Below are 57,369 nucleotides of genomic sequence, written 5' to 3'. Positions count from 1 at the left end.
TATGAAGCGCGCTGGCAGATTCCTGTGCCTGCATGCCGGTCGCATCGACAACGATAATCGGCTGGGCTTTGTGTTTCTCAAGCTCACCGACGTTGTTCGCTTTGATTTCAGCTGGCAGCAGGTTGATTGCGCCCGCAATGTGACCTTTACGGAAATCGTCACGCTGACGCAGATCGACCACGACGGCATCTTCTTTGTTGATCAGACGCGTCGCTTCACCACGGGTGATAACCTTAATTTTAGACGTCAGGCTCTTAAATGTGGTGAACAGCACAGCAGCCAGCAGGCCAATCCACGCGATGCTCAGAACCGGATGGCGGCTAACGAATTGCATAATTTCTTGCATGGAGGGTAACTACTCCCGACTAAGTGATAAAAAAACCAGGACAGGAGTATACCTGTGCGTTCTGGCAAATACAGCCAGCGACCATAACCTAATCCATTTTCTGCGGCATGCCACCTAAAAAAATGCCTCAAAATGGTCTGATGAACATCTTGCCCCTGCGCTTTCTTTGATCTTCTGCGGCTATTTGATCGATTCAGCTGTAGTAAAATTACGCAAATTTTGACTCTTGAGCATGAGGTTGTCGCAATGTCGGTTTCTAAAAAACCTATGGTACTGGTGATTCTGGATGGCTATGGCTACCGTGAAGATAGCCAGGATAACGCTATTTTCAACGCCAAAACCCCGGTCATGGATGCCCTGTGGGCGAAACGTCCGCATACGCTGATTGACGCGTCTGGCCTGGAAGTGGGCCTGCCTGACCGCCAGATGGGCAACTCCGAAGTCGGTCACGTAAACCTGGGCGCCGGGCGTATTGTGTATCAGGATCTGACGCGTCTGGACGTTGAAATCAAAGAACGCACCTTCTTCTCCAACCCAACGCTGTCTGGCGCGGTCGATAAAGCCGTTGCCGCTGGCAAGGCCGTACACATCATGGGCCTGCTCTCTGCTGGCGGCGTGCACAGCCACGAAGATCACATCATGGCGATGGTTGAACTGGCCGCTGAACGCGGTGCAGAAAAAATCTATCTGCACGCCTTCCTGGACGGTCGCGATACGCCACCACGCAGCGCAAAAGGCTCTCTGCAAGCCTTCGAAGACAAATTCGCCGCGTTGGGTAAAGGCCGCGTAGCATCCATTATTGGCCGTTACTACGCCATGGACCGCGACAACCGCTGGGATCGCGTTGAACAGGCCTATGACCTGTTGACCCTGGCAAAAGGTGAATTCCAGTTCGCAACCGCCGTTGAAGCGCTGGAAGCAGCTTATGCTCGTGATGAAAACGACGAATTCGTCAAAGCGTCCGTCATTCGCGCTGAAGGCCAGACCGACGCCGCCATGGAAGATGGCGACGCGCTGATCTTCATGAACTTCCGCGCTGACCGCGCGCGCGAAATCACCCGTGCTTTCGTCAACAGCGACTTCGACGGTTTTGCCCGCAAGAAAGTGGTAAACATCGACTTCATCCAGCTGACCGAATATGCGGCAGACATCAAAGCGCCGTGCGCATACCCACCGGCCTCGCTGGCAAACACCTTCGGTGAGTGGATGGCGAAGAACGACAAAACGCAGCTGCGTATTTCCGAAACTGAAAAATACGCGCACGTGACCTTCTTCTTTAACGGCGGCGTTGAAGAGCCGTTCAAAGGCGAAGACCGCATTCTGATCAACTCACCGAAAGTCGCGACCTACGATCTGCAGCCAGAAATGAGCTCTGCAGAATTGACGGAAAAATTGGTTGCGGCCATCGAGAGCGGTAAGTACGACACCATCATCTGTAACTACCCGAACGGCGACATGGTGGGTCATACCGGGGTGATGGAAGCGGCAGTGAAAGCGGTAGAAGCGCTGGACCACTGTGTTGAGCAGGTAGCGAAAGCGGTTGAATCCGTTGGCGGCCAGCTGCTGATCACCGCTGACCACGGTAACGCTGAACAGATGCGCGACCCGGCGACCGGCCAGGCGCACACGGCCCATACCAACCTGCCTGTTCCGCTGATTTATGTGGGTGATAAATCACTGAAAGCAGTGGAAGGCGGCAAGCTTTCTGACATCGCGCCAACCATGCTGTCGCTGATGGGTATGCCGATCCCTGAAGAGATGACTGGTAAGCCGCTGTTCATCGTGGAATAATCGCTCCCCATGAGGGGAAAGGCGATTTTTTCAATCACATGGGTCGTGAAGCCGCTTAGGTTATCAGTCAGACCTCTGTTTTACGCCAGCGCACTCAGCGCTGGCGTATTGCTGTGCGCCGCATCCGCCCACGCGGATGACCGCGACCAGCTGAAATCTATTCAGGCCGATATCGCCGCCAAAGAGCGTGCGGTACGCCAGCAGCAGCAGCAGCGCTCCGCCCTGCTCGCCCAGCTTAAGCAGCAGGAAGAGGCGATCTCCGCCGCAACGCGTAAACTCCGTGAAACGCAAAACACCCTCGCCCAGTTGAATAAACAGATCGACGAGATGAACGCGTCGATTGCCAAACTCGAGCGCCAGCGCGATGCGCAGGAGCGCAATCTTGCCGCACAGCTTGATGCCGCATTCCGCCAGGGTGAACATACCGGACTCCAGCTGATCCTCAGCGGCGAAGAGAGCCAGCGCGGTCAGCGCCTGCAGGCCTACTTCGGCTATCTCAACCAGGCGCGTCAGGAGACGATCGCGCAGTTGAAGCAGACGCGCGAAGAGGTCTCAACGCAAAAAGCCGAGCTGGAAGAGAAGCAGAGCCAGCAGCAGACGCTGCTCTACGATCAGCAGGCCCAGCAGGCGAAGCTCGAGCAGGCGCGCAACGAGCGTAAGAAAACCCTTTCCGGCCTTGAATCCTCCATTCAGGAAGGTCAGAGCCAGCTCAGCGAAATGCGCGCCAACGAATCAAAACTGCGTAACAGCATCGCCCGTGCGGAAGCCGCGGCGAAAGCGCGCGCCGAAAAAGAGGCGCGCGAGGCGCAGGCCGTTCGCGACAAGCAGCAGGAAGCGTCCCGCAAAGGGACCACCTACAAGCCAAGCGAGAGCGAACGCTCTCTGATGTCGCGTACCGGCGGTTTGGGCTCTCCTCGCGGTCAGGCTTTCTGGCCCGTTCGCGGTTCAATTCTGCATCGCTATGGCGAACAGCTGCAGGGTGAGCTACGTTGGAAAGGGATCGTTATCGGTGCGTCTGAAGGTAGCGAGGTGAAAGCCATCGCCGATGGCCGCGTAATTCTGGCCGACTGGCTGCAAGGTTACGGGCTGGTGGTGGTGGTCGAACACGGTAAAGGCGACATGAGCCTTTACGGCTACAACCAGAGCGCGCTGGTCAGCGTTGGCACGCAGGTGCGCGCAGGCCAACCCATCGCCCTTGTGGGCAGCAGTGGCGGTCAGGGCCGCCCGTCACTCTATTTCGAAATTCGTCGCCAGGGTCAGGCGGTCAATCCACAGCCGTGGTTGGGAAGATAAGTTTTGCTTCAATTTCGTCGAATGGTTTTCTCCGTCGTCAGCGCGCTGGCGCTGGCTGCACCGGTATACGCAGGTAAACTCGCTATCGTGATTGATGACTTCGGTTATCGTCCACACTATGAAAATCAGGTGCTGGCGATGCCGTCGGCCATCTCTGTCGCCGTTCTTCCAAATGCGCCCCACGCGCGTGAGATGGCGACCAAAGCCCACAGCAGCGGTCATCAGGTGCTGATCCACCTGCCGATGGCCCCGCTCAGCAAGCAGCCGCTGGAAAAAGATACCCTGCGCCCGGATATGAGCAGCGAGGAGATCGAGCGCATCATCCGCGACGCCTACAACAAAGTGCCGTATGCCGTGGGGCTGAACAACCATATGGGCAGCGCGATGACATCAAGCCTGTTCGGGATGCTCAAAGTGATGCAGGCGCTGGAGCGTTACAACCTCTACTTCCTCGACAGCATGACCATCGGCAACAGCCAGGCAATGCGTGCCGCTCAGGGAACGGGCGTAAAGGTGATTAAGCGCAAGGTGTTCCTGGATGATACCCAGAACGAAGCCGATATTCGCATGCAGTTTAATCGCGCGGTACAGCTGGCCCGCCGCAATGGCTCAGCCATCGCCATCGGTCACCCGCACCCGTCTACCGTCCGCGTCCTGCAGCAGATGCTGCCGACCCTGCCTGCCGATATCACGCTGGTGCGCCCGAGCGATCTGCTGAACGAGCCGCAGGTGGATAGCTCTACGCCGAATTCTGCGCAGCCCACCCCGACGGCGCCGCGTAATCCGTTCCGCGGCGTGAAGCGCTGCGTGCTGAAGCAACCGCCTGAACCGGTCTACGCGACCCGCTTCTTCTCTGTCATCGGAGACAGCATCAGTAACAGTACGCTGGTGAATTACGTCCAGCAGCAGTGGCAGGGATGGGGTAAGAAAGCCTGACCGCCTGACGCTTATTTCGCAATCTGAGAGTCCGTCTGCTCGTTAGCAACGGGCTCTTTTTTTTCCTGATGCTGATACCAGGATTTGAAATACTTCAAAAAACTATAGGCTGTGGCATACAGTCCCGTTGCCACCCCCACTTTGCCCTTACGCCAGGCGCCGCTAAACAGATACCATTTGAAAAAAGCCCCGATGGCGCTGATTACGCCGCGCCCGATAGAGGGCCGTATTTTTTGATGTTGAACCAGGCGGGTTGTATAACAATTTAATTTGTTAAAAAGCTCATGCAGCGTGGGAAACGTATCATGTTTTACATAACCCGGAATACGTTCACAACGGAGAAAACCTTCGACCTGATCGTCTACCGGTCGGTTATTAAACCGAGACTGGTTACGGTTAAAAAGACGCACAGGATAATCAGGGGATGAAACAGGATAAATCGTCCGGACTTCCTCACCCAGAACAAACCAGTGGCGGCATATTTGCCATGCCATTCCCGGGTCTGGCTCATCGCCTGCTTTTAACGTTAAAACGGCATTAACCGTTTCCTGGTCAAGAATTTCGTCGCTGTCGATGCACAGGACCCAGTCATGGCTGGCTAAGGATATGGCATAGTTCATCTGCTCGCCATGCCAGCCAAATTTTTTATAGACGGGTTGCAGGCCAAAGTTTTCACAAATATATCGTGTTTTGTCCGTACTGCCAGAATCGACTACGACAATTTCATCCGCTATTTTCAATAGAGGCGGGATAACATCGTGTAATAATCTTTCAGAATTAAACGTTAATAAGCAGACCGTTATTTTAAACATTTCCCCACTCTCAATAGCAGCCTAAATTAATATTATTAATACTATATAAATGAGTAGAGACGATTAAAGTCCTGAATCACACTTTTCAAATAAGCACGCTTGAAATGTTGTCTAATCCTGAAGCGCAATAAAATAGAAAAATCTATTTTATTTCAACAGATTCTTTATAATGCAGTCAGTTGAAGGGTAGCACACGGATTCAGACATGCCGCACAAAAGTAAAATTCTCCTCCTGGATACGGGTAAAGAATGGGGGGGAGGCACCAACAGTATGCTTGAGCTCCTGAAGCGAATCAATCGCGATAAATTCGATATTACCTGTTGTTTTTACAGTGATTATAGTCGTGCTGAAGGTGAGACGATTGGCCAGGTGCTCAACGGCATCGGGATCCCACTCATCGTTATCCCTCAACGCCAGCAGCCGGTCTGGGCCAAATTGCTGAAGGAAGCGGGACGTAGCCTGCTGTTTTTCTCACGCGGCGCCCGCAAGGCATTTACACGTCATGTGGATATCATGTGGCGCATCAGGCCTAACGTCAGCAAAATCGAAACCCTTTTCAAGCAGGGCGGTTTCGATACGCTCTATATGAATAACCAGCCGGGCTCAAATGAGGAAGGCTATCTCGCGGCGGCAAAGCTGCAGGCGCGGTTGATTCAGCACTGCCGCATTGAACCTGTTTTAACCCCGCCGCTGGTAAAGCTGGTTAATGCCCATGCCACAAAAATCATCGCCGTCTCGCACGGCGTTGAACGCGTGTTGCTTGAGCATGGCGTCCGGCCCGAACTGTGTACGACGGTCAATAATGCCATCGACATCCACCAGCCTTTACCTGACCGACGCGCGATGCGCCAGCGCCTGAACATCGATGACGACACGTTTGTGTTCGGCAGTATCGGGTCGTTAATCCCTCGCAAAGCCAACCACCACACGCTGGAGGCGCTGGCACAGTTCAGCCAGAAACATCCCCAGGCGAAATGGAAAATGGTGCTGGTCGGAGAAGGTGCCGAGCGTCGCGCTTTAGCGGAACAGGCCCGAGCGCTGGGAATTGAACACAACGTCATCTTCACCGGTTTTCAGAATACCCCCTTTGATTACCTCGCTACGTTTGACGCCTTTATTCTGGCCTCAAAAAGCGAAGGGCTGCCGCGCGTGGTGCTGGAAGCGATGCTTCTCAATATCCCCGTGATTGGCTCTCAGGTGACCGGCACGGCGGAGTTGATTGATCATGATTCGACAGGGCTGCTCTTCCCCTGGAGCGATGTTTCACAGCTTGCACAGCATCTGGACAATATCTGGTCAGATGCGGACCTGCGGGCTCGACTGGCTGCGGCTGCATACCAGAACGTCTGTCATACCTATGCCATCGAAAACTATGTCAGCGGTGTCGAAGCCGTGCTTGGCGCGCACTAACCAAACGAGATAACTATGTTTAAATTTCTTAATGCTCGCTATCGTCATATCACCGGGCGACACAACATTCCTTACAGCTCTCTGCCCGTGACGGGCGCGCTTGCTGCGGTGGATTCTATTGTGATTCCGTGTACCGGCGCAGATTTCGTCGAAGAAGCATTACTCTCTGCCACCTTCGCGGAACGCTATGCCACCGGGGTGAGCGAAATCGTCATCGTCAGCGATCAGCCTGAATCCGCCTTTGGGGTATTGCCGCCGAAAACACGCGTAGTGACGCTTAACCTTCCGGTTCGTGAGGAAGGTTACCGCTATAAGCAGATCTACCTCAGCCGCCTGGTGAAGCTTAACGCCCCGCTGCAGGCGCGCGGTGAAGGCGTATTGATGATCGATTCCGATCTCAACTTGCTCAAGATGCCCGAGATCAACATGGCAGATATGCATATCTACTCCAGCTTCCGTCAGGGCAAAATGATTGCCAAGCTGGACGGTGCGCCAGCGGAGAAAGTGCCGGCGTATTACAAAGAGACGGTGCGCCCGTATCTGGTCGATCACGTTAACGGCGCGTTTCTTGCGGCAACTAAAAAAACCTGGCGCCGTATCTGCCCGCTGTGGCTGACGCTGTTCCAGGATACCTGGGAGCTGATGGACGACACGCAGCCGCCGACCGATCAGCTGCCGCTCGCCGCGCTGCTGGACATGCTGGATCTAAAAACGGTTAACCTGGGTGACTGGATGAACTGGCCGGTCTCGAAGAAAATCGGCGGTCAGGAAGCCGTTGTACCGAAAGAGGTGATTGGCGCGCACGGCGGTTTCCCTCTCTCCGAATGGCAGAAGTATCTTGAATCGCCGGATAACAAACTGTTGTTCAAAGGTCAGGACTACACCCGCAAGGTGCGTTACCTGACGGACGAAGAGAAAAAGAATCAGTAAAAAAGGGGCCTGAGGCCCCTTTTTGATTACTTATCCCAGCTCAGGATCACTTTTCCTGACTGGCCGGAACGCATCGCGTCGAAGCCCTGCTGGAACTCATCGATGGAGAAGCGGTGAGTAATAATCGGGGACAGATCCAGACCGGACTGGATCAGCGCCGCCATCTTGTACCAGGTCTCGAACATCTCGCGGCCATAGATGCCCTTGATGAACAGCCCCTTGAAGATGACTTTGTTCCAGTCGATAGACATATCTGACGGCGGAATACCCAGCATCGCGATACGGCCACCGTGATTCATGGTGTCGAGCATGGTGCGGAACGCCGGCGGCGCGCCGGACATCTCCAGACCTACGTCAAAGCCTTCGGTCATGCCCAGCTCTTCCATCACGTCGGTCAGGCTCTCTTTCGAGACATCTACCGCACGGGTGACGCCCATTTTGCGTGCCAGCGACAGACGGTATTCGTTCACGTCGGTGATCACAACGTTGCGCGCACCCACGTGCTTCGCCACCGCAGCCGCCATAATGCCGATTGGGCCCGCGCCGGAGACCAGCACGTCTTCACCGACCAGGTCGAAGGAGAGCGCCGTGTGCACCGCGTTGCCGAACGGGTCGAAGATGGAGGCCAGATCGTCAGAGATATTGTCCGGGATTTTGAAGGCGTTAAAGGCCGGGATCACCAGATATTCCGCGAAGCAGCCCGGACGGTTTACGCCCACGCCAATGGTATTACGGCACAGGTGCGTACGCCCGCCGCGGCAGTTACGGCAGTGGCCGCAGGTAATATGGCCTTCACCGGAGACGCGATCGCCAATTTGGAAGCCTTTCACTTCCTGGCCGATACCCACCACTTCACCGACATATTCGTGACCGACAACCATCGGTACCGGAATGGTTTTCTGCGACCACTGGTCCCAGTTGTAGATGTGAACGTCAGTACCGCAGATGGCGGTTTTACGAATTTTGATCAGCAGATCGTTATGACCGACTTCCGGCTCCGGCACGTCGGTCATCCAAATCCCTTCTTCCGCTTTCAGTTTGGATAACGCTTTCATCACACGTCCTCAGGCAATTACGCCCAGCTGTTTGCCGATGCGGGTAAAGGCTTCTACCGCACGTTCAATTTGTTCAGGCGTATGCGCCGCAGACATCTGGGTGCGGATACGCGCCTGACCTTTTGGCACCACCGGGAAGAAGAACCCGGTGACGTAAATCCCTTCTTTCTGCAGCTCGCGAGCAAATTGCTGCGCGACGACCGCATCACCCAGCATCACCGGAATGATCGCGTGGTCAGCACCGGCCAGGGTAAACCCTGCGGCGCTCATTTTTTCGCGGAACAGACGGGCGTTGGACCACAGGCGGTCGCGAAGCTCAGCGCCGGACTCCACCATCTCCAGCACTTTGATGGAGGCAGAAACAATGGCCGGCGCCAGGGAGTTGGAGAACAGATACGGGCGGGAGCGCTGGCGCAGCCACTCGACCACCTCTTTACGCGCGGCGGTATAGCCGCCGGACGCGCCGCCGAGCGCTTTGCCCAGCGTACCGGTGATGATGTCCACGCGGCCCATCACGTCACAGTATTCGTGGGAACCGCGGCCGTTTTCGCCGACAAAGCCGACCGCGTGAGAGTCATCGACCATCACCAGCGCGTCGTATTTATCCGCCAGGTCGCAAACGCCCTTCAGGTTGGCGATCACGCCGTCCATGGAGAACACGCCGTCGGTGGCGATCAGCACGTGGCGAGCACCGGCTTCACGCGCCTCTTTCAGGCGCGCTTCCAGCTCGACCATGTCGTTGTTGGCGTAGCGGAAACGCTTCGCTTTGCACAGGCGTACGCCGTCGATGATGGAAGCGTGGTTCAGGGCGTCGGAGATAATCGCATCTTCTGCGCCAAGCAGGGTCTCAAACAGACCGCCGTTGGCGTCAAAGCAGGAGGAGTACAGAATCGCGTCTTCCATTCCGAGGAAGCTCGCCAGCTTTTGCTCAAGCTGCTTGTGGCTGTCCTGCGTACCGCAGATAAAGCGTACGGAGGCCATGCCGAAACCGTGGGTGTCCATGCCGTTTTTTGCAGCGGCAATCAGCTCAGGGTGATTCGCAAGACCTAAATAGTTGTTCGCACAAAAGTTGATCAAATGGCTGCCGTCGGCAACGGTGATGTCCGCCTGCTGGGCAGACGTGATAATACGCTCTTCCTTGAACAACCCTTCCGCACGTGCGGTGTCGAGGTCGCTGTTTAACTGTTTGTAAAAATCACCACGCATTGCAATTCTCCAGACTCGGCAAATTTCGGGACATATTACCCAAACCTATAGTTCATGACGAGATGACACGTCATCTCTTGTCGTTTTTGCAGCATAAATCACGCGTACCCCTGCGCTGTGAAGGTGAATGGCTGAAGGGCAGCCATACTAATGATATGATAGAGACATTAGCGTCCGGGATTGTCCCCGGGCTCCACACTTCAAAGGTTACAGTTATGATCATCGTTACCGGCGGCGCGGGCTTTATCGGCAGCAATATTGTTAAGGCTCTCAATGACAAAGGCATCACCGACATCCTGGTGGTTGACAACCTGAAAGACGGCACCAAGTTCGTCAACCTGGTGGATCTGAACATCGCTGACTACATGGATAAAGAAGACTTCCTTATCCAGATTATGGCAGGCGAAGAGTTCGGCGAGATCGAAGCTATCTTCCACGAAGGTGCGTGTTCTTCCACCACCGAGTGGGACGGCAAATACATGATGGACAACAACTATCAGTATTCCAAAGAGATCCTGCACTACTGCCTGGAGCGTGAAATTCCGTTCCTGTATGCCTCTTCTGCGGCCACTTACGGCGGGCGCACCTCGGACTTCATCGAGTCCCGTGAATATGAGCAGCCGCTGAACGTCTACGGCTACTCCAAATTCCTGTTCGACGAGTACGTGCGTCAGGTGCTGCCAGAAGCGAACTCGCAGATCGTCGGCTTCCGTTATTTCAACGTCTACGGACCGCGCGAAGGCCACAAAGGCAGCATGGCGAGCGTGGCGTTCCACCTGAACACCCAGCTGAATAACGGCGAAAGCCCGAAACTGTTCGAAGGCAGCGACGGCTTTAAGCGCGACTTCGTTTACGTAGGCGACGTTGCCGCAGTGAACCTGTGGTTCTGGGAAAACGGCGTATCCGGCATCTTCAACCTGGGTACCGGCCGCGCGGAGTCCTTCCAGGCCGTGGCTGACGCAACGCTGGCTTATCACAAAAAAGGCAGCATCGAGTACATTCCGTTCCCTGACAAGCTGAAAGGCCGTTATCAGGCGTTCACCCAGGCCGATCTGACCAACCTGCGCGCCGCAGGCTACGACAAGCCGTTCAAGACCGTTGCCGAAGGCGTAACGGAATATATGGCCTGGCTGAACCGCGACGCGTAAGTATGAAGATTCTGGTGATCAGCCCGTCATGGGTGGGCGACATGATGATGTCGCAAAGTCTCTATCGCACGCTCAAGGCGCGTTATCCCCAGGCGATAATCGACGTGATGGCACCCGCATGGTGCCGTCCGCTGTTGTCGCGTATGCCGGAAGTGAACGAGGCGATCCCGATGCCGCTTGGCCACGGGGCGCTGGAAATTGGCGAACGCCGTAAACTCGGCCATAGCCTGCGCGAGAAGCGCTACGATCGGGCGTATGTCCTGCCAAACTCCTTTAAATCCGCCCTGGTGCCCTTTTTTGCGGGTATTCCACATCGCACCGGCTGGCGCGGTGAAATGCGCTACGGCCTGCTGAACGATGCGCGGGTGCTGGATAAAGAGGCCTGGCCGCTGATGGTGGAGCGCTATGTGGCGCTAGCCTACGACAAAGGCGTGATGCGCAGTGCGAAAGATCTGCCGCAGCCTCTGCTATGGCCACAGCTTCAGGTCAACGACGGTGAAAAATCCCAGACCTGTAACGCGTTTGGCCTTTCGTCTGAACGCCCGATGATTGGCTTCTGCCCCGGCGCCGAGTTCGGCCCGGCAAAACGCTGGCCGCACTACCACTATGCGGAGCTGGCGAAACAGCTGATTGACGAAGGCTACCAGATTGTCCTGTTCGGTTCGGCAAAGGACCACGAGACAGGCAACGAAATTCTCGCGACGCTCAGTAATGAACAGCAGGCCTGGTGCCGCAACCTGGCGGGAGAAACGCAGCTTGAACAGGCGGTTATTCTGATCGCCGCCTGTAAGGCTGTGGTCAGCAACGATTCGGGCCTGATGCACGTCGCTGCCGCGCTCAACCGCCCGCTGGTGGCGCTGTATGGCCCAAGTAGCCCGGACTTCACGCCCCCGCTTTCTCATAAAGCGCGCGTCATCCGCCTGATCACGGGCTACCATAAAGTTCGCAAGGGCGATGCCGCAGAAGGCTACCATCAGAGCCTGATCGACATTACGCCAGAGCGCGTTCTCGAAGAGCTTAACGAACTGCTGTTGAGTGAAGAAGGATAACGAATGCGGGTACTGATCGTTAAAACTTCTTCGATGGGCGATGTGCTGCATACGCTCCCGTCACTGACGGACGCCATGCGGGCCGTTCCCGGCATTCGTTTTGACTGGGTGGTGGAAGAAGGCTTCGCGCAGATCCCCACCTGGCATGAAGCGGTTGACCGCGTGATACCGGTGGCGATTCGCCGCTGGCGCAAAGCGTGGTTCTCCGCGCCGATTAAAGCCGAACGCAAGGCCTTCCGTGAGGCGGTGCAGGTACAGCATTATGACGCTATCATCGACGCCCAGGGGCTGGTGAAAAGCGCCGCGCTGGTGACGCGTCTGGCACATGGCGTAAAGCACGGTATGGACTGGCACACCGCCCGCGAACCGCTGGCGAGCCTGTTCTATAATCGTCGCCACCACATCGCAAAGCAACAGCATGCCGTCGAACGTACCCGCGAGCTGTTTGCAAAAAGCCTGGGCTACGCGAAACCGGAAACCCAGGGCGACTACGCCATTACGCAGCACTTTTTGCGCAATACAGATCCCTGTGCTCAGCCTTATCTTGTCTTCCTGCATGCCACAACGCGCGACGATAAACACTGGCCGGAATCGCACTGGCGAAGCCTGATTGAACTAACGCAACCCACCGGCATCCATATTAAACTCCCGTGGGGTGCCGAACATGAGCGGCAGCGTGCAGAGCGTCTGGCAGACGGCTTTTCACACGTCGAGGTATTGCCAAAACTCACGCTGGCACAGGTTGCAGCGCAGCTGGCGGGAGCGAATGCTGTTGTTTCCGTTGATACAGGTTTAAGCCATTTAACCGCGGCGCTGGATCGTCCGAATATTACGATTTTTGGTCCGACCGATCCTGGATTGATCGGGGGTTACGGCAAAAACCAGCATCAGATGGTCAGCCCGACCCAGCAAACGAAGGATATCAGCGCAGATGCTATTTTTTCATTTTTACAGGGCAGCCGTTGGCTTTCCAACAGGGATATCTAACGCATGAGTTACGTATTTCTGCTGATTTTACTCTTTCCGGTGAAGCTTATCCGGAAGCTGTTCCGCAAAGAGACGGGTAAAAACCTGGTCATTCAGACAGCAAAAATCGGCGATTTTGTTAATGCAACGCCCCTTCTGGCGTACCTGCAAAAAAGCGACGTGCTCATCAGCCGTAGCGTAGGTGCGCTGGCGAAGCATGATGAGACGATCGACAAGATTTTTTTTATCGAGCAGCATAAGCGTAACCTGTGGCGAAAGCTGGTCTTTGCCTGCCGGATCATGAACCGCTATGACAATGTCTATCTCCTGCAACCCAACAGCGTGAACCTCTTTTTCGCCTCCGTATGTAACGCTAAAAACAAACAGTTTTTAAGCACTTACACGCGCAGATGGTATCACGGCATTTTCTATGCAACGGCAGACGGTACTGTTGAACACGGTAAGAAGACGCTTTCGGTCACGAACTATCTCAGGCTGGCCGATCGCGCCTTATCCTGGCAAGACTCGCCAAAGCACGCCACAAAACCCCTTTTCAAACCCGCGACCTATCCGGCAATCCTCGACAAACCCGGCGTGATCCGCATTGGCATCAGCGTAGCCGCCGGGAATAAAGCGAAAACCGTTCCGCCGGTCATCTGGAAGCAAATTGCCGATCGTCTCGTCGACCTGCCCTGCGAGTTTTATGTCTTTGGCGCGCCGAATGAACAATCGTGGATGGATGATATCACCCGCGCTTATGGTGAACTGCCCAACTTTATTAATCTGATTGGCAAAATCTCGCTTGAAGAGCTGCCGTGGGCCATTTCTAAAATGGATTGCTATATCGCGTCTGACTCGGGGAATGTCTACATTGCCGATGCTGTCGGCGTGCCGGTAATCTTACTGTTTGGGCCTTGTTGCCACTATGAACAGCGTCCGCTGGGCAACGTATTGCTAATTGGTAATGATGACAATATTTGCTCATATGTTTTTGAAACACGATATTACTTCTCACAGGGCCGGGAAGAACTCTTCGCTGTAACAGACGAATCGCTGCGTGAACTTAAACATTTCATCTGTGAGCTACCAACAATTAACGCAACCGCATACTCCTTTGATGCTCAGGGAAACTAATTTTTATGGCCTTTCTAAGCATCATTATTGCCGCGCATAACGCCAAAGAGACGCTTCACACAACGCTAGAAAGCCTGCAAAACGCGATTGAGGGTGCGGGCGAAGATGTGGAGATCATTATCTTTAACGACAGTTCCAATGACTCTACACAGGATATTATTGAGGCGTGGCTACCAACACTTCCGAATGCGCAATCCCGATACGTTGAGTACCGTAACGTCGGTCATGTTCGAAGCAGTGCCCTCTCGCTGGCCTCAGGCGAATACATTACCATGCTGGATAGCGATGACCGATTGAAACCAGGCAGCATCAGGGACGCCGTGGCGTTTCTCAAAACAGAGCGCCCTGATATGCTTCTGACGCGCCTGCTGGAAATTCGCGACACAAAAAAAATTACAGCCGAGTGGCAGGGGTTCTCTCCTGTTGCTTTGTCACAGCATGAGGCAATAAAGCGATTCCTGCAGCACAAAGATTTTCAGGCACACCTCATCGGGCAATTCATTCATCGGAAATTGTACGTAGATAACCCGATTCCTTCGATGGTTTGCTATGAAGATTTCGCCGTATTTCCCGGCATGCTGGTGCAATCGAGTAAAATCGTTTATCAGCGTCAGGGACACTATTATTACATCAAACGTAGCGACAGTTTGTCGAGCCGTCTCGACGCCACTAAAATCGCTACGCTGGTTGAATGCACATTACAGATGGAAAAAACATTCCCTCGTTCTTTTCAGCATCTTGTTAATTGTCACTGGTTTGATATCTACCGTAACCACCGGCAGCATCTGACTGACCTGCAACTCAAACTGGTCAAACAGCGGGTCAATGCACTTTATTCTCTCTCTTTCTTCTTCTCAAGAGATGTACGTTTCAGCTACAAAAAAAGGGTTATTGAGGCATTATGGAAAAAGTAAAACTGCGACTTTATCAGCTTACGCTGATTATGAGCCTTATTTCGCTCGCGCTGGCGCTGCTGAGTTCTGGTAAGCAGCGAGAGTTTTTCTATATTGCGATTTATGCCAGCATTATCGGCTTAGCGTGCGAATATAAAAAAATCACAGTGCGTCCTTTTTCTATCGCCTTACCGATTCTACTAATTGGGTTGCTCAATCTTGGCTGGTATCTGGTGTATGAATATCATAGCGAAGGTCTGAACGCTTATAGCGATTATCTCGGTGCAAGTAAAAAGTTGATTCTCGCAAGTATTCTCATTTTTTACCTTGACCGGTTTAAGTCTTATATTGATAAAGCTTCCTTCCAGAAATATTTTTTATACGCCTCTGGTGCAGGGGTTATACTTGCCACTGGTTATGGCTTATGGCAGGCATCACAGGGTATGGGACGTATTGAGATGGCCATAAACCGTGCGACCGTGTCGGCCTATGTTTACTCTGTACTGTCGCTGGCGTTTGTATACAGCCTTTATCTACAGAAAAATATAAAACTGTATGTAGCCGCAGGACTCATCATCTTAATATCTTATTTTGTTATTCTTCTAACGGGCACGCGTGCCGCAATGGGATTATATTTGATCCTGGCGATTGTACTCACGCTTTATCACTTCAAAAGAATACACCTTAAATCAACGCTGATTTTCTTATGTATTGTGGCGGGTATTGTTATCGTTAGCTACAAGCCATTAATTTTACCCAAGTTACAACAAACACAAACTGAAGTTGAAAGTTATCAAAAAGGCAATGATGCAACTTCACTCGGCGCACGTTTTTCTATGTGGAGTGTTGGTATTCAAAATGGCCTTGCCCATCCTTTAGGGCAGTCAGTTGAAGACCGTGAAGTATGGACACAGCAATATGTGAAAAATGGACATCCACATCTTGCATCCGCACTCGATTATATCAGGGTGCATCTACATAATGAGTTTATTGAAAAATATTCTCTGCAAGGGATCCCCGGGCTGGTGATATTATTCTTTTTCTATATATCGATTATCGTTTACGCACTTAAAAACAGGAATGGCCTGCTGCTGACGACCATGCTTCTTTTATTACTCTATGGCCTGACGGATGTCATACTGTTGAGTTCAGAAGCCTTAATCTTCTTTGTCACCGTGTTTGCGCTGAGTACACCTTTTTCGCAAACCAGGCAACGCTAATGATAATGCCCGCGTCGCGGGCATTATTTTTTCTTGTATTGATAAAACTCCGCCAGCGTCATTCCTACTGTCTTATCAGACAACCAGCTAAAGAGCGTTTCTAAATCCTGATACAACCCTTCAATCGCCGCCTCATCTTTAAACGTGGGGCTTCCGCCCGGCATAAATTCCGACGAATGAAGCATAAACTCCACGTACTCACTTCCCTGAGACAGGCATTGCTGTGCAACCTGAATCATTTGCGCCGCATTCCCACCGGACGGTCTTAGCCAGTTCACAGAGGGGGAGCGGTATTTACCGCGAAGCCTGTCGTAACCCTGTTTGATGGTGTTCAACCACGCCGGGTGTTTATACTGAATGCTCATCGGCACTTCGAGTAATGGACTATCGCCTGCCCGGGAAATATTGTCTAAATCCATGAAATAGGCGTGGTCAGGGAAATGCTGATAATCCGTTCCGCCATTACCCTGCGGGGCGCCTTTCGCATTGCGCCAGTTCACGCGTGGCGTCACGGAGCAATCAACCTGGTAACCCAGTTCAACGAGCAATTTTGCGTAGCGACTGTCAAATGCCCAACGTCCGGCACGGTGGCTTAACATTTTGGTCTGGAAGGTCTCTTCTAGCAGTCGGGTCATAAACAGCACTTTCTCGCGCATCACCTCATCCGAAAACTCAATCAGATAAGGCTGCCAGCGCCAGTCATCTCCCGTGAGATCGTGTTCCGGCGGGCTATTCCATGCGTGAAGGTGCATTCCCACCTCGCCCTGACCGCGGGCGATCGCGTCCCTGGCGAATTCGATGAAAACGGGCTCGATCGCCATCTCGTAATTGGTCAGCCACACGGGCTTAAAGCCGAAACGCTCACAAAGCGCCTGGAACCGCGCCAGATAGCGCGCGTTTTCCGTTTTAATGACGCGGTGATTTTGCCAGAGATTATCGCCCTCAGTATCAATTGTGATGATAAACGCTGGTTTGTTCATAATGAGTCCGCAAGACAGGAAAGTTAGCGCTATGTTACGCACTCTCCAAAGCGTGAGTAAACCCTTCCTGGGAAATTACTGAGATTATGGAGAAAGAGTGCAAGTCGCTATCAGGTCTATTAGAATTGCCATCAGTACAACGCCGATAAGATGATGATGAATAACTTACCTGACACACCTGATTTGCGCATTTTACTTATCAAACTCCGCCATCATGGCGACATGTTGCTGACCACTCCCGTCGTTGATTCATTACGTCAAAAATGGCCGCAGGCGCAAATTGATGTCCTGCTGTATGAAGAAACGCGCGATATGCTCGCCGCGCATCCGGCGATCGGTACAATTTATGGAATCGATCGTAAATGGAAGCAGCTGGGCACGCTGAAGCATCTTCAAAAAGAGTGGCAGCTACTGTGTGCGTTAAGAAATCAGCATTATCATCTGGTCATTAACCTGGCCGATCAATGGCGTAGCGCGATCGTCACTCGTTTTACCGGCGCACCCGTTCGCCTCGGATTTGCGTTTAACAAACGCAATAGTGCCTTTTGGCGTTTTTGTCACACCGATCTGGTCTCTGTCGACGGCCACAAATCCCTGCATACGGTCGAGCAGAATCTCTCCATTCTGGGGCCATTACCTGTCGCGCCGCAGCCTGCCGTCACCATGGCCTACACCGCAGAAGACTGGGATCATGCCCGTCAAAGACTGACGCAGACGGGTGTTGGCGACAGCTACATCGTGATCCAGCCGACGTCCCGCTGGTTCTTTAAATGCTGGAGCGAAGACAAAATGGCGCAAACCATTTCTGCACTGCAGCAGGAGGGCCATACGGTTGTGCTCACCGCGGGGCCGGATAAAAAAGAGCTGGCGATGATCGATCGCATTCTCGCCGCCTCGCCGAAGACGGGGGTCGTCTCTCTGGCGGGCCAGCTAACGTTGCGCCAGCTGGCCTCACTCATCGATCATGCGCGTCTTTTTATTGGCGTTGACTCCGTTCCTATGCATATGGCCGCCGCGCTTCAAACGCCCTGCGTGGCATTGTTTGGTCCATCAAAACTGACGTTCTGGTCACCGTGGCAGGTTAAAGGGGAAGTGATCTGGGCCGGCGATTACGGCCCGCTACCCGATCCGGATGCCATTGATACCAAAACGAAAGAACGCTATCTCGACGCCATTCCCGTTGATGCTGTCGTCTCCGCCGCAAGGAGATATCTGTCATGAAACACCATCGTCTGGCCATTGTTCGCCAAAAATATCGCCCTGATGGCGGGGCGGAACGCTTCGTTTCGCGCGCTCTCACCGCGCTGAGCAATCAGAACCTTGAGCTAAACGTCATCACGCGCGAGTGGCAGGGAGAGAAGCAAGACGACTGGCATATCCACATTTGCAACCCTCAGAAATGGGGCCGTATCAGTCGAGAACGCGGATTTGCACAGGCCGCGNTGGCATATCCACATTTGCAACCCTCAGAAATGGGGCCGTATCAGTCGAGAACGCGGATTTGCACAGGCCGCGCGCGCGCTGTGGCAGCAACAGCAGTTTGATATTGTTCAAAGCCATGAGCGCATCCCGGGGTGTGATATTTATCGCGCGGGTGATGGGGTGCATCGTCGCTGGCTGCTGCAGCGCGCGCGCATTTTACCTGCCTGGCGCGCGCAAATGCTGATGTATGACCGCTATCACCGCTATGTGATGCGTGCGGAACGGGAAATGTATCAGGCGCCTGAGTTAAAAGCCGTAATCTGTAATGCGGAGATGATCAAACGCGAAATCGTTGAAGACTTTAATATTGACGCAAAGAAAATTCATGTGATTTATAATTCTATTGATTCCAGCCGCTTCGTTCCGGCCCAGGAGGCACAGCGTGCGATTTTGCGCCAACAATTTGGTTTGCCAGCCGATGCCGTTGTGTTCTGTTTTGTAGGCTCAGGGTTTGAACGAAAAGGATTAGCCAGCGCCATACGCGCTATTGCTGGAACATCTGCCTGGCTGATTGTGGTTGGGCAAGATAAAGCAGAACGTCGTTACCGCGACCTCGCCCGTTCGTTAGGCTGCGAGGGGCAAATCCGTTTCCTGGGGATGCAAAAAGAAACTCTGCCTTTTTATCAGCTATCCGATGGTTTACTGTTGCCAACGCTGTATGATCCCTTTCCTAACGTCATTCTTGAAGCGATGGCCTGCGGCTTGCCCGTCATTACTTCAGAGAGTTGCGGTGGTGCAGAATTTATTCAACAAGGCCAGAACGGATTTTATTGTGACGCACTTGATATCAGTACATTGAAGGAAGCGGTAGCCGCTATCCCTTCACTGGAAAAAAATAACAATATGGGACGAGCGGCACGTGAACGTGTAAAAGACGCCACTCCCGAAAAACTATCAAGTCAGCTTATTACGCTTTATCAAAAATTACTGGATTAAAAATGCGCATCCTAATGATTATTGATGGTTTACCCGGTGGAGGAGCCGAAAAAACGGTTCTTACACTCTCCCGCGGGTTAATAGAAATGGGGCATCAGGTCTCTCTATTCTCTCTGCGGAAAGTGTGCGACTACGCCATCCCGGAAGGCATCGATTATCAGGTTGTTCAGGACACATGTAAAAAACCGTGGCGAAAGCTGACGGAGATCCCACGCCGCGCCCAACTGCTTGATCAGGCGATTGAGCGAGCTGAGCGCAGCGGCAAATTTGATGTGGTGTTCTCTCACCTGCACAAGACAGACCGCATTGTGGCGCACTGCCGCGCGCTGGAACGTGACAAAGTCTGGTTCTGCGTGCACGGCATGTTCTCGTTTTCCTATCTTCGCCATCGCAGCGGACTTTCGCGCTGGTTTAAACATCTTAAAATTCGTCATACCTACGAAAACCGCAACGTTGTCGCCGTCTCAGGCGCCGTGTTGAAAGATCTTTCCGAGACGCTGGCGCTCAATCTTCGACGCAAAGCGGTTATCCATAATCCTTTTGATATTCCTGAAATTCAGCGTCTGGCGGATGCGCCTTTCGAAATGCAGGGAAAGGATTACATTATTCATGTTGGCCGCTTCCATGAGCACAAACGCCACGACCGACTCTTACGTGCGTTCGCCCTGAGCAAAATTGACACCACGCTGGTCATGATGGGCAATGGCTCTGACGCTCAAATTCGCAAACTCAAGCAGCTTGCAGCCGAGCTGGGTATTGAAAACAAAACGGTTTTCCGCCCGTTCGACTCCAATCCCTATCCCTGGATTAAAGGGGCACGCCTTTTAGTGTTAAGTTCTGACTGCGAAGGTTTTGGTAATGTGCTGGTCGAAGCCATTATCTGCCAGACGCCACCGGTCAGTACAAATTGCCCCGGAGGCCCTGCTGAAATCCTCACCGGAGCCTTAGCGCGCGGGCTGGCAGAGTTAAATGACGCGTCACTGGCAAAAACGCTGGCGGATATTTATACCGCCCCGCCGGTCGTTGGCGATGCAACCATCGCGTCGTTCGGTATCAGTGCCATTTGCCAGCAATATATTGCTCTGGTCGACAATCAAAAATAATCAGGTTTCTTATGCAAAATTCTGCCCCATTGTTAAGCGTGGTGGTTGCCGTTTATAACGGTGAAGCTTTCCTGGATCAGTTCTTTACCTGCCTTGTCAATCAACGCATCGACAGCATGGAAGTCATCATTGTCAATGACGGCTCTACTGACCGCTCGATGGAGATCGTCGAAAAATGGCGAGAAAAACTACCGCAGATGCAGGTTATAGAACAGCAAAACCAGGGCGTATCCATCGCGCGTAACACCGGTCTGGCCGTTGCGACGGGTCAATATCTCTCTTTCCCGGATATTGATGATGTCTTTAAACCCGGCATGTACCAGCGCCTGCTGGATATGGCCGTCACGCAGGATCTGGATGTCGCCACCTGTAACGGGAACTACGTCTGGGAGAACAACAAGAAACCCTCACGCCCGATCTTCCCTGAAGACAAACTGGCTTCCACAGGGGTCATGGCTGGCCCTGCGTGGTTAAAAATGGCGCTGGATTCACGTAAATTCCTTCACGTCACCTGGCTGAACATCTATCGCCACGACTTTATCCGTAAACACAGTTTCCATTTCGAACCCGGCCTGCGCCATCAGGATATTCCGTGGACCACCGAAGTGCTGCTTGCGGCAGAGCGGGTTCAGTACACCAGTGAACGTTATTACGACTACTACATTCACTCTGCATCGGTGTCTCATATGCCGGACAATGACGACACGCTAATTCGCTCCGCGCGTCACTACATGAAAATCCTGCAGATGCTCGACGCCATCAATCAGCGCTACCCGGATAAAGTGAAAGGGATCCCTGCCTGCCACTGGCAAATTGCCAAAGAGGGGTTGGGCATTATTCACACCTTCGACAACATGAAGGATGAGAAGAAGAAATCAATGATTATTAAAGAGTTCTTCGAAACAGGCATCTGGAAACTCATCTGGAAAAGTGCAAAAAATCCGCGTCTGCGCTGGCGGCTGGGTCGACGTTATTTCCGTTTGAAACGGTATCTGGCATAAGAGATAGCTTTACCTGGCCTAAATGCTTAGAATTTGCCCGCCGAAACTAAAAAAACGGATAATCGCTTGGAATTGTTGTATACCGCTCTGCTCTACATCATTCAGCCACTGGTGTGGCTGAGACTGTTGCTTCGTAGCCGGAAAGCGCCTGCGTATCGTAAACGCTGGGCTGAACGCTATGGCTTCTGCCGCAATAAAGTCGTACCGGACGGTATTTTGCTGCATTCCGTTTCTGTCGGTGAAACGCTGGCGGCGATCCCGCTGGTTCGCGCCCTGCGTCACCGCTACCCTTCGCTGCCAATCACCGTCACGACGATGACGCCAACCGGCTCGGAGCGCGCGTTATCCGCTTTCGGCAAAGACGTGCAGCACGTCTATCTGCCTTACGATCTGCCCTGCGCCATGAATCGTTTCCTCAACACCGTTCGCCCGAAGCTGGTGATCGTGATGGAAACCGAACTGTGGCCGAACATGATTTCCGCTCTGCATGCCCGTAAAATCCCGCTGGTCATTGCCAACGCGCGCCTGTCAGAGCGCTCGGCGAAAGGTTACGGCAAGCTGGGTAAATTTATGCGCCGCCTGCTGGGCAAAATCACGCTGATTGCCGCGCAGAACGAAGAGGACGCGGCGCGCTTTATCTCTCTGGGCCTGAAACGCAACCAGCTTGCGGTAACGGGCAGCCTGAAGTTCGATATTTCCGTTACCCCTGAACTCGCCGCCCGTGCGATCACGCTGCGTCGCCAGTGGGCCCCGCGTCGTCAGGTCTGGATTGCGACCAGTACCCATGATGGCGAAGAAGAGATCATCCTGCAGGCTCACCGCAAACTGCTGGAAAAATTCCCTGATTTACTGCTGATCCTCGTGCCTCGCCATCCGGAGCGTTTTAAAGATGCCCGTGAAATGGTTCAGAAAGGCGGCTTCAGCTTCACGCTGCGCAGCAGCGGTGAAATCCCTTCCGGCAGCACCCAGGTGGTGATTGGCGACACGATGGGCGAGCTGATGTTGCTGTACGGAATCGCTGACCTCGCGTTTGTCGGTGGCAGCCTGGTGGAGCGCGGCGGTCATAACCCGCTGGAGCCGGCAGCCCACGCCATTCCGGTACTGATGGGGCCGCACACGTTTAACTTCAAAGATATCTGCGCGAAATTACAGCAGGCCGATGGTTTAATTACCGTGACCGATGCGGATTCGGTGGTTAAAGAGGTATCGACCCTTCTGACTGACGAAGATTATCGCCTGTGGTACGGGCGTCATGCCGTCGAAGTGCTGCACCAGAACCAGGGCGCACTGACCCGACTGCTGCAGCTTCTGCAACCTTATCTGCCCCAGCGGAGCCACTGATGTCAACGCGTCTGTCGGTCGTCATGATCGCCAAAAACGCCGCCGACCTGCTTCCGGATTGCCTGGCGTCGGTTGCCTGGGCTGACGAGATAGTCATTCTTGACTCCGGAAGTACGGATAACACGGTGGATCTTGCCCGGGCAGCGGGCGCAAACGTCTTTGTCGACGCTGACTGGCAAGGCTACGGCATCCAGCGCCAGCGCGCACAGGGGTATGCCACAGGTGATTATGTCCTGATGCTCGACACCGACGAACGCATCACGCCGGAGCTTCAGCAGGCCATTCAGGCTGTACTTTCCTCGCCCCAGCCTGGCGCCGTGTACAGCATTGCCCGCCGCAACTACTTCCTTGGCCGTTTTATGCGCCACAGCGGCTGGTATCCTGACCGCGTGATGCGCCTCTACGAGCGCGAGCGGTATCAGTACAACGACAATCTGGTGCATGAATCCCTGAGCTGCGATAGCGCTCAGGTCATCCCCCTGAAGGGCGATTTGCTGCACCTGACCTGCCGTGATTTCGCGAGCTTCCAGCGTAAACAGCTCAACTATGCCACCGCATGGGCGCAGGAGCGTCACCAGCGCGGCAAGAAGGCCTCGCTGACGGGAATCTTCACCCACACGCTGGGCGCGTTTCTGAAAACGCTGCTGCTGCGTGGTGGCGTGCTGGACGGCAAGCAGGGCTGGTTACTCGCGGTAGTGAATGCCCAGTATACTTTCAACAAATACACCGAGCTGTGGGCGCTCTGCCGCGGCTACTCAGAGAAAACGTGAGCCATGAGCACAAAAGCGATTTATCCGGGTACCTTCGATCCTATCACCAACGGTCATCTTGATATCATCACCCGTGCGGCGTGCATGTTCGACAAGGTGATCCTGGCCATTGCCGCCAGCCCCAGCAAAAAGCCGATGTTTGACCTCAACGAGCGCGTACAGCTCGCCACCGATGCCATTTCGCACCTGCCGAATGTTGAGGTGGTCGGGTTTAGCGACCTGATGGCTAACTTCGCCCGCGCTCAGCAGGCAAACATTCTTATCCGTGGTTTACGCGCGGTGGCAGACTTCGAGTATGAGATGCAGCTGGCGCACATGAACCGCCACCTGATGCCGGAGCTGGAGAGCGTTTTCCTGATGCCCTCCAAAGAGTGGTCGTTTATCTCTTCTACTCTGGTAAAAGAGGTGGCGCGTCATCACGGCGACGTCACACATTTCCTGCCGACTAACGTCCACCAGGCATTGATGGAAAAGCTAAAGTAACCTTATTTCTGGCACTGACGGCAGTAGAACGTGGCGCGCTGGGCGTGCTTCGTGGCAATCACTGGCGTGCCGCAGACTCTGCACGGTTCGCCTTTACGGCCATACACCTGCAGCTCCTGGGCAAAATAGCCCGGCTTGCCGTCACTTTGCAGGAAGTCCTTCAACGTTGTCCCGCCCTGCTCAATCGAGCGAAGTAATACGGCTTTAATCACCCGGACCAGCAGCTCGCACTCCTGCGCAGACAGCGAAGAGGCCAGCCGATCGGGATGGATCCCGGCCGCAAACAGCGATTCGCTGGCGTAGATATTCCCCACGCCGACCACCAGCTTGTTATCCATCAGCCAGGGCTTAATCGGGCTTTTCTTCTTCGCACACTTCGCCTTGAGGTATTCCGCGTTAAACGCGTCTGAGAGCGGCTCCGGGCCCAGATGCGCCAGCACGTTATGCCCTTCCAGCTCCTTCGTCCACAGCCACGCGCCAAAGCGCCGTGGGTCGGTGTAACGGAGCACTTTGCCGTTGCTCATCACCAGATCGACATGGTCATGCTTTTCCGCAGGCAGTTCTTCGGTAAGAATGCGCAGGCTCCCGGACATTCCCAGGTGGATAATAATCCAGCCGTCGGGCAGCTCCAGCAGCAGGTATTTCGCGCGACGCTGTACGCTAAGGACGGGTTTATCGCTCAGGGTATGGATCTCATCGGACACCGGCCAGCGCAGACGTCCATTGCGGACCACCGCGTGAAGAATCGTTGCGCCGACCAGATGGGGCTCAATGCCGCGACGGCTGGTTTCTACCTCAGGTAATTCAGGCATGGTTCCTCCGTTGAGATTCAGAATGCAAAAAACCCCGCAGTTGCGGGGTTTTTCGATACAAGGAGACTAAAATTATTTGATTTTAGCTTCTTTGTACAGTACGTGCTGGCGTACAACTGGATCGAATTTTTTCAGTTCCAGTTTTTCCGGCTTAGTACGTTTGTTCTTCGTGGTGGTGTAGAAGTGACCTGTACCAGCAGAAGAAACCAGCTTGATTTTCTCGCGAATACCTTTAGCCATGATTTATTTCCTCTTTAAGTACTTAGTACTTTTCGCCACGGGCACGCAGTTCGGACAGAACTGTATCGATGCCTTTCTTATCGATTACACGCATACCTTTAGCAGATACGCGCAGGGTGACAAAACGCTTCTCGCTCTCAACCCAGAAACGGTGAGAGTGCAGGTTCGGCAGGAAACGGCGTTTAGTCGCGTTCAGTGCGTGGGAACGGTTGTTACCGGTCACCGGACGCTTGCCAGTAACTTGGCAGACTCGGGACATGTCTATTCTCCAAAAATCAAATTAGCTCGAGCTTCGTATGGGGTATCGGCGCCTCGTCAGGCTTTACAGCCCGGTCATCGCATAGTTCTAAGTGAACTCTCGATTGCCAGGCCCAAATGCCAAACCCGAGATTCTCAAAGGTGGCGTAGTATACGCTGACTCGGCGGTGTGCTCAAGTCCCGAACAGACAAAGATCCCGACGGATCGCGAGAAATAGCCTAAATCCAGCCATGTTCTGCGAAAGAAATGTACTCACCGCGGCCAATTATCAGATGGTCCAGCACACGAATGTCCATGAATTGACAGCATTTGATAATGCGTTCGGTGATTTCTTTGTCCGCTCTGCTCGGTTCTGCACAGCCAGAGGGGTGATTATGCGCGAGGATCACGCCCGCTGCATTCACTTTTATCGCTTCCCGCACAATTTCACGCGGATGCACCTCAACGTGGCTCAACGTGCCCGCAAAGAGACAGCTATGTTTCAGCACCCGATTTCTGTTATCGACAAAGATCACCATAAAGATCTCGCGTTCAATATCGGTTAACTGGCTCTGCAGGAATTCACGCGTCATTTCTGGCGTCAGGATCGGATCTTCCTTCTCCATGCGGACATTGTAAAAACGGCGGGCAAGTTCAGCAATGCCCCTCAGCTGGGCATATTTCGCCACGCCAATTCCCTCAACGTGCTTAAACTGCGCCAGGTCGGCGGTCAATAAACCGTACAGTGAACCGAAATGTGCTATCAGCTCTTTTGCCAGCGTAAATACCGTTTTTCCGGGCGTTCCGGTACGTAAAAAGAGCGCCAATAGTTCATCGTCTTTTAACAGGGTGACGCCATAGCGCAGCAGTTTTTCGCGCGGCAGCAGCTCCTCATCCTCTTCTTCCATGCTCTTTCTCCTTTTTAACCTCATGCTGCCACAGGCCAATCCGTCGCTCGACGGCCACATTGCGTTCTTGCGTAGCGCCTCGCAAAGTGGACGAAGTACAAAATCACTCCGCTTTGGGGATTGTGATAAAATGCCCGCTCTCTGGTGAAACCCAACAGGAAAGAATCATGATGAGCCTGGCCGGTAAAAAAATCGTTCTTGGCGTGAGCGGCGGCATTGCTGCTTATAAAGCGCCGGAGCTGGTGCGTCGTCTGCGCGAGCGCGGAGCTGACGTGCGGGTCGCGATAACCGAAGGCGGTAAAGCCTTTATCACTCCTCTGAGCCTGCAGGCCGTTTCAGGATACCCGGTATCTGACAGCCTGCTCGATCCGGCCGCCGAAGCCGCCATGGGCCATATTGAGCTGGGTAAATGGGCAGACCTGGTTATCCTCGCCCCCGCCACGGCTGATTTAATCGCTCGGGTGGCGGCCGGTATGGCAAACGATCTGGTCTCCACCATTTGTCTGGCCACGCCAGCTCCAGTTGCCGTCGTTCCTGCCATGAACCAGCAGATGTACCGTAACGCGGCCACCCAGCACAATCTCGAGACGCTGGCCTCACGCGGCCTGCTTATCTGGGGTCCGGACAGCGGCAGCCAGGCCTGCGGCGACGTTGGCCCGGGTCGCATGCTTGATCCGCTGACGATTGTTGATATGGCCGCTGCCCATTTTTCGCCTGTCAACGATCTGCAACATCTCAACATCATGATTACCGCGGGCCCCACGCGCGAGCCGCTGGATCCGGTGCGCTACATCACCAACCACAGCTCCGGCAAAATGGGCTTCGCGATTGCCGCCGCCGCCGCAAGGCGTGGCGCGAACGTCACGCTGGTGAGCGGCCCGGTATCGCTGCCTACCCCTGCGTTTGTGAAGCGAATTGACGTGACTACCGCGCTGGAGATGGAAGCCGCCGTGCAGGCACATGCGCAAAGCCAGCAGATTTTTATCGGCTGTGCGGCCGTCGCAGACTATCGTGCCGAGACGATCGCCGAGGCTAAAATTAAAAAGCAAGGCGATGAATTAACACTAAAAATGGTGAAAAACCCGGACATTGTTGCCGGCGTCGCCGCACTAAAAAGCCATCGTCCATACGTTGTTGGGTTTGCCGCAGAAACGAATAATGTGGAAGAATATGCCCGGCAAAAACGTACCCGCAAAAACCTCGATTTGATTTGCGCGAACGACGTATCGCTGGCCACACAAGGATTTAACAGCGACAGCAACGCACTGCACCTTTTCTGGCAGGATGGAGATAAAGTCTTACCGCTTGAGCGCAAGGAACTCCTGGGCCAACAATTACTGGACGAGATCGTTACCCGTTATGATGAAAAAAATCGACGTTAAGATTCTGGACCCGCGTGTTGGCGAGCAATTCCCGCTGCCAACCTATGCCACCTCCGGTTCTGCCGGTCTTGACCTGCGCGCCTGTCTCGATGACGCCGTAGAACTGGCTCCGGGTGCCACTACCCTGGTTCCAACTGGCCTGGCAATTCACATTGCTGACCCGTCTCTGGCAGCGGTGATCCTGCCGCGTTCTGGTCTGGGCCATAAGCACGGCGTTGTGCTGGGTAACCTGGTGGGCCTGATCGACTCCGACTACCAGGGTCAGCTGATGGTCTCCGTCTGGAACCGCGGTCAGGACAGCTTCACCATTGAACCGGGCGAGCGTATCGCCCAGATGGTCTTTGTACCGGTGGTACAGGCAGAATTTAACCTGGTGGCAGACTTTGACGCCACCGACCGTGGCGAAGGCGGCTTCGGCCATTCCGGGCGCAAATAACGGCCCGAAAGACACGTATCTCACAGCGTTATAATGCAATAACAAACCGCAAACGCCCGTTTGCGGTCGCTGTGTGGATGCCAGCCTGGCAAGTGCTTATTTTCAGGGGTATTTTGTAACATGGCAGAAAAACAAACTGCGAAAAGGAATCGTCGCGAAGAAATACTTCAATCTCTGGCTCTGATGCTTGAATCCAGCGATGGCAGTCAACGCATCACCACCGCTAAACTGGCCGCCTCTGTAGGCGTGTCTGAGGCGGCGCTGTACCGTCATTTCCCGAGCAAGACCCGGATGTTCGACAGCCTGATCGAGTTTATTGAAGACAGCCTGATTACGCGCATCAACCTGATTCTGAAAGACGAAAAAGACACTACCGCGCGTCTGCGTCTGATTGTGCTGTTAATCCTGGGCTTCGGTGAACGCAATCCGGGCTTAACCCGCATTCTCACCGGCCACGCGCTGATGTTTGAACAGGACAGACTGCAGGGCCGCATTAACCAGCTTTTCGAGCGTATTGAAGCGCAATTGCGCCAGGTTCTGCGCGAGAAGAAAATGCGTGAAGGCGAAGGTTACAGTATTGATGAGACTCTGCTGGCGAGCCAGATACTGGCGTTTTGTGAAGGGATGCTCTCCCGCTTTGTGCGTAGCGAATTTAAATACTGTCCAACGGACGATTTTGACGCCCGCTGGCCGTTAGTGGCTGCTCAGTTGCAGTAATCTGTAAGCCCGGTAAGCGTAACGCCACCGGGCAATTTAATTACACCCCGAACTCTTCGCGATACGCTTTTACCGCTGCCAGATGGTCCGCCATTTCAGGCTTCTCTTCCAGATACGCAATCAGCTCTTTCAGGGTAATAATCGACGTCACTTTGCAGTTATAGTCACGCTCCACTTCCTGAATAGCGGAAATCTCGCCACGGCCACGCTCCTGACGATCCAGCGAAATCAGCACGCCAGCCAGCGTCGCAGCGTTGGCCTGGATAATTTCCATCGATTCGCGGATCGCCGTGCCCGCGGTGATTACGTCATCGACCAGCATGACGCGGCCCTGCAGCGGGCTGCCGACCAGATTCCCGCCTTCGCCGTGGGTTTTAGCCTCTTTGCGGTTAAAGCAGTAGGGCACGTCGCGGTCATGGTGTTCCGCCAGCGCCACCGCGGTGGTGGTCGCAATCGGAATGCCTTTGTAGGCCGGGCCAAACAGCAGGTCAAAATCAATCCCGGAATCCACCAGCGCTTCGGCATAGAAACGGCCTAACAGTGCCAGATCGCGCCCGGTATTAAACAGCCCGGCGTTGAAGAAATAGGGACTCTTACGCCCGGATTTCAGCGTAAATTCGCCAAACTTAAGTACCTGCTTGTTAAGCGCAAACTCAATAAACTGGCGCTGATACGATTTCATGGATTTGCTCCTTTGGTTTTTCTGTCTTACAGGCAAAAAAAAGGCGACTAATTGGTCGCCTTTAAAATCAATTTTCTAACGCCGCTTTCTGCGTCGTTACAATGGATTCGATTCCCCCTCGGGCCAACGCCAGCAGGGAGAGAAGTTCTTCGTGGGTGAACGGCTCGCCTTCTGCCGTGCCCTGCACCTCAATGATGCGACCGTCTTCGGTCATCACCACGTTCATGTCGGTTTCTGCTGCGGAATCTTCAACGTATTCCAGATCGCAAAGCGCTTCACCATTAACGATACCGACAGAAACCGCCGCAACCATGCCTTTCATTGGGTTGGTTTTCAGCTTGCCGGCCGCAACCAGCTTGTTCAGGGCATCGGCCAGCGCCACGCAGGCACCGGTAATCGACGCCGTACGCGTACCGCCGTCAGCCTGAATCACGTCGCAATCGAGAGTAATGGTGAATTCGCCGAGGATTTTCAGGTCAACGGCGGCGCGCAGCGCACGCGCGATCAGACGTTGAATCTCCATGGTACGCCCGCCCTGCTTACCCTTCGCCGCTTCACGGGCGTTACGGGTATGGGTCGCACGCGGCAGCATGCCGTATTCAGCGGTGATCCAGCCCTGGCCCTGACCTTTCAGGAAGCGCGGAACGCCTTCTTCGATGGAGGCGGTGCACAGCACTTTAGTGTCACCAAACTCAACCAGCACGGAGCCTTCAGCGTGTTTTGTATAGTTACGGGTCAGGGTGACGGGACGCACCTGATTGGCGCTACGACCTGATGGACGCATGATGGATTCTCCGGCTTGAAACGAATGTGGCTGCGCATTATACGGATAAAGGACGCTTATTCCTATCCTGAGAAGCCCCCGAAAGCTATAATCCCCCCATCTCTCCTTTAAAAACGGGAATGTCTATGATCCGCAGTATGACCGCCTACGCCCGGCGTGAAATCAAGGGTAGCTGGGGTAGCGCCACATGGGAAATGCGCTCGGTAAACCAGCGTTACCTGGAAACGTATTTCCGTATGCCGGAGCAGTTCCGCAGCCTTGAGCCTGTCGTACGTGAACGTATCCGTACGCGTCTGACGCGCGGAAAAGTGGAATGTAACCTGCGCTTTGAGCCCGATGCCAGCGCACAGGGCGAGCTCATCCTCAACGAAAAACTGGCGAAACAGCTCGTGAATGCAGCGAACTGGGTCAAAATGCAGAGCGATGAAGGCGAAATCAACCCGGTTGATATTCTGCGCTGGCCTGGCGTCATGGCGGCCGGTGAGCAGGATCTGGATGCTATTGCCGCTGAAATCCTGGCAGCCCTCGACGGCACGCTGGACGACTTTATCGTTGCCCGCGAAACCGAAGGCCAGGCGCTGAAAGCGATGATTGAGCAGCGCCTTGAAGGCGTGAGCACCGAAGTAGCGAAAGTCCGCACCCATATGCCAGAAGTGCTGCAATGGCAGCGCGAGCGCCTTGTCGCCAAACTGGAAGAAGCGGAAGTTCAGCTGGAAAACACCCGTCTGGAACAAGAGCTGGTGCTGATGGCGCAGCGTATTGATGTCGCTGAAGAGCTGGACCGTCTGGAAGCGCACATTAAAGAAACCTACAACATTCTGAAGAAGAAAGAAGCTGTGGGCCGCCGTCTGGACTTTATGATGCAGGAGTTCAACCGCGAGTCGAACACCCTGGCGTCTAAATCGATCAATGCAGAAGTGACGAATTCAGCGATTGAGCTGAAAGTGCTGATTGAGCAGATGCGCGAGCAAATCCAGAATATCGAATAATGCTTTTCGGGTGGTGTCGACCGCACCACCCATTACTATTTCTAATCCATCCCAACAGCAATTTTGTCGCTTTACCGCCCTCCATCAAGCTTTCTCTATAGAACTTGATAAAAATTTATAGGGCAAACTGACTCGCCTTAGAAAATCTCAATCGTGATCTTGCGCACAAATCGCTAACCTCCCCCACGTTCACACCGGAGGGTATATGCTGCTTCACATCCTTTATCTCATTGGCATCACCGCAGAAGCCATGACCGGCGCGCTTGCCGCCGGACGTCGCCGTATGGACACCTTCGGCGTGATCATTATTGCTACGGCGACCGCACTGGGCGGCGGTTCCGTGCGCGATATTCTGCTTGGCCATTACCCGCTCGGCTGGGTTAAACACCCTGAGTACGTGATTATTGTGGCGACGGCCGCCGTGTTAACGACCATAGTGGCGCCCGTTATGCCCCATCTTCGCCGCCTGTTTCTGGTGCTTGATGCGCTGGGGCTGATTGTCTTTTCGATCATCGGCGCACAAATCGCGCTCGATATGGGGGAAGGACCGGTTATCGCCACCATCGCCGCCGTGGTCACGGGCGTATTCGGCGGTGTGCTGCGCGATATGTTCTGCAAACGCATCCCCCTGGTCTTTCAAAAAGAGCTGTATGCCGGCATCTCCTTTGCGGCAGCGGTGCTCTATATCGCTCTGCAGCATTACGTTTCAAACCATGACGTGGTGGTCATCTCAACGCTGCTGTTTGGCTTTACGGCCCGCATGCTGGCGCTGCGTCTGAAGCTCGGGCTGCCCGTTTTTCATTACAAACACAGCGCCCACTAGCTTCAGAACCCGTTGATGTGCTGTTCAGCGAGCCATTTCGCCAGCACATCTATCTGAGGGGCGTGAATCCAGTTAACGATTTGTCGCGCTTTCTCCTCTCCTGTTCCCGGCAGGGTCTGCCAGTCCTTTGCGTTGCGCCCGCTCATCTTCTGCCACGATATGTCTCCCATCGCCTTCAGCGAAGCCTGGGTCAATGGCACACCCATTGCCATGAGCCAGCGGATAAACGGCTTCTCGCGCACCAGATTAAATCGGTGCCAGAGCGCCAGCCCGCGTGCAGAGGAAAACCCCGGTGTAGCCTGCAGCTGCGCCTGCGTTAATAACAGCCATGAAAAGAGATGTTCAAAATGATGCGCCTGCCAGAGGGTTCGCCAGCCTGACTCGCCTACTCCTTCAATATCAAGTACCTGCTTTGAACTGAGCCAGGTCAGCCGGGCAAAGAACTGCTCCATACACTCCGGTGAAGCATAGAAACAGCTAAGAGCATGATAGCGTGAGGCCGGTGGCTCTGGTTTATGTCTGTCCGTTCCGCGCCAGAGCACCTTATCAAACCGGGGGATACCCTGCCCGGCCAGGCTGATCTGTATCTGATCCCCTGGAGCAATATCCAGATTCTGCCAGCGCCCAACCGAGCCCAGACTCACCCGCTGCACCTGTTTATCATCCAGTTGTACGGGCTCCAGCGCTGCTACAACGAAAATTTTGCCCGTGCGCCCCACGGAAAAATGAATATCACTCACCTCTGCAACCTGGGCTGCGGGAGGATATTTCCACGCGACAACCCAGCTGCCTTCTCCCGGTAACCACTCTTCACCCGCGGGTTCATCCTCCGAACGCACCACAATCCCATCCGTGGCAAAGGGTAATGCGGTCACGTGCCAGGCCGCGCGCTGCTTCTCGACGGCATCGACAGATTCGGCGGGTAGCGTATACCGTGCCGACAGCGTAAAACCGGCCTGAGACAGTTCAGCTAAAGAGGTACGCATATCTTTCGGTCCGTCCGGCCAGGCCCAGATGAATACGCCGATCTTGCTCAATAGCGAGTTATCCTTTTGCCGCATCATCGCCCCTGCCACCTTTGCGCGAGCGTTCATTCCGCCCATCTGCTGCTGAATGTGATTGTCGCGTAACCAGAAAAGCTCGCCCTGTAAGACGCTATTCGCCAGCGCGCCGGTGAGCTTTTGCGGAACAGACGGGATTAAACGCACCTTCCCGGTCCAGTCTTCCCCTTTCAGGCCATCACCGCGACTGATAGCCTGGGTTAACTTTCCGTTGCGATAGACCAGCGTCACCGCCACACCGTCAACTTTCGGCTGCATCCACAGATGCTGTCGGGCACGCATCCACTGTCTCAACTCCTCTTTGCTGGCCACTTTATGTACACCCGTATGGGCAACAGGATGTTTTACGCTTCCCACCAGCGCCGGGAGTTTCTCTTCTGAAGGCTCGCTGCCAAAACAGCGCTGCCACAGCGTTAACCGCCCGTGAAGCTGGTCGTAAACCTCGTCGCTGATCTCGCTCACGCCCTGCTTCCAGTAGGCCTCATCCCAGCCTTTGATTTGCGCGCTTAACGACGCCATCTCTTTTTCTGCTTTTGCCTGCGACCACACCGGACACACTGCCGCGCCATAGCCACACCACAACAGCATTAACCCGCTTATCCATCGCCACATCGCTACCCCTCCTTTGCATTGCAGGAGGTATACCCGGATGCCTGAAACAACGCTAACGGCAACGTTTCACAATGCGAGACGCTATCCGGTGTTTCTTTTGGTTGTTGAAAACCACGGATAAAACCTGAAAACGGCACGCAAAATTCAATAATTCAGGGGAAAAAGTGTGACAAAGGCTACGTCACACGGCGGTGACGTGTATAATAAGCCCGTATGTAGGACTTCTTCGTTAACACATACAAAAGACTCTCATGGCTCAAGGCACGCTTTATATTGTTTCTGCCCCTAGTGGCGCGGGTAAATCCAGCCTTATTCAGGCACTGTTAAAAACCCAACCGTTGTACGACACACAGGTTTCTGTTTCTCACACCACGCGAGCGCCGCGTCCGGGTGAAGTGCACGGTGAACACTATTTCTTTGTGGATCACGACGAATTCAGAGCGATGATCGGCAGAGACGCGTTTCTTGAACACGCTGAAGTATTCGGTAATTACTACGGTACCTCGCGTGAAACCATTGAGCAGGTTCTGGCCACGGGCGTGAATGTGTTCCTGGATATCGACTGGCAGGGCGCACAGCAAATTCGTAAGAAAATGCCTGACTCGCGCAGTATCTTTATTTTACCGCCATCGAAAGATGAGCTGGATCGCCGACTGCGTGGCCGCGGTCAGGACAGCGAAGAAGTGATCGCAAAGCGTATGGAACAGGCTGTTGCAGAAATGAGCCATTACGCGGAATATGATTACCTTATTGTGAACGATGATTTTGATGCCGCGCTGAGCGATCTCAAAACCATTCTTCGTGCAGAACGTCTGCGTATGAGCCGCCAGAAGCAGCGACATGACGCATTAATCACCAAACTGTTGGCAGACTGAACCCACTTTCAGTATCATGCCCAGTCATTTCTTCACCTGTGGAGCATTTTAAGTATGGCACGCGTAACTGTTCAGGACGCTGTAGAGAAAATTGGTAACCGTTTTGACCTGGTGCTGGTCGCCGCGCGTCGCGCTCGTCAGATGCAGGTAGGCGGTAAAGATCCGCTGGTACCGGAAGAAAACGATAAAACCACCGTTATTGCACTTCGCGAAATCGAAGAAGGTCTGATCAACAACCAGATCCTCGACGTGCGTGAGCGCCAGGAGCAGCAAGAGCAGGAAGCCGCAGAACTGCAGGCCGTAACCGCTATTGCTGAAGGTCGTCGTTAATTAAACCTGCGGGTCGCCCTTGTATCTGTTTGAAAGCCTGAATCAACTGATTCAAACCTACCTGCCTGAAGACCAGATTAAGCGTCTTCAGCAGGCGTATCTCGTTGCACGTGACGCTCACGAGGGCCAGACACGTTCAAGCGGTGAACCCTATATCACGCACCCGGTAGCGGTGGCCTGTATTCTGGCCGAGATGAAACTCGACTACGAAACGCTGATGGCCGCTCTGCTGCATGACGTGATCGAAGATACCCCTGCCACTTATCAGGACATGGAACAGCTGTTTGGCAAAAGCGTTGCCGAACTGGTGGAAGGGGTCTCTAAGCTTGATAAGCTGAATTTCCGCGACAAGAAAGAGGCGCAAGCCGAAAACTTCCGCAAGATGATTATGGCGATGGTGCAGGATATCCGCGTCATTCTCATCAAACTCGCTGACCGTACCCACAACATGCGCACGCTGGGCTCACTTCGCCCGGATAAACGTCGCCGCATTGCCCGTGAAACTCTCGAAATCTACAGTCCGCTGGCGCACCGTTTAGGTATTCACCACATTAAAACCGAGCTGGAAGAGCTGGGTTTTGAAGCGTTGTACCCGAACCGCTATCGCGTGATTAAAGAGGTGGTGAAAGCCGCACGCGGTAACCGTAAAGAGATGATTCAAAAAATCCTCTCGGAAATTGAAGGGCGCTTACAGGAAGCGGGAATCCCGTGCCGCGTCAGCGGTCGTGAAAAACATTTGTACTCCATCTACTGCAAAATGGTGCTCAAAGAGCAGCGTTTTCACTCGATCATGGATATCTACGCTTTCCGCGTGATCGTCCACGACTCGGACACCTGCTATCGCGTGCTGGGGCAGATGCACAGCCTCTACAAACCGCGTCCGGGGCGCATGAAAGATTACATCGCTATCCCAAAAGCGAACGGCTATCAATCTTTGCACACCTCGATGATCGGTCCGCACGGCGTGCCTGTTGAGGTGCAAATTCGCACCGAAGACATGGACCAGATGGCAGAGATGGGTGTTGCCGCACACTGGGCGTATAAAGAGCACGGTGGCGAAAGCAGCACGACCGCACAAATCCGCGCCCAGCGCTGGATGCAGAGCCTGCTGGAGCTTCAGCAGAGTGCGGGTAGCTCGTTTGAATTTATCGAGAGCGTTAAATCCGATCTCTTCCCGGATGAGATTTACGTTTTCACCCCTGAAGGCCGCATTGTCGAACTGCCTGCGGGCGCAACGCCGGTCGACTTCGCTTACGCCGTGCACACCGATATCGGGCATGCCTGCGTCGGCGCGCGCGTCGACAGACAGCCTTATCCGCTCTCTCAGCCGCTCTCCAGCGGCCAGACGGTAGAAATTATTACCGCGCCGGGCGCACGTCCGAACGCAGCCTGGCTGAACTTTGTCGTGAGCTCCAAAGCACGCGCCAAAATTCGCCAGCTGCTGAAAAACCTCAAGCGTGATGATTCCGTCAGCCTGGGGCGTCGTCTGCTCAACCACGCGTTGGGCGGCAGCCGTAAGCTGGCTGAAATTCCGCAGGAGAACGTCCAGCGCGAGCTGGAGCGCATGAAGCTCGCGTCGCTTGATGACCTGCTGGCAGAGATTGGCCTCGGCAACGCCATGAGCGTGGTGGTGGCGAAGAACCTGCAGCAAGGCGACACGACAGCGGTGCCTGCAACCACGCAAAGCCACGGACACCTGCCGATTAAAGGCGCGGATGGGGTGCTGATCACCTTCGCAAAATGCTGTCGTCCAATACCTGGCGACCCGATTATTGCGCACGTCAGCCCGGGCAAAGGGCTGGTTATCCACCACGAGTCCTGTCGTAACATTCGCGGCTACCAGAAAGAGGCCGAGAAGTTTATGGCGGTCGAGTGGGATAAAGAGACGGCGCAGGAATTTATCACCGAAATTAAGGTGGATATGTTCAACCATCAGGGTGCCCTGGCGAACCTGACGGCAGCGATCAACACGGCTTCTTCCAACATTCAAAGCCTGAATACGGAAGAAAAAGATGGCCGCGTGTACAGCGCCTTTATTCGTCTGACCGCCCGCGACCGCGTGCATCTGGCGAATATTATGCGCAAGATCCGCGTCATGCCGGACGTGATTAAAGTCACCCGAAACCGAAACTAGGTTTATGAATTCACAACGTTATGCACGTATCTGCGAAATGCTCGCCAGGCGTCAGCCTGACCTGACGGTCTGCATGGAGCAGGTGCACAAACCCCATAACGTTTCTGCTATCGTTCGTACCGCAGATGCCGTCGGTGTGCATGAAGTGCACGCCGTCTGGCCGGATGGCCGTATGCGCAATACGGTCTCGGCGGCGGCAGGCAGCAACAGCTGGGTGTCTGTCAAAAATCATCACACCATTGGCGAAGCCGTATCGCACCTGAAAGGGCGCGGGATGCAGATCCTTGCCACTAACCTGTCCGCTAAAGCCGTAGATTTCCGCGAGATCGACTACACCCGCCCGACCTGCATTTTGATGGGTCAGGAGAAAACCGGGATCTCCCGGGAAGCGCTGGATCTGGCGGATCGTGACATTATCATTCCGATGATCGGCATGGTGCAGTCTTTGAACGTCTCCGTGGCGTCCGCACTCATTCTGTATGAAGCGCAGCGTCAGCGTCAGAACGCCGGGATGTACGAGCGCAGCAACAGCATGCTGCCGGAAGATGAACAGCAGCGCCTGCTGTTTGAAGGTGGTTATCCGGTGCTGGCTCGCGTTGCGAAGCAGAAAAAATTGCCTTACCCCCACGTCAACGCGCAGGGCGAAATTGAAGCCGATGCCGAGTGGTGGGCCACCATGCAGTACGCCGGGTAAGCGATGAAAGGCCGCCTGCTGGATGCCATCCCGCTTAACAGCCTGACAGGCGTGGGCGCGGCGCAAAGCAATAAGCTGGCAAAAATTGGCCTACACACCGTGCAGGATCTCCTGCTTCACCTCCCCCTGCGTTACGAAGACCGCACTCAGCTCTACAAGATTGGCGATCTCCTTCCCGCCATTTACGCCACCGTTGAAGGCGAAGTCCTGAACTGCAACATCACCTTCGGCGGACGCCGGATGATGACCTGCCAGATCAGCGACGGCACCGGCATTCTCACCATGCGTTTTTTCAACTTCAGCGCGGCGATGAAAAACAGCCTGGCGACGGGCCGCAGGGTGCTGGCCTATGGCGAAGCCAAACGCGGGAAATACGGCGCAGAGATGATCCACCCGGAGTACCGCGTGCAGGGCGATCTCAGCACGCCGGAAATGCAGGAGACGCTTACCCCGGTTTACCCGACGACCGAAGGCATCAAGCAGGCGACGCTGCGTAAGCTCACCGATCAGGCGCTGGAGCTGCTGGATACCTGCGCCATTACCGAGCTGCTGCCGCCCGAGCTGGCGCAGGGCATGATGAGCCTGCCCGAGGCGCTGCGAACCCTGCATCGACCGCCGCCAACGCTGCAGCTCAGCGATTTAGAAAGCGGCAAACACCCCGCCCAACAGCGTCTTATCCTTGAGGAATTACTGGCACATAACCTGAGCATGCTGGCGCTTCGCGCGGGCGCGCAGCGTTTCCACGCCCAGCCCTTAAGCCCTCGTGATGAGCTCAAAGATAAGCTGCTGGCCTCTCTGCCGTTTAAACCCACCGGCGCGCAGGCGCGCGTCACCGCCGAGATTGAACGCGATATGGCGCTCGACGTGCCGATGATGCGCCTGGTGCAGGGCGACGTGGGCTCCGGTAAAACGCTGGTTGCCGCCCTGGCGGCCCTGCGCGCGATTGCCCACGGTAAGCAGGTGGCGCTGATGGCGCCGACCGAGCTGCTGGCTGAACAGCACGCCAACAATTTCCGCGCCTGGTTTGCGCCACTCGGGATTGAAGTGGGCTGGCTTGCAGGGAAGCAAAAAGGCAAAGCGCGCCTTGCGCAACAGGAGGCTATTGCCAGCGGGCAGGTGCAGATGATTGTCGGCACGCACGCTATCTTCCAGGAGCAGGTGCAGTTTAACGGTCTTGCGCTGGTGATCATCGACGAGCAGCACCGCTTCGGCGTGCATCAGCGTTTGGCATTATGGGAGAAAGGGCTGCAGCAGGGCTTCCACCCGCATCAGCTGATCATGACCGCCACGCCGATCCCGCGCACCCTGGCGATGACCGCCTACGCCGATCTGGATACCTCCACCATCGACGAACTGCCGCCGGGCCGTACGCCGGTCACCACGGTCGCCATTCCCGACACGCGCCGCAGCGATATCATTGACCGCGTGCGCAACGCCTGCACCCAGGAAGGGCGTCAGGCCTACTGGGTCTGTACGCTGATTGAAGAATCTGAACTGCTGGAAGCGCAGGCTGCCGAAGCCACGTGGGAAGAGCTTAAGCTGGCGCTGCCGGAGCTGAACGTGGGTCTGGTTCACGGACGCATGAAGCCCGCTGAAAAACAGGCGGTGATGCAGTCGTTCAAACAGGGTGATTTGCATCTGCTGATCGCCACCACGGTGATCGAAGTCGGCGTGGACGTCCCGAATTCCAGCCTGATGATCATCGAAAACCCGGAGCGTCTCGGCCTTGCCCAGCTCCACCAGCTGCGCGGGCGCGTCGGCCGTGGCGCGGTTGCGTCCCACTGCGTTCTGCTCTACAAAGCGCCTCTTTCCAAAACCGCCCAGATGCGTCTGCAGGTGCTGCGCGACAGCAACGACGGTTTTGTGATTGCGCAAAAAGACCTGGAGATCCGCGGTCCGGGCGAACTGCTGGGCACGCGTCAGACGGGGAACGCCGAGTTCAAAGTGGCGGATTTGCTGCGCGATCAGGCCATGATCCCAGAAGTTCAGCGCCTGGCTCGCCATATTCATGAACGCTACCCCGAACAGGCGGCAGCGTTAATTGAGCGCTGGATGCCGGAAACCGAGCGCTATTCCAACGCCTGATTTCAGGCAAACATCGGCAGCATCAGATACAGCTTAATCACCAGCGCGTTGACGATATCAATGAAGAATGCGCCAACCATCGGGACCACAAGAAACGCCATGTGCGATGGCCCGAACCGTTCTGTGATCGCCTGCATATTGGCGATAGCCGTTGGAGTGGCCCCCAGACCAAACCCGCAGTGACCCGCCGCCAGCACCGCCGCATCGTAGTTTTTGCCCATCATGCGCCAGGTCACGAACATGGCGTACAGCGCCATAAACAGCGCCTGTACCGCCAGAATCGCCACCATCGGTAGCGCCAGCGAAGCCAGTTCCCACAGCTTGAGGCTCATCAGCGCCATCGCCAGGAACAGCGACAGGCAGACGTTGCCGAGCACCGATACCGCCCGTTCAAACACGCGGTAGAAGCCCATCAGCGCCAGACCGTTGCTCAGGATCACCCCGATAAACAGCACGCAGACAAACGTCGGCAGTTCAAATGCGGAACCCGCCAGCCATTGCGCAACCACTTTGCCCACGGTCAGGCAGATGGCGATCGTCGCGATAGTTTCAATCAGCACCAGCGAGGTAATGCTGCGCCCGACGTCCGGCTTTTCGAACGCGGTCGGCACCAGCTCATCGTCAGGCCTGCCGTTCGGCGTGGTGGAGTGCTTAACCAGATACCGCGCCACCGGGCCGCCAATCAGGCCCCCCAGCACCAGGCCAAAGGTCGCACAGGCCATCGCCACTTCCGTCGCGTTTTCAAACCCGTAGCGCTCGATGAACAGCTTGCTCCACGCGGCCCCGGTTCCGTGACCGCCCGAAAGGGTAATCGACCCCGCCAGCAATCCCATCAGCGGATCCAGCCCCAGCAGCGTTGCCATGCCGATGCCAATGGCGTTTTGCATCAGCAGCAGCCCCACCACCACAATCAGGAATACGCCGAGCACCTTACCGCCCGAGCGCAGGCTCGCCAGGTTGGCGTTCAGGCCGATAGTGGCAAAGAAGGCCAGCATCAGCGGATCTTTCAGGGACATATCAAAATCGATTTCCCAGCCCATGCTTTTTTTCAGTATCAGCAGGGCCAGCGCCACCAGCAGGCCACCGGCGACAGGTTCAGGAATGGTGTATTTCTTCAGAAGGGAAACGCTATGTACCAGCTTGCGACCAAGCAGAAGAACCAGCGTTGCGGCAACAAGGGTCGACAACGTATCGAGATGAATCATAAAAGGCTCCTGTAATGCGCGTGTTCCATACACACGCGGCGTTATCCTGGGCCGGGTTGCGCTCTTCATGAGCTCCCGGCGCAAAAAGTGTAATTTTTTTTCCCCACGCGTTGTAGAAAACCTGCTCACAGCAGCAGATTTTCTTCCCTTTTTTTGCTGGCAATCGTTTGCTTTTACCAGGTGGTCAGATAAAATGCCCGCTTTTCCACCGTGGGATTGCCGCCGATGTCCGTTAACACCATAGAGTCGCCTGATGCGCAACCGATTGCGCAGAAGCAAAATAGCGAACTGATTTACCGCCTTGAAGACCGCCCGCCGCTGCCGCAAACGCTTTTCGCCGCCTGCCAGCATCTTCTGGCAATGTTTGTTGCGGTGATCACCCCGGCGCTGCTGATTTGCCAGGCGCTCGGTTTACCGGCGCAGGACACGCAGCACATTATCAGCATGTCTCTCTTCGCCTCCGGCGTGGCCTCGATTATTCAAATTAAAGCGTGGGGTCCGGTGGGGTCGGGATTATTGTCGATTCAGGGCACCAGCTTTAACTTCGTGGCACCGCTGATCATGGGCGGTACGGCGCTGAAAACCGGCGGTGCGGATGTTCCGACCATGATGGCGGCGCTGTTCGGCACGCTGATGCTGGCCAGCTGTACGGAGATGGTGATCTCCCGCGTTCTGCATCTGGCTCGCCGCGTCATCACCCCGCTGGTTTCCGGCGTGGTCGTGATGATTATCGGCCTGTCGCTGATCCAGGTGGGCCTGACGTCCATCGGCGGCGGCTATGCCGCAATGAGCGACCACACCTTCGGCGCGCCGAAAAACCTGCTGCTGGCGGGTGTCGTGCTGGCGATCATTATTCTGCTTAACCGTCAGCGTAACCCTTACCTGCGCGTCGCCTCGCTGGTGATCGCCATGGCGGCGGGCTACCTGCTGGCGTGGGCGCTGGGCATGCTGCCGGAGAACACCGCGCCGACCAACAGCGCGCTGATCGTCGTTCCAACACCACTCTACTACGGCCTGGGCATTGACTGGGGCCTGCTCCTGCCGCTGATGCTGGTCTTTATGATCACCTCTCTTGAGACCATCGGCGATATCACCGCTACCTCCGACGTCTCCGAGCAGCCGGTGTCCGGCCCGCTGTACATGAAGCGCCTCAAAGGCGGCGTGCTGGCGAACGGCCTGAACTCGTTTGTCTCTGCGGTATTCAACACCTTCCCGAACTCCTGCTTCGGTCAGAACAACGGCGTGATCCAGCTGACCGGCGTTGCCAGCCGCTACGTCGGTTTTGTGGTGGCGCTGATGCTGATCGTCCTCGGCCTGTTCCCGGCGGTAAGCGGCTTTGTGCAGCATATCCCTGAGCCTGTGCTGGGCGGCGCAACGCTGGTGATGTTCGGGACTATCGCAGCCTCCGGCGTGCGTATCGTCTCCCGCGAGCCGCTGAACCGCCGCGCGATCATGATTATCGCGCTGTCGCTGGCCGTTGGCCTGGGCGTGTCCCAGCAGCCGCTGATCCTGCAGTTTGCGCCTGACTGGGTGAAAAACCTGCTCTCTTCCGGCATTGCCGCGGGCGGTATCACCGCTATCGTTCTGAACCTCGTTTTCCCGCCTGAAAAGAACTGATCATCTTCACGGCAGGTAGTCAATGCCTGCCGTGACATCTAATTACACCATTCCCGCCTTGAGGATTGCGCATAAATCGTGCATAACTCCCTTATGTGCGTTTTGCGGGATGGAAGACCATGAAATTTATTGGAAAGCTGCTCGTCTATCTTTTGGTAGCCCTGCTCATTGTGATGCTGGCGCTCTATATTCTGCTCCAGACCCGCTGGGGCGCGTCTCAGGTCAGCAGCTGGGTGACGGTGAATACCGACTACGAACTCAGTTTCGACAAGATGAATCACCGCTTTTCGTCGCCTTCCCACATCATTCTGGAAAACGTCACCTTCGGTCGGGACGGTAAACCCGCCACGCTGGTTGCCAAAAAAGTCGAAATCGGCCTGAGCAGCCGCCAGATAACCGATCCGCTGCATATGGACACCATCACCCTGTTCGACGGCACGCTGAATCTCTCGCCTCAAACGGCACCGCTGCCGTTCCAGGCGGATCGCCTGCAGCTGAACAATATGGCGTTTAACAGCCCGAATACCGAATGGGACCTGAGCGCGCAAAAGGTCACGGGCGGCGTCAGCCCGTGGCAGCCGGAAGCGGGCAACGTGCTGGGGAACAACGCGCAGATTCAGATGAGCGCAGGCTCGCTGACCCTGAACGGCGTACCGGCAACCAACGTGCTGATCGAGGGCCAGCTTAACGGCAGGGAAGTGGTGCTGAAAACGATTGGCGCCGATATGGCCCGTGGCTCGCTTACCGGCTCCGCCCTGCGCAACGCCGACGGGAGCTGGATTATCGACACCATGCGCCTGAATGAGATCCGCCTGCAGAGCGATAAAACGCTAATGGCGTTCTTTGCGCCGCTGGCCTCCATCCCTTCTCTGCAAATTGGTCGTCTGGACGTGACCGACGCCCGGCTTCAGGGCCCGGACTGGGCGGTGACCGATCTCGATTTAAGCCTGCGCAACCTGACTCTCAGCAAAGGCGACTGGCAGAGCCAGGAAGGCCGCCTGTCCATGAACGCCAGCGAGTTTATCTACGGCTCCCTGCATCTGTTTGACCCGATCCTGAATGCGGAGTTTTCCCCGCAGGGCATGGCGCTGCGTCAGTTCACCTCCCGCTGGGAAGGCGGCATGGTTCGCACGTCCGGTAACTGGCTGCGCGATGGCAAAGCGCTGGTGCTGGACGATGTTGCCATCGCCGGGCTGGAGTACACCCTGCCGCAGAACTGGAAAACGCTTTGGATGGAGCCCCTGCCGGAATGGCTGAACAGCGTCACGCTGCAAAAATTCGGCCTGAGCCGTAACCTGGTGATCGACATCGATCCTGCCTTCCCGTGGCAGATCACCTCTCTGGATGGCTATGGCGCAAACCTGCAGCTGGTGAAAGATCGCCAGTGGGGCGTCTGGGGCGGCAGCGCGACCCTGAACGGCGCGGCGGCGACCTTTAACCGCGTCGACGTGCGCCGTCCGTCGCTCGCGCTGAATGCGAACGCCGCCACGGTGAACATTACCGACCTTAGCGCCTTTACCGAGAAAGGTATTCTTGAAGCTACGGCGACGGTTTCACAGCTTCCGCAGCGGCAGACTACGGTGAGCCTGAACGGGCGCGGCGTGCCGCTCAACGTGCTGCAGCAGTGGGGCTGGCCTGCGCTGTCGATTACGGGCGACGGCAATATTCAGCTCACCGCCAGCGGCAGCGTGCAGGCAAATGCCCCGTTGAAGCCAACGGTGAACGGCAAGCTGAACGCGGTGAATATGGATAAACAGCAGGTACAGCAGACGATGACGGGCGGAGTGGTTTCAACACCGGTGCAATAAACAAGCCGGGTGGCGCAAGGTAAATGCAAAACGGCAACCCTGTTGCCGTTTTTGATGTTTGTTCCCTCTCCCTGTGGGAGAGGGTCAGGGTGAGGGCACCAGACCGCATAATTATCGTAGGTCCGGTAAGCGAAGCGCCACCGGGCATTTTTCCAGCTCAGAAGTGAACCACCACCTCATTTCCCTCCGCTTTCACCACCACGCCCCACTCGCTGCCAGCGTGTGAACCGCCCTTCACGCCGCTCACCTTCTGCACGTTGCGCAAGCACACCGACCAGTTTTGTGCGTCTCCCGCACCGGTAAAGGTAACGATGTCGCCCCGACGTGACGCCTTCAGCGTATACGCCACGGAGCCGTCCGCCGCAGGCACTTGGCTCACCGCCGTTGCGCCGTCGTCCAGGTTAAACAGCTGGAAGGCCGTCCCCTCATTCCACGCGTAGTCCGGCTTCTGGTTGTTGCTGCCCAGCGCCAGCAGCGTATTGTCGCGCACGTAGACCGGCAGGCTCATGAAATCGTGCTGCTGCTTATGCCAGCGGCTACCCTGAATTTCGTCGTTGTGCCACAGGTGCGTCCAGCGTCCTTCCGGCAGGTAGAACTGCACGTAGCCCGCCTCGGAAAACACCGGCGCCACCATCAACGAATCCCCCAGCATGTACTGGCGGTCGAGGTAATCGCACGCCGGATCGTCCGGGAACTCCAGCATCATCGCCCGCAGCATCGGCGTGCCAAACTCGCGCGCCAGCGCCGCCTGACGATACAGATACGGCATCAGTTGACACTTCAGCTGCGTGAAGTGGCGCACCACGTCGCAGGACTCGTCATCGTACGCCCACGGCACGCGGTAGGATTTGCTGCCGTGCAGTCGGCTATGGCTGGAGAACAGTCCGAACGCGCACCAGCGTTTATAGACGTGCGCCGGAGCGGTGTTTTCGAACCCGCCGATATCGTGGCTCCAGAACCCGAAGCCGGACAGGCCAATCGACAGCCCGCCGCGCAGGCTTTCGGCCATCGACTCGTAGTTGGCGTAGCAGTCGCCGCCCCAGTGCACCGGGAACTGCTGCGCCCCGACGGACGCCGAGCGGGCAAACAGCACCGCCTCTTCCTCCCCCACTGTCTCTTTCAGCACGTTCCACACCAGCTCGTTGTAGATGTAGGCGTAGTGGTTGTGCATTTTCTGCGGATCGGATCCGTCAAACCACTGCACATCCGTCGGGATACGCTCGCCGAAGTCGGTCTTGAAGCAGTCGACGCCGATCTTCACCAGACCTTTCAGCTTGTCGGCATACCACCGGCACGCCTGCGGGTTGGTGAAGTCATAAATCGCCAGCCCCGGCTGCCATTTGTCCCACTGCCACAGGGAGCCGTCCGGGCGCCTGAGCAGGTAGCCCTTCTCTTTCAGCTCCCGGAAGATCGGGGATTTCTGGCCGATGTACGGGTTAATCCACACGCAGACCTTCAGCCCTTTCTCCTTCAGGCGGCGGATCATCCCTTCCGGATCCGGGAAGGTCACCGGGTCCCACTCGAAGTCGCACCACTGGAAGGCCTTCATCCAGAAACAGTCGAAGTGGAAAACGTGCAGCGGCAGGTCGCGCTCGGCCATGCCGTCGATAAAGCTGTTTACCGTCGCTTCGTCGTAGTTGGTGGTGAACGAGGTGGTGAGCCACAGGCCGAACGACCAGGCAGGCGGCAGCGCCGGACGCCCGGTGAACTGCGTATAGCGGTTCAGCACTTCTTTCGGCGTCGGGCCGTCGATCACGAAGTATTCGAGATATTCCCCTTCCACGCTGAACTGCACTTTGGAGACCTTCTCGGAGCCGACTTCAAACGAGACGTTTTCCGGATGATTAACCAGCACGCCGTAGCCGCGGTTGGTCAGGTAGAACGGGATGTTTTTGTAGGACTGCTCGGTGCTGGTGCCGCCGTCGCGGTTCCAGGTTTCGACCGTCTGGCCGTTGCGCACCAGCGCGGTAAAGCGCTCGCCCAGACCGTAGACCGTTTCCCCCACGCCCAGATCCAGACGTTCGAATACGTAATTGCGATCGGTATTGCTGTCCTGCACGTAGCCGTTGTTTTTCAGCTGGCTGCCGGTAATGCGCTGCCCGTCGCGCAGGAAATCCAGCGCCCAAAACTCGCCTTTGGTGACGCGCACGCTGACGCTGCCGCTTTTCAGCTCGGCAAACTCGGCGTTGTTTTCAATCTCTACCTTCACGTCTTTCAGAACGTTAAGCGGATAGTGCGGGCCGTTGTTTAGCGCGCCCTGGAAGTGCTCGATGCGCACCCCGACAATCCCTTCCTGCGGGGAAAACAGGCGCACCGTGAACATCAACGTGTCGAGCTGCCAGGTGCGCTCGCGCACGTCGCGCGGCGCAACAAACACCACCAGGTCGTTGCCCTGCTGCTCCACGTCGAACACCTGAACCGGATACGTCACGTTCAGGCCCGGTTGAATAAGCCAGTTTCCATCACTGATTTTCATGCTCTCGTCCTCTTAGTTCTGCAATTCTTTGCTGACCGGCAGGTTTTCAAACTCCTGCTGATTGCGGCGCGCGCCCTGCGCCAGCTCGCCCAGGATTTTGGTCAGGAAGGGGGTTTTCAGCGTGTAGTAGCGTTTGGCGATAATGGCGCTCAGCACGTAGCAGGCCGCCGGGGCCAGGGTAAACAGGCCGATGATGATACTGATGGTCGCGCTGTTCTGGGTTTTGGCTGCCGCGTCGTAGCCGCCGCCTGCCAGCATCCAGCCGATCATCGCCCCGCCCAGCGCCAGACCCAGCTTCAGCACGAACAGCGTGCCCGCAAAGCTGATGCCGGTCAGGCGCTTGCCGTTAGTCCATTCGCCGTAGTCGACGGTATCGGACATCATCACCCACTGAATCGGCGTCACCAGCTGGTGCAATACGCCAATGACGAAGATAAAGGCGAACATCAACACGGTGGCGTGCATCGGCACGAAGAACATCGCCACGCTGACCACCGCCAGCGCGGCGTTGGTCCACCAGAAGATGCTGACCTTGCACTTCCAGTCGGTGAGGGGTTTCGCCAGCGCGGAGCCGATCAGGTTGCCGACGCAGTAGGTGGTGAGGAAGGCGACGAACACCTCCGGCGAGCCCATGATCCAGGTGCAGTAGTACATCATCGCGCCGCCGCGCACGCAGACGGCGAGGATGTTGAGGATGGTGAGCACCCCGACGATGCGCCACTGATCGTTGTGCCAGATGTCGCGCAGGTCTTCCCGCATGGAGGTGGTGCTCGGCGGCACCTGAATGCGCTCTTTGGTGGTAAAGAAGCAGAACGCCAGCATCAGGAACGCGACAACCGACAGCACGGCGATCCCGCCCTGGAAGCCGAACGCCTTATCGTCGCCGCCAATCAGGTTCACCAGCGGCATCATCAGCACCGTGGAGAGCATGCCGCCCGCGGTCGCCAGCACAAAGCGCCAGGACTGAAGGGAAATACGCTGCGTCGGGTCACTGGTGATCACGCCGCCAAGCGCGCAGTAGGGGATGTTGACCACGGTATAGAGCAGGGTCAGCAGCGTGTAGGTAACAGCGGCGTAAACCATTTTGCCGTTGAGGCTGAGGTCAGGGGTGGTGTAGGCCAGCACGCAGACGATGCCGAACGGGATCGCGCCGAACAAAATCCACGGACGAAACTTGCCCCAGCGGCTGCGGGTACGGTCGGCAATCAGCCCCATGCACGGGTCGGAGATCGCATCCAGCGCGCGCGCCAGCAGGAACATGGTGCCAACAAACCCGGCGGGAATGCCGAAAATATCGGTGTAGAAAAACATCATGTACAACATGACGTTATCAAAAATGATGTGGCTGGCGGCGTCTCCCATGCCGTAGCCGATCTTCTCTTTTACTGACAATATTTCGCTCATCTTTTTTATCCTTCACGCTGTAGGGGGCGCTGAGACCGGTTACAGAGTTTTAAACCATTGTTTCAGGAGCGGGTATTGCGTTTTCTGGTTAGCAGATTACGTTTCTTGTTTTTTGTGATCGCGGTAAATACTGGTGAGCACGAAAGGCTAACCTGAGGATTTTCTTAAGAATTAGCTGAAACAGGGGGGTACAGGTCAAAAGAGCGGTGAAAAAAGTGTGCGGGGGTATGTGGTAAATGCCTGAAAGTAGCTATAATGCGCCCCGCCTCCATGTAGCAATCGAGGCGCGGAAGATCGTCATCTCCGGTGAGGTGGCTGGACTTCAAATCCAGTTGGGGGCGCCAGCGTTCCCGGGCAGGTTCGACTCCTGTGATCTTCCGCCAAAATCATCCCTATCCTATGTTATTTCTGACCGATAAAAGTAATTTAGATTGATTTAAGCGTCATTTTTTAGTACACAATATTTAATTAAAAATGTACTGAGAATAATGAAATGAATAAGCAATCATTCAGCGAAAAAAATTTAAAGAAAACTTTGCAAACAAGGCACAGAAAATCTCGTTCGTTAAAATCAAAACCCACAAAGAACTCTCTTTCTGTCCTTTCAAAATCAATCACAGATAAATCATTCACTTTACATGACTTCAATCATTATAATTCAAATAATAAAAAAATATACACAACTGCCATAGTTGATGATGATATAGTATTAGCAAAACTAAATTCCAACATTGCTAAAGCATATAATTTAAGGCAAAGTGATAGACATAGCATTGTAAAGCAAGTTATTTCTTTATTAAAGGAAGAAACACCGAAATATATATATAAATTCGACATTAGCGATTTTTATGAAAGCATAAACCCAATCATTCACTGCTCAAAAATATTAGAAAATAATTTTTTATCCGCTGAGTCAAATTTTCTATTAACAGAGTACATCAGGGTTCTAGAAAAAATGATAATTAATGGAATGCCCAGAGGCATAGGACTAAGTTCTACAATTTCAGAATTAGTCATGAATTCTTTTGATAAAAAAATGAAAAGCAATGAAAAAATATATTTTTACACTCGCTTTGTTGACGACATATTAATATTTTCAACAGAACGAATAAATATAAAGAATGAAATTATAAAATTCCTGCCAGATGGTCTTAAACTTAACTGGAAGAAGAACAAAGTAATTACAGTCACATCTTGTAGATGTTATGTAAAATGCATCTGCGCAAAAGCAAAATGTGATTGCTTTGATAAATGCAAATGTAAAGCAGTTAACACCAAGATGCAAAACTTTGACTTTCTTGGTTACAACTTTGAGTTCCCTGAGCTATCTTTTAGTAAATCAAGCGATAAATTGAAAGTGGGCTTATCTAACAAAAAAACCTTAAAATTAAAAAACAGATTATACAAAAGTTTTAGAGACTATCATAATAATGGCAATTATATTTTACTAGAAAACAGAATCAAATTCTTAACGGGAAATCACTTCATTTCCAATGGAAAACATAAATCCGATAGAATGAAATCAGGTGTTTATTATAATTATATCCATTTAACATCACTAACAAGATATGAAGAACTTGATTTATACTTAAAAAAAATGATCCATTCTAAAGTTTCCACTAAAATATTTCTAAATAACACGCATAAAAAGTCACTAAATAAATATTCATTTATTTCAGGTTTTAAATGTAAATTCACACAGACATTCAACGGAAACCAAATAAACAAAATAAAAGGATGCTGGTAAATGGATAAAATAATCATAAAAAAACATGACACCCTTCGTACACTGTTAACAGAAACATTACCATATGAAGTACCATTAATATTTTCCAACGTTGGTTTTTATAAGTTCCTTAAAAAAAGGGACAAAACTACCTATTTTTTCAAGGACCTTTTGGTAGAAAACAAATCACCGATGAGTCCATTCAACTACTTAATTACTAAAAATGAAAAATCAACAAGAAAAATCAGTATTCCACATCCTATAGTACAATATGAGATTGGCAATTTAATACACTCTAATGCAGAGTATATTACATATTTATGTTCGAAATCTAATTTTAGTATCAGAAAACCTACCGCAGTTGCATCATATTATTACGAGTCTTCACCATTCGATTCTCAATATAATTCAGAATTAAAGGATGACGATGTCGCTCAGCAAGACACAAATGAAGAGGAAAAATATTCATCTTCATATTTCTCTTATGATGGTTACACTCTCCTTTATAAGTTCTTCAATTCACTAAAATTTCAATCTATAGAGAAAAAATTCTCATATTCTTTGCGCTTTGACATTGCTAAATGTTTTAGCAGTATTTATACACATAGTATAAGCTGGGCAATAAAAGGAAAGGCTTTCTCTAAAGAAAACCTTTCTTCAAATTCATTTGACAGCAAGTTTGATCATTTATTGATGAAGATGAATGATAACGAAACAAATGGAATATTAATTGGACCGGAATTTTCTAGAGTTTTTGCAGAAATAATTTTACAAGCTATAGATGTAGCTGTTGAGCGCGATTTAGAAGAAAAAGGATATAGGAATAACCTTGATTATGTTGTAAAGAGGTATGTAGATGATTATTTTGTATTTACAAAAAGTGAAAATGTGGCCAATATAATTTATGAGTCATTTATTCATGAAATGTCTAAATTTAAATTATATATTAATGAGTCTAAAGAACAGAGAGAAAGAAGGCCATTCATTACTAAACTTACTATTGCTAAAACGCATGTATTAAGTGAGGTCAGCGATTTTTTTAAATCAATTAAACGGGATAAAAACCATTTACCTAAAAATGAGTGGGGAACAATCCCAAGTATTGTATTTATCTACAAACCGTATACTCGCTCCAACACTTTAATAACGAAATTTAAATCCATTGTCAAGCAAAATGATACAAATTATGATGCCTTTAGTGGGTTAATGATGTCTGTACTTAGATCGAGATTACAACGAATAAATAAAGAGATAATGTATATTACAGATATAGAAACCTATAGCTCTACGTATCGTAACTTCATCATATTCAATATAGATTTCTTAAGTTTCTTGTTCGCAATGAATATAAAATCAAGAACAAGTCATTTAATGTCACAACTAATTGTGATTATTGGAGAAATTAATGCAAAATTAGTAAAATCAGATCAAGATGAAGTAATAAAAAAACTTAAAGACGAAACAAGAATATTGATCGACATTGCTGTTCAAAATGGTAAACCTAGAATAGAATTTATCAACTTTATGATCGCAGTACGATCCATCTTTAAGGATGCAGTTTTGGATGAAGAATCTATCAAACATTTTTATCAAATAGATAACAATAAGACCTCTCATCTTGATTACTTCGAAATGTGCTCATGCTTACATCTTCTTTGTAACAAAAATAACAACAATAATCTTGTTGAAAGTATATACTGTTCATTTCATGAGAAAGTTAGCAATACAAACAATCCGCGAAATCACTCAGAGATAGCACATTTACTTTTAGATCTTGGAACCTTTCCACACATCCCCATTGACATTTATAAAGACACATTGAAATTATATATTTCTAAAACTTATGGCATATCTCCATCAGTACAAGAAGTCAATGCAATATACAATAAGATTCGCGAAAGAAAATTGTTTTTTATTGACTGGAATGAATCAATTAACATTAAGAAATTGCTACAGAAAAAAGAAATGCAAAGAGGGTATGATTCATAATAATTTTGTGGTAGTGTGTTTTTGCCCCTGCGGATGTTGGCATCATTGACATAGGGTGGGTTAGAATTAACCAGGCACGCAAATGCTTGGAAGCTTTCCCATCAGTTATTCGTCATTAATCGAATACTTCATACTTCGGTTTGAAGAACAAAAGACAGTGTAAACGGGTAGTGCCGTGGACGGAACGCGACTAACGTGATGTCCCTCTGTTTTTTGTTACATACACACCAGCAGGGGCACAAATTCTACCCTGAATATATTTCAAATATTCGATATTTAATCTAATTTTTTATTAGCTATTTCTTTGCGCCCTAAATTTTTAAGCCAATTCCCCAAACTCATCCCTTCAGCCTTCGCAGCCTCCTCAAACTGCGCTTTCAACTCCGGCGTAATGCGAATCTGAAAAGTCGGTGCTTTTCCGGATTTTGACTGATTTGGATCACGTTTGGCTGTTGACATGTACGTACCTTAGCATACGAAAACCTCAAATTGAAACGCCCTCGCCAGGTACTCGCAATACCGGACGAGAGCTAACCTCACCAACTATCAAGGAGTTGATTATGGCTGATTCGCATTCTACCCCAGACACCGACCAATCCGGAACCGAGCGTTCGTTAATTGTGGGATACCGCCCGAATGTTTTCGACAAATCCACGCCCAATATCATTCTGTCCGGCAAGTGGCTGCGCGCGGCGGGTTTTGATACCGGACAGCAGGTCACGGTAAAGATCATGAAAGGGTGTATCGTTCTGGTGGCGTATAACGAGCAGGAGCAGAGGTTGCAGGATGATTATAAACGGACGAAGGCAAAGCTCATTGAGATAGAGGACGCGCTTGCCGCGATCCAAACTCCACGTCCCGGAAAGCGCCTCGCAAAATCAAATACAAACCACCTGGCTTAGCGGCTGTTTCTGGCATACTACGAGCTTACAGGCATCAACCTTATGACGCGGAGGCAGCATGACATATGAAGAATTAATAAATTCACCAGCCGGTGAGTTTGTCATGTTTGCCAGCAAAGATGGAAAAGTTCGCATTGAATGTCGCTTCGAAAGCGATACGTTGTGGCTCTCACAGGCCACGATCTGTGAGTTATACGGCAAAGCCAAAGCTACGATCAGCGGGCATATCAAGAATATTTTTGATGAGGGTGAGCTGGTCGAAAATTCAGTTGTTCGGTTTTACCGAACAACTGCCAGCGATGGAGCAGATATTTTTACGAGACTGGCAAACCAAACTCGATCAGTTCCTGCAATTCAATGACCGGGACGTTTTAGAAGGGGCAGGCAAGATCAGCAAGAAAGTGGCTGATGAAAAGGCGTGTACAGAATACATTGAGTATGAAAAAAGCAGCGCCTGCTGAAAGAAGCCGAGGGTGGGAAAGATATTGTCGGCTTATTAAAATGGGATAAGCAGGCTAAGCGCTAATCCCGGTCCCCCTGCTCGCATCATCCACAAACAGCATTTCAATGCGGTTTTTATCCACGCCTGAAAAGCCGTGAATGATGCCTGCGTCATCCTGGGCTGAGCGCGACGATTAACTCCGTGTAACTGCCGGTGGGCAGCAGGACAGGGCTGATAATAAGCCCTGTCACTGTTATTTTCAGCGACGACTTTTCAGATCTTACGCGCTGAGATCTCTGCTTTTATTAAGCTGTATAGCTTATCTGATAACTCACTAAGAGTTTCGTTTTCAGTTCGCAGCATTTTGCCATTATTTTGCAATATTAAGTCATTAAAGGAACCGGCCCCTCCGAAAATGGACCTGATGCCTAAAACGGCCTGGTCATAATCAGAATCCAGGAGCTCACGATAATAAATAAGTTTTTTTGACCAAACAGTCTCATCACAAGAGACAAGTAATTCAATGATTTTATTAAGTAACGTATGTATATTTGATTTCATTTCAATCCCCCAAAATTAACCGTCTCTACGCCTGGAATATTCCATGGCGCAGGGATTACGACTTGCTCAGTACCTCCAGGGAAAATATCAGACTGGTAGCCCACCTCTCCGACATATACCTTCGATCCAGCAGGAATTTTTATCTCATAAAAACTATCGATCACAGATTCAGAACCGTCAGGCCATTTTGGTAACACAGCCTTATCGACACGCGTCTGTAGTACTCCTAAAGGTCGTTCATAACTGAAAAATCGACCCAATTCAGTGCCGCTTTGACCACCTCTAAAAAATATGGTGTCCTGTGACAATGTTATTTCCTTGTAAGCTCCACCTGAGAACGTTTCGGCAAAGCGCTCACTTAACGGTCCGGGCTTTATCATCGAGTATTCACCCTCGACTTTTCCAAGAACATGAAGGTTGTTAAGCTCATTCGCTGTCCCCAGTCTGCCAAGGCCAAGACCCGCAGCAACAGAAGCGCCAGCAATGATCAGCCCTTTATTGTCCATAACCTGATTGAAACCCGCAGGCGCATCGCCACCGAGCTGCTGCGCGGTCTGATGGAATCCCTCGATATTGCCATTATAGATCCCGCCCGCGGCCAACAACCGACCTGCAGCTTTACTGTTAATGGTTTTTGCAGCCTGAGCATGTTGCACAGGTGCCGCCGGGCGGACGTGATATCCCGGGCGTTTCAGTTGCCGGGACAGGAGATGGATAAGCCGGGTATGAAGGAACAGGGGAAGATCATTGCGAAGGTCACCGGATGTCGTCAGCACTCCCGAAATAGCATGCCCGGTTAAATCTTTTCTCAGCAGAACAAGCTTCCCGGATTTTATGTCGGCAAGAGCGTCACGGTATGCCATCCACGGATGCTGCCAGTGAAACGGTTGATAGCGGCTGACAAACCGGGTGTAGCCCTGCGGTAAATTCCACTCCTGAATGATGCGGTTGGGCAGTGCAGTTTCTGCGAGATCTCCTGCCGCAGTGTCCGGATGGATAATATGAGGAATGTCCTCAAGGTAGATGTCATCCAGTGACATGGCCTGGCTGTGATGAAGCATGGTGTCCCTTTTGCGCTGCCGTTATACGCCCAATTATTGCGCATTCCAGGCAACAGGCAAAGACCCCAAATGCCCCCGCGGTTGATTGACCACTTACCCTGCCTGGGTTATGCCTGACCGGAGACTGACCAGAAAAGTCTGCTACGAGCGAGGAACTGAAGTTCGTAGCTACTCTCAAAGTCGATGAAGAAATTGCCAGCATTACTGTGTATTAATCAATGGGGAGCAGGTCAAGGAGTTAAACCTGCCCACCCAACCGCATATGCAACAACGGAAACGGATTCCCCTGCCCGTCCAGTTCCGAGCGCCCGACCTGCTCAAACCCCATATGGCGATAAAACGCGACGCTCTGCGGGTTCTGCTCATTCACATCCACCTCGTTTACGCCAAACTCGGCGATGGCGTATTTCAGCAGCAATTTCCCGACGCCCTTCCCCCGGCTCGCGTCGTCAACAAACAGCATTTCAATGCGGTTTTCATCCACGCCTGAAAAGCCGTGAATAACGCCTGCGTCATCGCGGGCCATCACGACGGTGAGGTTTGGCAGATACGCGTTGAGCAATAACGGGCGCAGCGCCGCAATATCGCTTTCCTGTAAAAAGTGGTGGGTGGCGCGGACGGAAGATTCCCAGATCGCAACCAGACGTTCGAAGTGTGTGGGGTGTGCGGTTTCTATTTTCATGGGGGGATCATGTGCGGTTTAGAACGTTAATTCAAGTAACTCAGCGCGCCCTGTTCCCCCTCACCCTAGCCCTCTCCCTCAGGGAGAGGGAACCGATTGTGCGGTTTGTCCCCCCACACAGCTCGCGCTAAACCCTAATCTCCATCACCGCGTACACGCCGTCCTTCGGCACCACCACGGTGACGTTTTCCACCGGCACGCCCGCCGCGAGGTGAATATCCTGCAGCTGCTGTAACGACCTCGGGTAAATATCCTCCCAGCCGATCCCCCGCAGCACAAAGTCAATTTGCGGGCTGCTGGTGAGCATGTTTGACACAATCACCGCCCCGCCGGGCTTGGCCAGCCGCAGCGCGCGCTGGAGAAAAATCACCGCGTCGGTATCGTTGAAGTATTCGAAAATCCCCAGCGCGTCGACCAGTTCGGCCTGCTGCTCGCCCAGCTCCAGCAGCAGGTCTTCGTTACGCACCAGCGTATGGAGCAGGTTGCGCCTGAGCAGGGTCAGCTGTTCCCCCACTACAATCCCTTCCTGCGCCGCCATGGTTTCGGCCCAGCTGAGCGCCACCGGGTCTTTGTCCACCAGCGTGAGATACACCCGCTGGCCGTCGAGCTTTGCTTCACGCAGCGCCTCCAGCACCGGGATGGCGGCACCGCTCGCGAGGCTGACCCAGTTGTTCTCGCTCTCATTATGAATGTACTTATCCACCAGCGCGGCCAGCACTCTGGCGCGGGAGCGCACGCCAATCGCATCGTTAGCGTGGATAAACCACTGGCGGCTGTCGCTGTCCATTTTCGTGCCGTCGGGCAGGCGGTCTTCCAGCGGGTTTTGCACCACAAACAGCGCCAGAGCGGAGGGCACCAGCCGGGTGCGCCACGCGGTGAGCGCCGGGCGGTTGCGGAAGGCCTGTTCGGAATAGCGGTTCTGGGGAACCAGCACGGCCTGCCCCCCTTCGTCGTATTCCACCCTCGGGGGCCGGAGCGCTGGCTCGGCTTTCAGGGCGCGGTCAAGGGAGGCGATCTCGCGGGCAGCGTCGTCTTTCATCGGCCACTGGTCGCTGACGTCGGGAAATGACGCGCTGAAAATCGTCATATTTTCCGGTGCATCGCCGCGAAAAGGCTGCCAGTTCATGTCGTCTTCCCTCCGTTAGGCTTTTAACGGAAGTCTATCCAGGCGAGCCAGTAATACCCTACGAAGAAAGCACGAAATAGGTGCATCAGTTCTGCGACGTGCGCCATACCCCCGGCGTGCAGCCGTACTCGGTCTGAAAATGACGAATAAAGTGGGCGCAGTCGCTAAACCGCATCCGTCGCGCAATATCCGTAACGCTTTGCTGAGAGTTTTTCAGCAGCCAGCAGGCATAGCGAAGCCTGGCGCTGCGAATAAATTCCCGCGCCGTTTTGCCAAACTCGG

The 57,369-nt window shown here is 53.6% G+C and carries 53 protein-coding genes, 1 tRNA gene and 3 pseudogenes (2 of these 57 running past the window's edge); 35 read left to right on the top strand and 22 right to left on the bottom strand.

Features of this window, described 5'->3' with window-relative positions; genetic code table 11:
* A protein-coding gene (locus tag SPG90_RS18435) for a rhodanese-like domain-containing protein (RefSeq protein WP_023309913.1) crosses the window boundary here: on the bottom strand, positions 1–346 show its 5' portion. The gene continues 86 nt to the left of window position 1, outside the view; only the first 346 of its 432 coding nucleotides appear in the window; it begins with the start codon at positions 344–346; the stop codon falls past the left edge of the window.
* A gap of 246 nt (positions 347–592) precedes the next feature.
* Between SPG90_RS18435 and gpmM the strand changes: the two genes are divergently transcribed.
* The 3 genes from gpmM to SPG90_RS18420 are packed head-to-tail and all read left to right on the top strand — an operon-like array spanning position 593 to position 4,366.
* Positions 593–2,137 carry a 2,3-bisphosphoglycerate-independent phosphoglycerate mutase gene (gene gpmM / locus SPG90_RS18430; RefSeq protein WP_126303890.1) on the top strand — a complete coding sequence of 515 codons (1,545 nt, stop codon included), beginning with the start codon at positions 593–595 and terminating at the stop codon, positions 2,135–2,137.
* 33 nt (positions 2,138–2,170) lie between these two features.
* Complete coding sequence (gene envC / locus SPG90_RS18425; protein ID WP_229231479.1) at positions 2,171–3,430, top strand: murein hydrolase activator EnvC; 1,260 nt, start codon at positions 2,171–2,173, stop codon at positions 3,428–3,430.
* Positions 3,431–3,433: 3 nt separating this feature from the next.
* Entirely contained in the window at positions 3,434–4,366 is a 933-nt protein-coding gene (locus tag SPG90_RS18420; protein ID WP_248169722.1) for a divergent polysaccharide deacetylase family protein, read from the top strand.
* 11 nt (positions 4,367–4,377) lie between these two features.
* On the opposite strand, the gene SPG90_RS18415 is transcribed toward SPG90_RS18420, so the two are convergent.
* Positions 4,378–5,178 carry a glycosyltransferase family 2 protein gene (locus tag SPG90_RS18415; RefSeq protein WP_126303894.1) on the bottom strand — a complete coding sequence of 267 codons (801 nt, stop codon included), beginning with the start codon at positions 5,176–5,178 and terminating at the stop codon, positions 4,378–4,380.
* A gap of 205 nt (positions 5,179–5,383) precedes the next feature.
* On the opposite strand from SPG90_RS18415, the gene SPG90_RS18410 reads away from it, so the two are divergent.
* Together SPG90_RS18410 and SPG90_RS18405 are read left to right on the top strand one after the other, a co-directional pair.
* Positions 5,384–6,589 carry a glycosyltransferase gene (locus SPG90_RS18410; protein ID WP_126303897.1) on the top strand — a complete coding sequence of 402 codons (1,206 nt, stop codon included), beginning with the start codon at positions 5,384–5,386 and terminating at the stop codon, positions 6,587–6,589.
* A gap of 15 nt (positions 6,590–6,604) precedes the next feature.
* Positions 6,605–7,519, top strand: a complete 915-nt coding sequence (locus SPG90_RS18405) for a hypothetical protein (RefSeq protein ID WP_032661890.1) — start codon at positions 6,605–6,607, stop codon at positions 7,517–7,519.
* A 26-nt stretch (positions 7,520–7,545) separates the two neighbouring features.
* Here the strand turns inward: SPG90_RS18405 and tdh are convergent, their stop codons facing one another.
* Both tdh and kbl read right to left on the bottom strand, forming a co-directional pair.
* Complete coding sequence (gene tdh, locus SPG90_RS18400; RefSeq protein ID WP_023309906.1) at positions 7,546–8,574, bottom strand: L-threonine 3-dehydrogenase; 1,029 nt, start codon at positions 8,572–8,574, stop codon at positions 7,546–7,548.
* Positions 8,575–8,583: 9 nt separating this feature from the next.
* Complete coding sequence (gene kbl / locus SPG90_RS18395) at positions 8,584–9,780, bottom strand: glycine C-acetyltransferase (RefSeq protein WP_126303899.1); 1,197 nt, start codon at positions 9,778–9,780, stop codon at positions 8,584–8,586.
* A 215-nt stretch (positions 9,781–9,995) separates the two neighbouring features.
* Here kbl and rfaD point away from each other — a divergent pair, with 215 nt between their 5' ends.
* The 6 genes from rfaD to SPG90_RS18365 are packed head-to-tail and all read left to right on the top strand — an operon-like array spanning position 9,996 to position 16,190.
* Entirely contained in the window at positions 9,996–10,928 is a 933-nt protein-coding gene (rfaD, locus tag SPG90_RS18390) for an ADP-glyceromanno-heptose 6-epimerase (RefSeq protein ID WP_008502707.1), read from the top strand.
* Positions 10,929–10,930: 2 nt separating this feature from the next.
* Positions 10,931–11,977, top strand: coding sequence for an ADP-heptose--LPS heptosyltransferase RfaF (gene rfaF, locus SPG90_RS18385; protein ID WP_322408266.1), 1,047 nt, complete (start codon positions 10,931–10,933; stop codon positions 11,975–11,977).
* Positions 11,978–11,980: 3 nt separating this feature from the next.
* On the top strand, positions 11,981–12,964 hold the full coding sequence (gene rfaC, locus SPG90_RS18380) for a lipopolysaccharide heptosyltransferase RfaC (protein ID WP_047173747.1): 984 nt from the start codon (positions 11,981–11,983) through the stop codon (positions 12,962–12,964).
* Positions 12,965–12,967: 3 nt separating this feature from the next.
* Positions 12,968–14,077, top strand: a complete 1,110-nt coding sequence (locus tag SPG90_RS18375; RefSeq protein ID WP_045354740.1) for a glycosyltransferase family 9 protein — start codon at positions 12,968–12,970, stop codon at positions 14,075–14,077.
* Between the two features lie 5 nt (positions 14,078–14,082).
* Positions 14,083–14,991 carry a glycosyltransferase family 2 protein gene (locus SPG90_RS18370; RefSeq protein ID WP_047173746.1) on the top strand — a complete coding sequence of 303 codons (909 nt, stop codon included), beginning with the start codon at positions 14,083–14,085 and terminating at the stop codon, positions 14,989–14,991.
* A complete protein-coding gene (locus SPG90_RS18365) occupies positions 14,979–16,190 on the top strand; it encodes an O-antigen ligase family protein (protein WP_047173745.1) in 1,212 nt (403 codons plus the stop codon). The genes SPG90_RS18370 and SPG90_RS18365 overlap by 13 nt, the downstream gene beginning before the upstream one ends.
* A gap of 23 nt (positions 16,191–16,213) precedes the next feature.
* Here SPG90_RS18365 and SPG90_RS18360 read toward each other — a convergent pair whose 3' ends face one another.
* Positions 16,214–17,170: a polysaccharide deacetylase family protein gene (locus SPG90_RS18360; RefSeq protein ID WP_047173744.1), complete on the bottom strand. Its 957-nt coding sequence runs from the start codon at positions 17,168–17,170 to the stop codon at positions 16,214–16,216.
* 150 nt (positions 17,171–17,320) lie between these two features.
* Between SPG90_RS18360 and rfaQ the strand changes: the two genes are divergently transcribed.
* From rfaQ to coaD, 7 genes and pseudogenes are all read left to right on the top strand, one after another.
* Positions 17,321–18,391, top strand: coding sequence for a putative lipopolysaccharide heptosyltransferase III (gene rfaQ, locus SPG90_RS18355; RefSeq protein ID WP_072254618.1), 1,071 nt, complete (start codon positions 17,321–17,323; stop codon positions 18,389–18,391).
* Positions 18,388–19,588 (top strand): annotated as a pseudogene (locus tag SPG90_RS18350) (glycosyltransferase family 4 protein). The gene rfaQ and the pseudogene SPG90_RS18350 overlap by 4 nt, the downstream one beginning before the upstream one ends.
* A 2-nt stretch (positions 19,589–19,590) precedes the next feature.
* On the top strand, positions 19,591–20,691 hold the full coding sequence (locus SPG90_RS18345; protein WP_045400325.1) for a glycosyltransferase: 1,101 nt from the start codon (positions 19,591–19,593) through the stop codon (positions 20,689–20,691).
* A gap of 11 nt (positions 20,692–20,702) precedes the next feature.
* Positions 20,703–21,692: a glycosyltransferase gene (locus tag SPG90_RS18340; protein WP_045400329.1), complete on the top strand. Its 990-nt coding sequence runs from the start codon at positions 20,703–20,705 to the stop codon at positions 21,690–21,692.
* 66 nt (positions 21,693–21,758) lie between these two features.
* Positions 21,759–23,033 (top strand): lipid IV(A) 3-deoxy-D-manno-octulosonic acid transferase, encoded by a 1,275-nt coding sequence (waaA, locus tag SPG90_RS18335; protein WP_023309893.1) that lies wholly within the window; start codon positions 21,759–21,761, stop codon positions 23,031–23,033.
* Positions 23,033–23,803, top strand: a complete 771-nt coding sequence (locus SPG90_RS18330) for a glycosyltransferase family 2 protein (RefSeq protein ID WP_045400335.1) — start codon at positions 23,033–23,035, stop codon at positions 23,801–23,803. The genes waaA and SPG90_RS18330 overlap by 1 nt, the downstream gene beginning before the upstream one ends.
* 3 nt (positions 23,804–23,806) lie before the next feature.
* The gene (gene coaD / locus SPG90_RS18325; protein WP_023334018.1) at positions 23,807–24,286 is read left to right on the top strand and encodes a pantetheine-phosphate adenylyltransferase; all 480 of its coding nucleotides are present in this window, start codon (positions 23,807–23,809) and stop codon (positions 24,284–24,286) included.
* A 2-nt stretch (positions 24,287–24,288) separates the two neighbouring features.
* Here the strand turns inward: coaD and mutM are convergent, their stop codons facing one another.
* The 4 genes from mutM to radC form a co-directional block, all read right to left on the bottom strand.
* Complete coding sequence (gene mutM, locus SPG90_RS18320) at positions 24,289–25,098, bottom strand: bifunctional DNA-formamidopyrimidine glycosylase/DNA-(apurinic or apyrimidinic site) lyase (RefSeq protein ID WP_047743204.1); 810 nt, start codon at positions 25,096–25,098, stop codon at positions 24,289–24,291.
* A gap of 72 nt (positions 25,099–25,170) precedes the next feature.
* Entirely contained in the window at positions 25,171–25,338 is a 168-nt protein-coding gene (gene rpmG / locus SPG90_RS18315) for a 50S ribosomal protein L33 (protein WP_003024094.1), read from the bottom strand.
* A 22-nt stretch (positions 25,339–25,360) separates the two neighbouring features.
* Positions 25,361–25,597 (bottom strand): 50S ribosomal protein L28, encoded by a 237-nt coding sequence (rpmB, locus tag SPG90_RS18310; RefSeq protein ID WP_002436699.1) that lies wholly within the window; start codon positions 25,595–25,597, stop codon positions 25,361–25,363.
* A 218-nt stretch (positions 25,598–25,815) separates the two neighbouring features.
* On the bottom strand, positions 25,816–26,484 hold the full coding sequence (gene radC, locus SPG90_RS18305; protein WP_023309889.1) for a RadC family protein: 669 nt from the start codon (positions 26,482–26,484) through the stop codon (positions 25,816–25,818).
* A 170-nt stretch (positions 26,485–26,654) separates the two neighbouring features.
* On the opposite strand from radC, the gene coaBC reads away from it, so the two are divergent.
* The 3 genes from coaBC (at position 26,655) to slmA (ending at position 29,019) form a co-directional block, all read left to right on the top strand.
* A complete protein-coding gene (gene coaBC, locus SPG90_RS18300) occupies positions 26,655–27,866 on the top strand; it encodes a bifunctional phosphopantothenoylcysteine decarboxylase/phosphopantothenate--cysteine ligase CoaBC (protein ID WP_087823747.1) in 1,212 nt (403 codons plus the stop codon).
* Positions 27,844–28,302: a dUTP diphosphatase gene (gene dut, locus SPG90_RS18295; RefSeq protein ID WP_008502691.1), complete on the top strand. Its 459-nt coding sequence runs from the start codon at positions 27,844–27,846 to the stop codon at positions 28,300–28,302. Before coaBC ends, dut begins: the two co-directional genes overlap by 23 nt.
* Before the next feature lie 120 nt (positions 28,303–28,422).
* Positions 28,423–29,019, top strand: coding sequence for a nucleoid occlusion factor SlmA (gene slmA / locus SPG90_RS18290; RefSeq protein WP_024906630.1), 597 nt, complete (start codon positions 28,423–28,425; stop codon positions 29,017–29,019).
* Between the two features lie 40 nt (positions 29,020–29,059).
* Here the strand turns inward: slmA and pyrE are convergent, their stop codons facing one another.
* Positions 29,060–29,701: an orotate phosphoribosyltransferase gene (gene pyrE, locus SPG90_RS18285; RefSeq protein WP_045400340.1), complete on the bottom strand. Its 642-nt coding sequence runs from the start codon at positions 29,699–29,701 to the stop codon at positions 29,060–29,062.
* 67 nt (positions 29,702–29,768) lie between these two features.
* Positions 29,769–30,485: a ribonuclease PH gene (gene rph / locus SPG90_RS18280; protein ID WP_010426431.1), complete on the bottom strand. Its 717-nt coding sequence runs from the start codon at positions 30,483–30,485 to the stop codon at positions 29,769–29,771.
* A gap of 125 nt (positions 30,486–30,610) precedes the next feature.
* Here rph and SPG90_RS18275 point away from each other — a divergent pair, with 125 nt between their 5' ends.
* Complete coding sequence (locus SPG90_RS18275) at positions 30,611–31,474, top strand: YicC/YloC family endoribonuclease (RefSeq protein WP_126303903.1); 864 nt, start codon at positions 30,611–30,613, stop codon at positions 31,472–31,474.
* Positions 31,475–31,679: 205 nt separating this feature from the next.
* On the top strand, positions 31,680–32,297 hold the full coding sequence (locus SPG90_RS18270) for a trimeric intracellular cation channel family protein (protein WP_023334014.1): 618 nt from the start codon (positions 31,680–31,682) through the stop codon (positions 32,295–32,297).
* 2 nt (positions 32,298–32,299) lie between these two features.
* On the opposite strand, the gene ligB is transcribed toward SPG90_RS18270, so the two are convergent.
* Positions 32,300–33,970 carry an NAD-dependent DNA ligase LigB gene (ligB, locus tag SPG90_RS18265; protein WP_126303905.1) on the bottom strand — a complete coding sequence of 557 codons (1,671 nt, stop codon included), beginning with the start codon at positions 33,968–33,970 and terminating at the stop codon, positions 32,300–32,302.
* Positions 33,971–34,221: 251 nt separating this feature from the next.
* On the opposite strand from ligB, the gene gmk reads away from it, so the two are divergent.
* From gmk to recG, 5 genes are read left to right on the top strand one after another with little or no spacing between them, the layout of a single operon-like run.
* Positions 34,222–34,845 carry a guanylate kinase gene (gene gmk / locus SPG90_RS18260; protein WP_010426438.1) on the top strand — a complete coding sequence of 208 codons (624 nt, stop codon included), beginning with the start codon at positions 34,222–34,224 and terminating at the stop codon, positions 34,843–34,845.
* A gap of 54 nt (positions 34,846–34,899) precedes the next feature.
* Positions 34,900–35,175, top strand: a complete 276-nt coding sequence (gene rpoZ / locus SPG90_RS18255) for a DNA-directed RNA polymerase subunit omega (RefSeq protein ID WP_000135058.1) — start codon at positions 34,900–34,902, stop codon at positions 35,173–35,175.
* Positions 35,176–35,194: 19 nt separating this feature from the next.
* A complete protein-coding gene (gene spoT / locus SPG90_RS18250) occupies positions 35,195–37,309 on the top strand; it encodes a bifunctional GTP diphosphokinase/guanosine-3',5'-bis pyrophosphate 3'-pyrophosphohydrolase (protein WP_023309883.1) in 2,115 nt (704 codons plus the stop codon).
* 4 nt (positions 37,310–37,313) lie between these two features.
* Positions 37,314–38,003 carry a tRNA (guanosine(18)-2'-O)-methyltransferase TrmH gene (gene trmH, locus SPG90_RS18245; RefSeq protein WP_045354723.1) on the top strand — a complete coding sequence of 230 codons (690 nt, stop codon included), beginning with the start codon at positions 37,314–37,316 and terminating at the stop codon, positions 38,001–38,003.
* Positions 38,004–38,006: 3 nt separating this feature from the next.
* The gene (gene recG / locus SPG90_RS18240) at positions 38,007–40,088 is read left to right on the top strand and encodes an ATP-dependent DNA helicase RecG (protein WP_023309881.1); all 2,082 of its coding nucleotides are present in this window, start codon (positions 38,007–38,009) and stop codon (positions 40,086–40,088) included.
* 2 nt (positions 40,089–40,090) lie between these two features.
* On the opposite strand, the gene gltS is transcribed toward recG, so the two are convergent.
* Entirely contained in the window at positions 40,091–41,293 is a 1,203-nt protein-coding gene (gene gltS / locus SPG90_RS18235) for a sodium/glutamate symporter (RefSeq protein WP_023309880.1), read from the bottom strand.
* Positions 41,294–41,518: 225 nt separating this feature from the next.
* Here gltS and xanP point away from each other — a divergent pair, with 225 nt between their 5' ends.
* The gene (gene xanP / locus SPG90_RS18230; RefSeq protein WP_023309879.1) at positions 41,519–42,910 is read left to right on the top strand and encodes a xanthine/proton symporter XanP; all 1,392 of its coding nucleotides are present in this window, start codon (positions 41,519–41,521) and stop codon (positions 42,908–42,910) included.
* Between the two features lie 119 nt (positions 42,911–43,029).
* The gene (locus SPG90_RS18225) at positions 43,030–44,718 is read left to right on the top strand and encodes an AsmA family protein (RefSeq protein WP_126303907.1); all 1,689 of its coding nucleotides are present in this window, start codon (positions 43,030–43,032) and stop codon (positions 44,716–44,718) included.
* Between the two features lie 157 nt (positions 44,719–44,875).
* On the opposite strand, the gene yicI is transcribed toward SPG90_RS18225, so the two are convergent.
* Both yicI and SPG90_RS18215 read right to left on the bottom strand, forming a co-directional pair.
* Positions 44,876–47,194 (bottom strand): alpha-xylosidase, encoded by a 2,319-nt coding sequence (gene yicI / locus SPG90_RS18220; RefSeq protein ID WP_126303909.1) that lies wholly within the window; start codon positions 47,192–47,194, stop codon positions 44,876–44,878.
* A gap of 12 nt (positions 47,195–47,206) precedes the next feature.
* Positions 47,207–48,598, bottom strand: a complete 1,392-nt coding sequence (locus SPG90_RS18215; RefSeq protein ID WP_213751773.1) for a glycoside-pentoside-hexuronide family transporter — start codon at positions 48,596–48,598, stop codon at positions 47,207–47,209.
* 288 nt (positions 48,599–48,886) lie between these two features.
* Here SPG90_RS18215 and SPG90_RS18210 point away from each other — a divergent pair.
* The 3 genes from SPG90_RS18210 to drt3b all read left to right on the top strand — a co-directional run bounded on the left by SPG90_RS18210 (position 48,887) and on the right by drt3b (position 52,313).
* A tRNA-Sec gene (locus SPG90_RS18210) sits at positions 48,887–48,981 on the top strand.
* 110 nt (positions 48,982–49,091) lie between these two features.
* The gene (drt3a, locus tag SPG90_RS18205; protein ID WP_322408265.1) at positions 49,092–50,345 is read left to right on the top strand and encodes an antiviral reverse transcriptase Drt3a; all 1,254 of its coding nucleotides are present in this window, start codon (positions 49,092–49,094) and stop codon (positions 50,343–50,345) included.
* The gene (gene drt3b / locus SPG90_RS18200; protein WP_322408264.1) at positions 50,346–52,313 is read left to right on the top strand and encodes an antiviral reverse transcriptase Drt3b; all 1,968 of its coding nucleotides are present in this window, start codon (positions 50,346–50,348) and stop codon (positions 52,311–52,313) included. It abuts the gene before it with no gap.
* A gap of 276 nt (positions 52,314–52,589) precedes the next feature.
* Here the strand turns inward: drt3b and SPG90_RS18195 are convergent, their stop codons facing one another.
* Complete coding sequence (locus SPG90_RS18195; protein WP_045354708.1) at positions 52,590–52,772, bottom strand: toxin-antitoxin system HicB family antitoxin; 183 nt, start codon at positions 52,770–52,772, stop codon at positions 52,590–52,592.
* Between the two features lie 101 nt (positions 52,773–52,873).
* Here SPG90_RS18195 and SPG90_RS18190 point away from each other — a divergent pair, with 101 nt between their 5' ends.
* Both SPG90_RS18190 and rhuM read left to right on the top strand, forming a co-directional pair.
* Entirely contained in the window at positions 52,874–53,215 is a 342-nt protein-coding gene (locus SPG90_RS18190; protein ID WP_045354706.1) for a SymE family type I addiction module toxin, read from the top strand.
* Between the two features lie 58 nt (positions 53,216–53,273).
* A pseudogene (gene rhuM / locus SPG90_RS18185) lies at positions 53,274–53,741 on the top strand (RhuM family protein).
* On the opposite strand, the pseudogene SPG90_RS18180 reads toward rhuM, so the two are convergent.
* From SPG90_RS18180 to SPG90_RS18155, 6 genes and pseudogenes are all read right to left on the bottom strand, one after another.
* Positions 53,740–53,838: pseudogene (locus SPG90_RS18180) on the bottom strand (GNAT family N-acetyltransferase); the annotation flags it as partial. The pseudogenes rhuM and SPG90_RS18180 sit on opposite strands and share 2 nt — an antisense overlap.
* A 92-nt stretch (positions 53,839–53,930) precedes the next feature.
* On the bottom strand, positions 53,931–54,218 hold the full coding sequence (locus tag SPG90_RS18175; RefSeq protein WP_322408263.1) for a DUF6966 domain-containing protein: 288 nt from the start codon (positions 54,216–54,218) through the stop codon (positions 53,931–53,933).
* Positions 54,215–55,279, bottom strand: a complete 1,065-nt coding sequence (locus tag SPG90_RS18170; protein ID WP_248162877.1) for a hypothetical protein — start codon at positions 55,277–55,279, stop codon at positions 54,215–54,217. The genes SPG90_RS18175 and SPG90_RS18170 overlap by 4 nt, the downstream gene beginning before the upstream one ends.
* Before the next feature lie 238 nt (positions 55,280–55,517).
* Positions 55,518–55,961 (bottom strand): acetyltransferase, encoded by a 444-nt coding sequence (locus SPG90_RS18165; RefSeq protein WP_248201696.1) that lies wholly within the window; start codon positions 55,959–55,961, stop codon positions 55,518–55,520.
* A gap of 127 nt (positions 55,962–56,088) precedes the next feature.
* The gene (locus SPG90_RS18160) at positions 56,089–57,087 is read right to left on the bottom strand and encodes a class I SAM-dependent methyltransferase (protein ID WP_322408262.1); all 999 of its coding nucleotides are present in this window, start codon (positions 57,085–57,087) and stop codon (positions 56,089–56,091) included.
* 85 nt (positions 57,088–57,172) lie between these two features.
* Positions 57,173–57,369, bottom strand: the 3' portion of a protein-coding gene (locus SPG90_RS18155; protein ID WP_063409705.1) for a GlxA family transcriptional regulator. Its footprint extends 742 nt past the window's final position; only the last 197 of its 939 coding nucleotides appear in the window; its start codon lies beyond the right edge, outside the window; the stop codon is at positions 57,173–57,175.

Origin of the sequence: Enterobacter sp. D2, from assembly GCF_034427575.1 — a bacterium.
GTDB lineage: Bacteria > Pseudomonadota > Gammaproteobacteria > Enterobacterales > Enterobacteriaceae > Enterobacter > Enterobacter cloacae_M.
Note: the sequence above shows the minus strand (reverse complement) of the source record. Positions and strands in the feature narration are given on the sequence as shown.

Coding starts and splice junctions, on each gene's coding strand:
- gpmM (WP_126303890.1), top strand. CDS start 593: ATGTCGGTTTCTAAAAAACCTATGGTACTGGTGATTCTGGATGGCTAT.
- SPG90_RS18415 (WP_126303894.1), bottom strand. CDS start 5,178: ATGTTTAAAATAACGGTCTGCTTATTAACGTTTAATTCTGAAAGATTA.
- SPG90_RS18410 (WP_126303897.1), top strand. CDS start 5,384: ATGCCGCACAAAAGTAAAATTCTCCTCCTGGATACGGGTAAAGAATGG.
- SPG90_RS18405 (WP_032661890.1), top strand. CDS start 6,605: ATGTTTAAATTTCTTAATGCTCGCTATCGTCATATCACCGGGCGACAC.
- tdh (WP_023309906.1), bottom strand. CDS start 8,574: ATGAAAGCGTTATCCAAACTGAAAGCGGAAGAAGGGATTTGGATGACC.
- kbl (WP_126303899.1), bottom strand. CDS start 9,780: ATGCGTGGTGATTTTTACAAACAGTTAAACAGCGACCTCGACACCGCA.
- rfaD (WP_008502707.1), top strand. CDS start 9,996: ATGATCATCGTTACCGGCGGCGCGGGCTTTATCGGCAGCAATATTGTT.
- rfaF (WP_322408266.1), top strand. CDS start 10,931: ATGAAGATTCTGGTGATCAGCCCGTCATGGGTGGGCGACATGATGATG.
- rfaC (WP_047173747.1), top strand. CDS start 11,981: ATGCGGGTACTGATCGTTAAAACTTCTTCGATGGGCGATGTGCTGCAT.
- SPG90_RS18375 (WP_045354740.1), top strand. CDS start 12,968: ATGAGTTACGTATTTCTGCTGATTTTACTCTTTCCGGTGAAGCTTATC.
- SPG90_RS18370 (WP_047173746.1), top strand. CDS start 14,083: ATGGCCTTTCTAAGCATCATTATTGCCGCGCATAACGCCAAAGAGACG.
- SPG90_RS18365 (WP_047173745.1), top strand. CDS start 14,979: ATGGAAAAAGTAAAACTGCGACTTTATCAGCTTACGCTGATTATGAGC.
- SPG90_RS18360 (WP_047173744.1), bottom strand. CDS start 17,170: ATGAACAAACCAGCGTTTATCATCACAATTGATACTGAGGGCGATAAT.
- rfaQ (WP_072254618.1), top strand. CDS start 17,321: ATGATGATGAATAACTTACCTGACACACCTGATTTGCGCATTTTACTT.
- SPG90_RS18345 (WP_045400325.1), top strand. CDS start 19,591: ATGCGCATCCTAATGATTATTGATGGTTTACCCGGTGGAGGAGCCGAA.
- SPG90_RS18340 (WP_045400329.1), top strand. CDS start 20,703: ATGCAAAATTCTGCCCCATTGTTAAGCGTGGTGGTTGCCGTTTATAAC.
- SPG90_RS18330 (WP_045400335.1), top strand. CDS start 23,033: ATGTCAACGCGTCTGTCGGTCGTCATGATCGCCAAAAACGCCGCCGAC.
- coaD (WP_023334018.1), top strand. CDS start 23,807: ATGAGCACAAAAGCGATTTATCCGGGTACCTTCGATCCTATCACCAAC.
- mutM (WP_047743204.1), bottom strand. CDS start 25,098: ATGCCTGAATTACCTGAGGTAGAAACCAGCCGTCGCGGCATTGAGCCC.
- rpmG (WP_003024094.1), bottom strand. CDS start 25,338: ATGGCTAAAGGTATTCGCGAGAAAATCAAGCTGGTTTCTTCTGCTGGT.
- rpmB (WP_002436699.1), bottom strand. CDS start 25,597: ATGTCCCGAGTCTGCCAAGTTACTGGCAAGCGTCCGGTGACCGGTAAC.
- radC (WP_023309889.1), bottom strand. CDS start 26,484: ATGGAAGAAGAGGATGAGGAGCTGCTGCCGCGCGAAAAACTGCTGCGC.
- coaBC (WP_087823747.1), top strand. CDS start 26,655: ATGAGCCTGGCCGGTAAAAAAATCGTTCTTGGCGTGAGCGGCGGCATT.
- dut (WP_008502691.1), top strand. CDS start 27,844: ATGATGAAAAAAATCGACGTTAAGATTCTGGACCCGCGTGTTGGCGAG.
- slmA (WP_024906630.1), top strand. CDS start 28,423: ATGGCAGAAAAACAAACTGCGAAAAGGAATCGTCGCGAAGAAATACTT.
- pyrE (WP_045400340.1), bottom strand. CDS start 29,701: ATGAAATCGTATCAGCGCCAGTTTATTGAGTTTGCGCTTAACAAGCAG.
- rph (WP_010426431.1), bottom strand. CDS start 30,485: ATGCGTCCATCAGGTCGTAGCGCCAATCAGGTGCGTCCCGTCACCCTG.
- SPG90_RS18275 (WP_126303903.1), top strand. CDS start 30,611: ATGATCCGCAGTATGACCGCCTACGCCCGGCGTGAAATCAAGGGTAGC.
- SPG90_RS18270 (WP_023334014.1), top strand. CDS start 31,680: ATGCTGCTTCACATCCTTTATCTCATTGGCATCACCGCAGAAGCCATG.
- ligB (WP_126303905.1), bottom strand. CDS start 33,970: ATGTGGCGATGGATAAGCGGGTTAATGCTGTTGTGGTGTGGCTATGGC.
- gmk (WP_010426438.1), top strand. CDS start 34,222: ATGGCTCAAGGCACGCTTTATATTGTTTCTGCCCCTAGTGGCGCGGGT.
- rpoZ (WP_000135058.1), top strand. CDS start 34,900: ATGGCACGCGTAACTGTTCAGGACGCTGTAGAGAAAATTGGTAACCGT.
- trmH (WP_045354723.1), top strand. CDS start 37,314: ATGAATTCACAACGTTATGCACGTATCTGCGAAATGCTCGCCAGGCGT.
- recG (WP_023309881.1), top strand. CDS start 38,007: ATGAAAGGCCGCCTGCTGGATGCCATCCCGCTTAACAGCCTGACAGGC.
- gltS (WP_023309880.1), bottom strand. CDS start 41,293: ATGATTCATCTCGATACGTTGTCGACCCTTGTTGCCGCAACGCTGGTT.
- xanP (WP_023309879.1), top strand. CDS start 41,519: ATGTCCGTTAACACCATAGAGTCGCCTGATGCGCAACCGATTGCGCAG.
- SPG90_RS18225 (WP_126303907.1), top strand. CDS start 43,030: ATGAAATTTATTGGAAAGCTGCTCGTCTATCTTTTGGTAGCCCTGCTC.
- yicI (WP_126303909.1), bottom strand. CDS start 47,194: ATGAAAATCAGTGATGGAAACTGGCTTATTCAACCGGGCCTGAACGTG.
- SPG90_RS18215 (WP_213751773.1), bottom strand. CDS start 48,598: ATGAGCGAAATATTGTCAGTAAAAGAGAAGATCGGCTACGGCATGGGA.
- drt3a (WP_322408265.1), top strand. CDS start 49,092: ATGAATAAGCAATCATTCAGCGAAAAAAATTTAAAGAAAACTTTGCAA.
- drt3b (WP_322408264.1), top strand. CDS start 50,346: ATGGATAAAATAATCATAAAAAAACATGACACCCTTCGTACACTGTTA.
- SPG90_RS18195 (WP_045354708.1), bottom strand. CDS start 52,772: ATGTCAACAGCCAAACGTGATCCAAATCAGTCAAAATCCGGAAAAGCA.
- SPG90_RS18190 (WP_045354706.1), top strand. CDS start 52,874: ATGGCTGATTCGCATTCTACCCCAGACACCGACCAATCCGGAACCGAG.
- SPG90_RS18175 (WP_322408263.1), bottom strand. CDS start 54,218: ATGAAATCAAATATACATACGTTACTTAATAAAATCATTGAATTACTT.
- SPG90_RS18170 (WP_248162877.1), bottom strand. CDS start 55,279: ATGCTTCATCACAGCCAGGCCATGTCACTGGATGACATCTACCTTGAG.
- SPG90_RS18165 (WP_248201696.1), bottom strand. CDS start 55,961: ATGAAAATAGAAACCGCACACCCCACACACTTCGAACGTCTGGTTGCG.
- SPG90_RS18160 (WP_322408262.1), bottom strand. CDS start 57,087: ATGAACTGGCAGCCTTTTCGCGGCGATGCACCGGAAAATATGACGATT.